The organism is Lacrimispora amygdalina (assembly GCF_900205965.1).
GTDB lineage: Bacteria > Bacillota > Clostridia > Lachnospirales > Lachnospiraceae > Lacrimispora > Lacrimispora amygdalina_A.
In genome coordinates, this window is record NZ_OAOF01000009.1 from 1 (window position 1) to 57,671 (window position 57,671).

The 57,671-nt window shown below is 40.9% G+C and carries 61 protein-coding genes; 18 read left to right on the forward strand and 43 right to left on the reverse strand.

Annotated elements, in window-relative coordinates; genetic code table 11:
- Positions 1 to 508: 508 nt before the first annotated feature.
- Positions 509 to 2,287, forward strand: coding sequence for a DUF342 domain-containing protein (locus CRO04_RS13180; RefSeq protein WP_097004722.1), 1,779 nt, complete (start codon positions 509 to 511; stop codon positions 2,285 to 2,287).
- A 20-nt stretch (positions 2,288 to 2,307) separates the two neighbouring features.
- Positions 2,308 to 2,691 (forward strand): response regulator transcription factor, encoded by a 384-nt coding sequence (locus CRO04_RS13185; protein ID WP_097004723.1) that lies wholly within the window; start codon positions 2,308 to 2,310, stop codon positions 2,689 to 2,691.
- A 102-nt stretch (positions 2,692 to 2,793) separates the two neighbouring features.
- Here the strand turns inward: CRO04_RS13185 and CRO04_RS13190 are convergent, their stop codons facing one another.
- The 6 genes from CRO04_RS13190 to CRO04_RS13215 form a co-directional block, all read right to left on the reverse strand.
- Positions 2,794 to 3,579: a lytic transglycosylase domain-containing protein gene (locus tag CRO04_RS13190; protein WP_242974484.1), complete on the reverse strand. Its 786-nt coding sequence runs from the start codon at positions 3,577 to 3,579 to the stop codon at positions 2,794 to 2,796.
- A gap of 27 nt (positions 3,580 to 3,606) precedes the next feature.
- Entirely contained in the window at positions 3,607 to 4,668 is a 1,062-nt protein-coding gene (locus CRO04_RS13195; protein ID WP_166432556.1) for an N-acetylmuramoyl-L-alanine amidase family protein, read from the reverse strand.
- Positions 4,665 to 6,032: an N-acetylmuramoyl-L-alanine amidase family protein gene (locus CRO04_RS13200; protein ID WP_097004725.1), complete on the reverse strand. Its 1,368-nt coding sequence runs from the start codon at positions 6,030 to 6,032 to the stop codon at positions 4,665 to 4,667. The genes CRO04_RS13195 and CRO04_RS13200 overlap by 4 nt, the downstream gene beginning before the upstream one ends.
- Positions 6,033 to 6,115: 83 nt before the next feature.
- Entirely contained in the window at positions 6,116 to 6,763 is a 648-nt protein-coding gene (locus CRO04_RS13205; RefSeq protein WP_097004726.1) for a PilZ domain-containing protein, read from the reverse strand.
- Positions 6,764 to 6,766: 3 nt separating this feature from the next.
- Entirely contained in the window at positions 6,767 to 7,114 is a 348-nt protein-coding gene (locus CRO04_RS13210; protein WP_097004727.1) for an EscU/YscU/HrcU family type III secretion system export apparatus switch protein, read from the reverse strand.
- Positions 7,101 to 8,522 carry a hypothetical protein gene (locus CRO04_RS13215; protein ID WP_097004728.1) on the reverse strand — a complete coding sequence of 474 codons (1,422 nt, stop codon included), beginning with the start codon at positions 8,520 to 8,522 and terminating at the stop codon, positions 7,101 to 7,103. Before CRO04_RS13215 ends, CRO04_RS13210 begins: the two co-directional genes overlap by 14 nt.
- A 127-nt stretch (positions 8,523 to 8,649) precedes the next feature.
- On the opposite strand from CRO04_RS13215, the gene CRO04_RS13220 reads away from it, so the two are divergent.
- From CRO04_RS13220 to CRO04_RS13270, 11 genes are all read left to right on the forward strand, one after another.
- Entirely contained in the window at positions 8,650 to 10,761 is a 2,112-nt protein-coding gene (locus CRO04_RS13220) for a chemotaxis protein CheA (protein ID WP_207654450.1), read from the forward strand.
- A gap of 26 nt (positions 10,762 to 10,787) precedes the next feature.
- A complete protein-coding gene (locus tag CRO04_RS13225; RefSeq protein ID WP_097004729.1) occupies positions 10,788 to 11,285 on the forward strand; it encodes a chemotaxis protein CheW in 498 nt (165 codons plus the stop codon).
- A gap of 13 nt (positions 11,286 to 11,298) precedes the next feature.
- Positions 11,299 to 12,111 (forward strand): CheR family methyltransferase, encoded by an 813-nt coding sequence (locus tag CRO04_RS13230; RefSeq protein WP_097004730.1) that lies wholly within the window; start codon positions 11,299 to 11,301, stop codon positions 12,109 to 12,111.
- Positions 12,112 to 12,251: 140 nt separating this feature from the next.
- Positions 12,252 to 13,301 (forward strand): protein-glutamate methylesterase/protein-glutamine glutaminase, encoded by a 1,050-nt coding sequence (locus CRO04_RS13235; RefSeq protein WP_097004731.1) that lies wholly within the window; start codon positions 12,252 to 12,254, stop codon positions 13,299 to 13,301.
- 104 nt (positions 13,302 to 13,405) lie between these two features.
- A complete protein-coding gene (locus tag CRO04_RS13240) occupies positions 13,406 to 13,729 on the forward strand; it encodes a flagellar biosynthesis anti-sigma factor FlgM (protein ID WP_097004732.1) in 324 nt (107 codons plus the stop codon).
- Positions 13,722 to 14,147, forward strand: coding sequence for a flagellar export chaperone FlgN (gene flgN, locus CRO04_RS13245; protein WP_166432557.1), 426 nt, complete (start codon positions 13,722 to 13,724; stop codon positions 14,145 to 14,147). The genes CRO04_RS13240 and flgN overlap by 8 nt, the downstream gene beginning before the upstream one ends.
- Positions 14,144 to 16,186, forward strand: a complete 2,043-nt coding sequence (flgK, locus tag CRO04_RS13250; RefSeq protein WP_097004734.1) for a flagellar hook-associated protein FlgK — start codon at positions 14,144 to 14,146, stop codon at positions 16,184 to 16,186. The genes flgN and flgK overlap by 4 nt, the downstream gene beginning before the upstream one ends.
- 14 nt (positions 16,187 to 16,200) lie before the next feature.
- Positions 16,201 to 17,211, forward strand: a complete 1,011-nt coding sequence (locus tag CRO04_RS13255) for a flagellin (RefSeq protein ID WP_097004735.1) — start codon at positions 16,201 to 16,203, stop codon at positions 17,209 to 17,211.
- A gap of 21 nt (positions 17,212 to 17,232) precedes the next feature.
- Positions 17,233 to 17,841 carry a DUF6470 family protein gene (locus CRO04_RS13260; RefSeq protein WP_097004736.1) on the forward strand — a complete coding sequence of 203 codons (609 nt, stop codon included), beginning with the start codon at positions 17,233 to 17,235 and terminating at the stop codon, positions 17,839 to 17,841.
- 20 nt (positions 17,842 to 17,861) lie between these two features.
- The gene (gene fliW / locus CRO04_RS13265; protein ID WP_097004737.1) at positions 17,862 to 18,308 is read left to right on the forward strand and encodes a flagellar assembly protein FliW; all 447 of its coding nucleotides are present in this window, start codon (positions 17,862 to 17,864) and stop codon (positions 18,306 to 18,308) included.
- A gap of 1 nt (position 18,309) precedes the next feature.
- Positions 18,310 to 18,564, forward strand: coding sequence for a carbon storage regulator (locus tag CRO04_RS13270; RefSeq protein WP_097004738.1), 255 nt, complete (start codon positions 18,310 to 18,312; stop codon positions 18,562 to 18,564).
- Between the two features lie 2 nt (positions 18,565 to 18,566).
- Here the strand turns inward: CRO04_RS13270 and CRO04_RS13275 are convergent, their stop codons facing one another.
- Positions 18,567 to 19,799: a nucleotidyltransferase family protein gene (locus tag CRO04_RS13275; RefSeq protein WP_097004739.1), complete on the reverse strand. Its 1,233-nt coding sequence runs from the start codon at positions 19,797 to 19,799 to the stop codon at positions 18,567 to 18,569.
- Positions 19,800 to 19,947: 148 nt separating this feature from the next.
- Between CRO04_RS13275 and CRO04_RS13280 the strand changes: the two genes are divergently transcribed.
- Positions 19,948 to 20,667: a C39 family peptidase gene (locus CRO04_RS13280; protein ID WP_097004740.1), complete on the forward strand. Its 720-nt coding sequence runs from the start codon at positions 19,948 to 19,950 to the stop codon at positions 20,665 to 20,667.
- 3 nt (positions 20,668 to 20,670) lie between these two features.
- Here the strand turns inward: CRO04_RS13280 and CRO04_RS13285 are convergent, their stop codons facing one another.
- The 3 genes from CRO04_RS13285 to fliD form a co-directional block, all read right to left on the reverse strand.
- The gene (locus CRO04_RS13285; RefSeq protein WP_097004741.1) at positions 20,671 to 21,066 is read right to left on the reverse strand and encodes a hypothetical protein; all 396 of its coding nucleotides are present in this window, start codon (positions 21,064 to 21,066) and stop codon (positions 20,671 to 20,673) included.
- Between the two features lie 71 nt (positions 21,067 to 21,137).
- Positions 21,138 to 21,506: a flagellar export chaperone FliS gene (gene fliS, locus CRO04_RS13290; protein ID WP_097004742.1), complete on the reverse strand. Its 369-nt coding sequence runs from the start codon at positions 21,504 to 21,506 to the stop codon at positions 21,138 to 21,140.
- Between the two features lie 16 nt (positions 21,507 to 21,522).
- Positions 21,523 to 24,087: a flagellar filament capping protein FliD gene (gene fliD, locus CRO04_RS13295; RefSeq protein ID WP_097004743.1), complete on the reverse strand. Its 2,565-nt coding sequence runs from the start codon at positions 24,085 to 24,087 to the stop codon at positions 21,523 to 21,525.
- A 145-nt stretch (positions 24,088 to 24,232) separates the two neighbouring features.
- Between fliD and CRO04_RS13300 the strand changes: the two genes are divergently transcribed.
- Together CRO04_RS13300 and CRO04_RS13305 are read left to right on the forward strand one after the other, a co-directional pair.
- On the forward strand, positions 24,233 to 25,003 hold the full coding sequence (locus CRO04_RS13300; RefSeq protein WP_097004744.1) for a ParA family protein: 771 nt from the start codon (positions 24,233 to 24,235) through the stop codon (positions 25,001 to 25,003).
- A gap of 27 nt (positions 25,004 to 25,030) precedes the next feature.
- Positions 25,031 to 25,870 carry a late competence development ComFB family protein gene (locus tag CRO04_RS13305; protein WP_097004745.1) on the forward strand — a complete coding sequence of 280 codons (840 nt, stop codon included), beginning with the start codon at positions 25,031 to 25,033 and terminating at the stop codon, positions 25,868 to 25,870.
- Here the strand turns inward: CRO04_RS13305 and CRO04_RS13310 are convergent.
- From CRO04_RS13310 to flgB, 31 genes are all read right to left on the reverse strand, one after another.
- Positions 25,867 to 27,150, reverse strand: coding sequence for an EAL and HDOD domain-containing protein (locus CRO04_RS13310; protein WP_097004746.1), 1,284 nt, complete (start codon positions 27,148 to 27,150; stop codon positions 25,867 to 25,869). The two genes, CRO04_RS13305 and CRO04_RS13310, sit on opposite strands and share 4 nt — an antisense overlap.
- Positions 27,143 to 28,063 carry a chemotaxis protein gene (locus CRO04_RS13315; RefSeq protein WP_097004747.1) on the reverse strand — a complete coding sequence of 307 codons (921 nt, stop codon included), beginning with the start codon at positions 28,061 to 28,063 and terminating at the stop codon, positions 27,143 to 27,145. Before CRO04_RS13315 ends, CRO04_RS13310 begins: the two co-directional genes overlap by 8 nt.
- Before the next feature lie 83 nt (positions 28,064 to 28,146).
- Complete coding sequence (locus CRO04_RS13320; protein ID WP_097004748.1) at positions 28,147 to 28,632, reverse strand: chemotaxis protein CheD; 486 nt, start codon at positions 28,630 to 28,632, stop codon at positions 28,147 to 28,149.
- On the reverse strand, positions 28,625 to 29,251 hold the full coding sequence (locus CRO04_RS13325; protein ID WP_097004749.1) for a chemotaxis protein CheC: 627 nt from the start codon (positions 29,249 to 29,251) through the stop codon (positions 28,625 to 28,627). The genes CRO04_RS13320 and CRO04_RS13325 overlap by 8 nt, the downstream gene beginning before the upstream one ends.
- A 31-nt stretch (positions 29,252 to 29,282) precedes the next feature.
- Positions 29,283 to 30,053, reverse strand: coding sequence for a flagellar hook-basal body protein (locus tag CRO04_RS13330; RefSeq protein ID WP_097004750.1), 771 nt, complete (start codon positions 30,051 to 30,053; stop codon positions 29,283 to 29,285).
- A gap of 14 nt (positions 30,054 to 30,067) precedes the next feature.
- Positions 30,068 to 30,871 (reverse strand): flagellar hook-basal body protein, encoded by an 804-nt coding sequence (locus CRO04_RS13335; RefSeq protein WP_097004751.1) that lies wholly within the window; start codon positions 30,869 to 30,871, stop codon positions 30,068 to 30,070.
- A gap of 17 nt (positions 30,872 to 30,888) precedes the next feature.
- A complete protein-coding gene (locus CRO04_RS13340) occupies positions 30,889 to 31,704 on the reverse strand; it encodes a sigma-70 family RNA polymerase sigma factor (RefSeq protein ID WP_242974485.1) in 816 nt (271 codons plus the stop codon).
- Entirely contained in the window at positions 31,701 to 33,773 is a 2,073-nt protein-coding gene (gene flhA / locus CRO04_RS13345; protein ID WP_097004752.1) for a flagellar biosynthesis protein FlhA, read from the reverse strand. The genes CRO04_RS13340 and flhA overlap by 4 nt, the downstream gene beginning before the upstream one ends.
- A 40-nt stretch (positions 33,774 to 33,813) precedes the next feature.
- A complete protein-coding gene (gene flhB, locus CRO04_RS13350; protein ID WP_097004753.1) occupies positions 33,814 to 34,875 on the reverse strand; it encodes a flagellar biosynthesis protein FlhB in 1,062 nt (353 codons plus the stop codon).
- 23 nt (positions 34,876 to 34,898) lie between these two features.
- Positions 34,899 to 35,660: a flagellar biosynthetic protein FliR gene (gene fliR, locus CRO04_RS13355; RefSeq protein ID WP_097004754.1), complete on the reverse strand. Its 762-nt coding sequence runs from the start codon at positions 35,658 to 35,660 to the stop codon at positions 34,899 to 34,901.
- Between the two features lie 26 nt (positions 35,661 to 35,686).
- Entirely contained in the window at positions 35,687 to 35,947 is a 261-nt protein-coding gene (locus CRO04_RS13360) for a flagellar biosynthetic protein FliQ (RefSeq protein ID WP_097004755.1), read from the reverse strand.
- Between the two features lie 17 nt (positions 35,948 to 35,964).
- The gene (gene fliP / locus CRO04_RS13365) at positions 35,965 to 36,624 is read right to left on the reverse strand and encodes a flagellar type III secretion system pore protein FliP (RefSeq protein WP_097004756.1); all 660 of its coding nucleotides are present in this window, start codon (positions 36,622 to 36,624) and stop codon (positions 35,965 to 35,967) included.
- A gap of 10 nt (positions 36,625 to 36,634) precedes the next feature.
- Positions 36,635 to 36,991, reverse strand: a complete 357-nt coding sequence (locus CRO04_RS13370; RefSeq protein ID WP_097004757.1) for a flagellar biosynthetic protein FliO — start codon at positions 36,989 to 36,991, stop codon at positions 36,635 to 36,637.
- A gap of 17 nt (positions 36,992 to 37,008) precedes the next feature.
- The gene (gene fliN, locus CRO04_RS13375) at positions 37,009 to 38,385 is read right to left on the reverse strand and encodes a flagellar motor switch protein FliN (protein ID WP_097004758.1); all 1,377 of its coding nucleotides are present in this window, start codon (positions 38,383 to 38,385) and stop codon (positions 37,009 to 37,011) included.
- A gap of 50 nt (positions 38,386 to 38,435) precedes the next feature.
- Positions 38,436 to 38,882, reverse strand: coding sequence for a flagellar basal body rod protein FlgC (gene flgC, locus CRO04_RS13380; RefSeq protein ID WP_097004759.1), 447 nt, complete (start codon positions 38,880 to 38,882; stop codon positions 38,436 to 38,438).
- A gap of 24 nt (positions 38,883 to 38,906) precedes the next feature.
- Positions 38,907 to 39,266, reverse strand: coding sequence for a response regulator (locus CRO04_RS13385; protein WP_097004760.1), 360 nt, complete (start codon positions 39,264 to 39,266; stop codon positions 38,907 to 38,909).
- Between the two features lie 48 nt (positions 39,267 to 39,314).
- The gene (locus CRO04_RS13390) at positions 39,315 to 40,334 is read right to left on the reverse strand and encodes a flagellar motor switch protein FliM (protein ID WP_097004761.1); all 1,020 of its coding nucleotides are present in this window, start codon (positions 40,332 to 40,334) and stop codon (positions 39,315 to 39,317) included.
- Between the two features lie 22 nt (positions 40,335 to 40,356).
- Positions 40,357 to 41,142 carry an OmpA/MotB family protein gene (locus tag CRO04_RS13395; protein WP_097004762.1) on the reverse strand — a complete coding sequence of 262 codons (786 nt, stop codon included), beginning with the start codon at positions 41,140 to 41,142 and terminating at the stop codon, positions 40,357 to 40,359.
- A gap of 53 nt (positions 41,143 to 41,195) precedes the next feature.
- Entirely contained in the window at positions 41,196 to 42,008 is an 813-nt protein-coding gene (locus CRO04_RS13400; RefSeq protein ID WP_097004763.1) for a motility protein A, read from the reverse strand.
- 33 nt (positions 42,009 to 42,041) lie between these two features.
- Positions 42,042 to 42,245 (reverse strand): flagellar FlbD family protein, encoded by a 204-nt coding sequence (locus CRO04_RS13405; RefSeq protein ID WP_097004764.1) that lies wholly within the window; start codon positions 42,243 to 42,245, stop codon positions 42,042 to 42,044.
- Positions 42,246 to 42,308: 63 nt separating this feature from the next.
- A complete protein-coding gene (locus tag CRO04_RS13410; RefSeq protein WP_097004765.1) occupies positions 42,309 to 43,904 on the reverse strand; it encodes a flagellar hook-basal body complex protein in 1,596 nt (531 codons plus the stop codon).
- Between the two features lie 81 nt (positions 43,905 to 43,985).
- Complete coding sequence (locus CRO04_RS13415; protein WP_097004766.1) at positions 43,986 to 44,357, reverse strand: TIGR02530 family flagellar biosynthesis protein; 372 nt, start codon at positions 44,355 to 44,357, stop codon at positions 43,986 to 43,988.
- 77 nt (positions 44,358 to 44,434) lie between these two features.
- Positions 44,435 to 45,049, reverse strand: a complete 615-nt coding sequence (locus CRO04_RS13420) for a flagellar hook assembly protein FlgD (RefSeq protein ID WP_097004767.1) — start codon at positions 45,047 to 45,049, stop codon at positions 44,435 to 44,437.
- Positions 45,050 to 45,069: 20 nt separating this feature from the next.
- Positions 45,070 to 46,320: a flagellar hook-length control protein FliK gene (locus CRO04_RS13425; RefSeq protein WP_097004768.1), complete on the reverse strand. Its 1,251-nt coding sequence runs from the start codon at positions 46,318 to 46,320 to the stop codon at positions 45,070 to 45,072.
- Between the two features lie 74 nt (positions 46,321 to 46,394).
- Positions 46,395 to 46,844: a flagellar export protein FliJ gene (gene fliJ, locus CRO04_RS13430; RefSeq protein ID WP_097004769.1), complete on the reverse strand. Its 450-nt coding sequence runs from the start codon at positions 46,842 to 46,844 to the stop codon at positions 46,395 to 46,397.
- A 22-nt stretch (positions 46,845 to 46,866) separates the two neighbouring features.
- A complete protein-coding gene (fliI, locus tag CRO04_RS13435) occupies positions 46,867 to 48,168 on the reverse strand; it encodes a flagellar protein export ATPase FliI (protein WP_097004770.1) in 1,302 nt (433 codons plus the stop codon).
- Positions 48,169 to 48,182: 14 nt separating this feature from the next.
- A complete protein-coding gene (locus CRO04_RS13440; RefSeq protein ID WP_166432558.1) occupies positions 48,183 to 48,944 on the reverse strand; it encodes a FliH/SctL family protein in 762 nt (253 codons plus the stop codon).
- Positions 48,937 to 49,941: a flagellar motor switch protein FliG gene (gene fliG / locus CRO04_RS13445; protein ID WP_097004772.1), complete on the reverse strand. Its 1,005-nt coding sequence runs from the start codon at positions 49,939 to 49,941 to the stop codon at positions 48,937 to 48,939. Before fliG ends, CRO04_RS13440 begins: the two co-directional genes overlap by 8 nt.
- Complete coding sequence (gene fliF, locus CRO04_RS13450) at positions 49,931 to 51,526, reverse strand: flagellar basal-body MS-ring/collar protein FliF (RefSeq protein WP_242974487.1); 1,596 nt, start codon at positions 51,524 to 51,526, stop codon at positions 49,931 to 49,933. The genes fliG and fliF overlap by 11 nt, the downstream gene beginning before the upstream one ends.
- A 26-nt stretch (positions 51,527 to 51,552) precedes the next feature.
- Entirely contained in the window at positions 51,553 to 51,864 is a 312-nt protein-coding gene (locus CRO04_RS13455) for a flagellar hook-basal body complex protein FliE (RefSeq protein WP_097004773.1), read from the reverse strand.
- A 17-nt stretch (positions 51,865 to 51,881) separates the two neighbouring features.
- Complete coding sequence (gene flgB / locus CRO04_RS13460; protein ID WP_097004774.1) at positions 51,882 to 52,262, reverse strand: flagellar basal body rod protein FlgB; 381 nt, start codon at positions 52,260 to 52,262, stop codon at positions 51,882 to 51,884.
- An 840-nt stretch (positions 52,263 to 53,102) separates the two neighbouring features.
- On the opposite strand from flgB, the gene CRO04_RS13465 reads away from it, so the two are divergent.
- Positions 53,103 to 53,360 (forward strand): transposase, encoded by a 258-nt coding sequence (locus CRO04_RS13465; protein ID WP_097004775.1) that lies wholly within the window; start codon positions 53,103 to 53,105, stop codon positions 53,358 to 53,360.
- Positions 53,361 to 53,669: 309 nt separating this feature from the next.
- Here CRO04_RS13465 and CRO04_RS13470 read toward each other — a convergent pair whose 3' ends face one another.
- Complete coding sequence (locus CRO04_RS13470; RefSeq protein ID WP_097004776.1) at positions 53,670 to 55,133, reverse strand: flagellin; 1,464 nt, start codon at positions 55,131 to 55,133, stop codon at positions 53,670 to 53,672.
- Between the two features lie 419 nt (positions 55,134 to 55,552).
- On the opposite strand from CRO04_RS13470, the gene CRO04_RS13475 reads away from it, so the two are divergent.
- Complete coding sequence (locus tag CRO04_RS13475; RefSeq protein ID WP_097004777.1) at positions 55,553 to 57,370, forward strand: glycosyltransferase family 2 protein; 1,818 nt, start codon at positions 55,553 to 55,555, stop codon at positions 57,368 to 57,370.
- Between the two features lie 81 nt (positions 57,371 to 57,451).
- On the opposite strand, the gene CRO04_RS13480 is transcribed toward CRO04_RS13475, so the two are convergent.
- A complete protein-coding gene (locus CRO04_RS13480; RefSeq protein WP_097004778.1) occupies positions 57,452 to 57,643 on the reverse strand; it encodes a YjfB family protein in 192 nt (63 codons plus the stop codon).
- Positions 57,644 to 57,671: the final 28 nt, after the last annotated feature.

Consider the following 57,671-nt stretch of genomic DNA (forward strand, 5'->3'; position numbering starts at 1 on the left):
CATTTTTTTCATTTTCTTCAAAACTTTTCTCATCGGTCATCGATGTGTTTTTGGAAGAAGTTTGCCGCCGTTTTCAGCGGCGAGGTATATCATACCAAAGCTTTCGACAAAAGTCAACACTATTTGAGAATATTTTGTCGATAACTTTTTCCGGTTTCAAGCTATGTTTTTTACCGTTAAAGTAACCCAAAAGTCATCTTATGTGTTATATTATTGGTAGAAACTGTCGATATATATTTATAATTGTACAAAGAAGGAGGTGTTCCCTGTTACCGGTTTGTCTGGATGAAACATATGTATTCGTTATCCAGAAACTAATCCAGGCATAATACGAAACTGTTACAATCATTAAATATTATTTGGCCGGCAAATGTTATATAATGTAATGAAGGGACTGCATGCTTATGTAAGATGCTTTCCTTAATAAAAGCGCATTTATGGGGACTATACTATATTTTGCCGACACCGGACAAATTGACCGGTAGTCCATACGTTAGGGGAGAATAAAATGAAAGATAACAACAAAAAAGGATTCTTTGGCCTTTTTCATCATGCAAAACGAAATGTAGAAAATCTGGAAGAAAACGAAGCACCTCATTCCGAACCGGATGATTCATCACAAAGTGAAGGAAGTGAGGTCATCGATCATAATACAACACCAACCTCCAATTTCCCCCTCGATTCTGAGCAGGCTGACGAACCAGATGAAAAAGAAATTTCTTCGCTTGCTTCAATCTGGGAACCTTCTGATGATCCTTTGATTCTTCGGGTTAATGAAGAACTTCTGGAAATTGAACGAAGACAATTTGCCATGAAGATGAAAACACTCTCTAATATCTATAAAAAGAATGCAGAAGCTGTCGTTAAGACTACGGAAAAAACTACAGATGATACCACAAAGGAAACTACGGATAAACCGGAACCCAAAGCCGCACAGCCCCAATTATTTATCTCAAAAGACTGTATGGCAGCCTGGATATACGTAATTCCTCCAATGAATGGCGGTTCGGATATCAGTGAAGAAAACCTGCGGTCTGCCCTTGCCCATGACCGTATAAAAACCGGGATATTGGAAGAGACAGTGAAATCGATTGCAAAAGATCATATTTACGATCAGGTATTGCTGATTGCCAAAGGTGTTCTTGCCAGAAATGGTATCGACGGTACCATAAAAGATCATTTTGAACGAGTCGTACAATTAGAATTTGAAGAAGATGAAAACGGTTCTGTAGATTATAAAACTTTGAATAATATACAGTCTGTCAAAGAGGGAGAGGTCATATGCGAAATAACTCCTGCCATTCCCGGGGAAGACGGAATGACTGTAGAGGGTCAGAAGTATCCCTGTACGGTAAAAGGAATTTCCGTCTCAGTACCTTCAGGACGTAACACACAACTGACAGATGACGGTACTCTCCTGATCTCCCAGAAAACAGGACATGTTACCTTTAGCAATGGGAAATTCCAAGTCGATCCCTTGCTGAAGATAAACGGAAATATTGATAATAGTACAGGAAATCTGGATTATGATGGTGATATTTTTATTTCAGGTGATGTAAGAAATGGTTTTACTGTAAAGGCCACCGGAGGTATTGATATCCGCGGTTCTGTAGAAGGTGCTCAGATTACAGCACAGGGACCGATTACAATCGCCAGCGGAATGTCCGGGAACGGGCGGGGAACCCTTACCTCTGATTCATATATCAAATGCCGTTATCTGGAGCATTGTACTGTAAAGGCCGGAGGAAATGTTTACGCAGAAAGTATTATCAATTCCAAAGTACAAAGCGGAGATGAAATTATGGTGACATCTGGTATCGGTGTTATTATTGGAGGATCTCTGCTTGCAGCCAGCAATATTAATGCAAATGTCATCGGTTCAAAAGTACGCCGTCTGATTACGGAATTAATCATTGCAAATGTCCCCAAAAACGTTGAGGAATCTACCCGGCTTACCAGGGAATTAGATCAGCTTCATCATAACCTTTCGGAAATTACGAAAAATATCACTTATCTGGAATCCGCACAAAGACCTGATAAGCAGCACCTGCTTGAGAGTTTAAAACAGGCTGCGGATTGTCTCAATATCAGAGAACAGGAAATAAATAATCGTTTAAATGAAATCGCACCCGACGATGCAGAACAGATCGGTCTGATAAAATGCAGGCAGCTTTTACCGGTAGTCCGTGTTCGAATAGGTTCCTCCAGCCTTTTGATTCAGGATGAATGCTCCAGCAGCGTAATATATAAAAACAGTGAAGGCGAGATTACCATAGGAACTAATTAGTTCTTTGAAAGGGAAAGATTATGAAAAAAACGATTATGATTGTAGATGATTCCATTCTGATAAGGAATGAAATCGAAAAATTTATTGAAGGAACAGATTATGAAGTAATCTGTCAGTGCCGAAGCGGAGAAGAAGCTTTGGATACATATGAAAGAACGAATCCTGATATCATTACTATGGATATTATTTTACCGGGAATCGATGGATTGGAAACTTCCAAACGTATTCTTGAGAAATATCCAAAAGCAGGAATCGTCATTATAAGCTCTCTTGTGTATGACAAAACAATCCAGGTCGTTAAAGAACTGGGGCCGGCAATACCTTTTGTTTTTAAACCTATTAACCAATCATTTTTTATCGAGTCTCTAAAAAAAGTCAGTAATTATTCGAATGCGGACTCATAACGATTCAGCCAATGCATAACAAAACACGCCATCGATTGCGGACATACAATCGGTGGCGTGTTTTGTTCATCAATTTTAAGGTAGAAATGTTCCTCATAACTCCTACAATAAACTACCTTCACTGGAATCATTTACATCAAATTGACCAGATATACCGCCTGAGGCCATCTGCATTCTCAGCTTCATAAGTTCAATCAGATATAAGGAACTTGTTTTTTGCGATGTAAGATCAACATTGGTCCCGTCCGCTTTACCTGCGATTGATTTTAATAAATCAAACCATTGGGACCCATAGTTATTAAGTAAATCCTGGTAATTGCCGGAAGGATCAGAGACCGAATCGTTGGAATAGCCTAAGGCGTATAATTCTGCATTCTCCTGATTATCTGATTCTCCCATATCTTTCATTATTTTCTTGACATATTCCTGAGTCTCTTTAAAGGGAGGAATCCCTCCATATTTTTTTACGTTATTACTTCCTGCATTATATGCTGCAAGAGCAAGCTTTACATTTCCATTATAGTGATCCAGATGTTCTCTTAAGTATTTGGCGCCACCTAATATATTACTACGCGCATCATAAGGATCTGAAACCCCTAATGCTCTTGCTGTAGCCGGCATTAACTGCATTACTCCGGCTGCACCTTTGGGTGAAGTCGCTGCCGGATTAAAATTGGATTCAGCCTTGGCAACTGCTTTCAGCAGCTGCTTCGAAACTCCATAGGTTCGGGATGCCTCTGAAAAAATGGATTCCATATTTTGAGGAACTTCCTTTACAGACTTGAGAATCTTTTTAAAATTACCAGTGGATCCCCCTGTTGTCTGTCGTTTTTCCAATGCCTGTGCTCTGCCTAATGCCATCATCTGCAACTGATCGATCGTCGCCACTTTTTCATCCTCCTGTAACTATCGCCTCTACTTAATCCATTTTCCGTCAGCACCAACCTGATAGCCGTCAATGGTTGTACTGCTTGCCATGCTTCCATCTGAATACATGTAATACCACACTCCTGGCTGTGACTGAATCCAGCCTGTCAGCATCTCTCCGCCTGCAGGATTTAAGAAGTACCATTTTCCATTAACAAACTGCCAGCCAGTCAGCAGCTTGCCATCTGCAGGGTTTAAATAATACCACCTGACCCCTGTCTGTACCCAGCCCGTCTGGCGCACACCATTTCCATCAAAATAATACCAGTCATTTAAAATCTGCTTCCAGCTGTTTCTTGGTGTACCTCCATCTTCTTCTACATAGCTGCTGCCCTTCCATGTACCAGTCGTACTTCCTTCATACTCCATAGTAATGTCCTCTGAGGTAACATAATCTCCCGCTTTCATATACTTGCGGTCATCTGCTGTGTAGCCGATGGCACGGACTTCATAATAATAAACAGCGTTCTTATCCATACTATCGGACAGATCTACCGTGTTGGTATTCACTGAAACTCTCTTTTTTAATTTATCGTCCGCATAGAGAGCTACCTGATAACCTGTTGCAAATTCTACTTTATCCCATACTGCTTTCGTTTTTCTGCTGTCAGTCCAGCCGGCGCGTGCCGTATTGCCAAGCTTTACAACTGGGGTATAATCCACTTTTATTTCCAGGGTATGATTATCTAATGCTTTTGCAGAGACAAATTTTGCACCGGTTATTTTACATTCTGACCGGTTATAAGCTTCTTTGAAAATCGTATCTGCTGAGGTTAAAAATACACTTGCCCGTTCAGATTTGGCAGCCTTCCAATTGCTGATATCACGTTTCCAGACAGTATCGTCAACACTTACGCCTGAAGTTGTTGTAGTTATTTCCGGCATCAGAATCTCCTGGTCACCATACTGACTGGCAAATTTTAAATTCACACTGCGTATTACTATCGATTCTTCTGCATGGATTCTGACAGCTGTAATCCCTGACAGCACTGCTGCGATCAGAAAAGCTGAGATCATACAGAATAATCTTTTTCTTTTTAAACTTATCATTGTTTCCATACTCCATCTTCATCTACCTGATAGCCATCTATTACTGTGCTGACAGCCATCACTCCATCCTTCGGGTTAAAATAACGCCATAGTCCGTCCACTTTCTGCCAGCCGGTCTGCATAACGCCATCTTCCCCGGTATAGTATGTCTTTCCTTCCCGGGTGAAGAGTCCCTTCAGCATGGCCCCCTCCAGGTTAGCCTGTATCGTATTTAGGTAATACCATCTATCAACCTGATTAATCCAGCCGGTCTGCATGGCTCCTTTATTATTAAAAAAATAATGATAACCATCAATTACCTGCCAGCCCGTTGCAGCTGCACCCATAGGTGCTTCGTGCCCATTATCCGGATAGAAATAATACCAGGTGTTATTGATCTTATTCCAGCCTGTTACCATGGCCCCGCTGGCACTCATATAATAAATATCAGAATCTGTGAGAAACCAGCCTGTTATCATCTTTCCGCTTCCATCAAAGCAGTAATATACATCATCCAGCATAAGCCAGGAATTTGCCTGAACACTTCCGTCCGCATACCGGTAATACCAGACGCCCGACTGCTCTTCCCAGCCGGTCTTCTTTTCTGCATTGGATGTCTTGCCGGCAACTGTATCTGACTCTTTTCCGGTTCCATCAGAAACATCCCTGTCTCTGATGACCAGCTCATCCGACTCTACCCAACCGCTTTTCTTACCATTCTTAAGCTCATCTGTTTTAAATGGAACCGAGCGGATCTTAAAGGAATAAGTGCCTTCCTCTGTCATATACGGATAAAAATTATAGGTGGTTGCTTTCACCTGTTCTTTTTTCAAAATCACTTTTTTTCCGCGGTAAAGCCATAATTCATAGGCACCTGATGTATTATCTCCTTTTGACCATATCGCCTGGCCAAGCCTCGTATCCTTCCAGCCAATATCCTCCGGTTCCGCATACAGCCCTTTGATCGGCTTGGCTCTCAGCGTAACAACCAGATCACTGCCGTCCCGCCTGGCGCTTACGTATGTCCCGCCGCTCACTTTAACCTTAGTGGCTTCGTATGAGGATTTAAAGTAAGCATCATACTCATCGGACGGTGTCAGTGTGACACTCATCTTAGGTTCTTCTCCAATGGTCATATCCTTTGAAGTGGAAGTAACCCACTCCGCGTCTCGTATCGTATATTTTTTGTCACTGGCGGTTACATAACACTCTCCGTCTGTCTGATTAATCTTTATGTCCGGCAAACGGTCTCCAGCTTCAATATTCAGTGAGACTTTTACACTGACTGAGTTTATGGCCTCCGTAGCCGTTACCTTCTGAGCAGTAAGACACAGACAAAGTGCGCTTAGAATGCCCACTGCCAAAGCTTTCCTCTGTTGTTTCATTCAATCGCTCCTTTACTTATAACTTCATGCTGAATAAAGCCTATAAAGTATGTATCGGCACATAAAGCTAAAGTCATAAGCAATTACTGGATTTTTCTCCTTTTCAGCTGCTCCTGAAATGTGTATTTTCGAACCATGGACTCCTGATATTTGGATAAGTCGAAATAACGGCTTCCATAACGGTAAAAAGGTTCTTCTCCATTCTCGGCCACTTCTTTCACCCATAGAACACTTGCTTTTAGTCTGGTATCTCCTGCATCTGTCTCAAATGAAAAGGAAAAGATCTGATTTTCCTTAAGCTTCTCCGAAGATTCAAATCCAATCCCACCTGCACTGATGTCTTTGATCTTCGCCGGCAGATGGATTACGTTTCCCTGTTCATCACTGGTTTCCAGCATGGAAGAGATCGATACCCTTACCTTTAAATCTCTTCTTCTCTGCTCCACACCAATCAATTCGTCAATTCTGCAGGGAACCTTATAAATCGCTCTTCCTATGTCTCCGCTCTCTGTTCCAACAACTTTGACTCTGGCAGATAAGCTGCATTTGCACGTTACAAGCCCCTGAATGCCGTCGTAGAATACAATAACCGATTCCGTATTAACCTTATCCATATCTTCTTCCTCAAAGATCAGTGCCAGATTCTCCTTATCGGAATCGATCACTTTTACCTCTGCCAGAAAAACACCATCTAAAGAATAAATACAAGCCTTATCACATTCCCTTAACATAAATCATTCCACCGTTTCTTCTATATTTGTTTCTTCTTCCTCTGCTTCATTCACATCTTCTGCTGCTTCGATCTTTTGTTTTCCAGGTACATAATCCAGAAAATACAGGTATATATCTACAATTGTCTGATACAGTTCTTCCGGGATCTGACTCCCTAATTCAAGCTGAGTCAGCATGGTTGCCAGAGAATTATCCTCGTAAACCGGAATCCCGTTCTCATTTGCCATTTCCACAATCTTTTCTGCTGTATACCCCATTCCGGAAGCTACAATTACAGGCGATGTGTTTTTTGAATCATCATATTTTAAGGCAACCGCCTTTTTATTAAGTGTACTTTTAAATTCTGACATCGACTGAATTCATCCTTTCCTGGATTTTAGGAAATACCGCTAAAAGAGAAGAAGGTCCTTCTCCTGACTGCAGGATTATACGGTCCGCCCTGATATGATTTTTATCAAGAATACCCTTAATTCCCTTCTGGATACCTGCTTCGGATTTTCTAAGCTTCTCCGGATAGTAAAGCTGAAGAACCGGGCTGTTGTCTCCATAGAGCATTAACAGCTTGAACTGTCCAAGCTCTGCTATCTCAAACTTTATAAATATTCTGGCAACGCGCTCTGCTCCTGCCTGAGTGCTGCTGCCCTCTTCGTCCGGATCAATCCACATTTCAGTAAACAACTTCCTTCCATTAATATCCATAGGGAACGCAAGGTGGAGAAGCGGCATATAAACACTTTCGTTCACTACCAGTGACTGGATTATATTCAGAAACGTCTGTCTGTTTTCCAGACCGGTTCCGCCGTTTACTCCTGTTCTTAAAAAATCAAGTAATTTATCTGACCACTGGTTCTTTCCTGCTGCCTGTTCCATATCTACCTGTCCAAGCAGTTCTCCAAATTCTTCAGCAGTCGCCGAACCAAAATGTCTTCTGAATCCCTGGTATCCGGTCAGTTTTGTAAATGCCTGTAAAACTTCCTGCCTGTTTCCATTCTCATATCTGGCCATAAGCACAGTCAGAAGAGAGATTTTGTCGCGAACCGTCCCCATGTCATGATTGGCCGAAATATACCGTCCCATAAAAGGAAGAATTTTTTCTTTCAGGAGTGAACTGTTACCGTCCGTATCTCCTTCTGCCGCAGACAAGTCCAGTTCTTTTAACATCTCCTCAAGCTGCGCTGCCGTCTGCTTAAACACATACCCTTCCATATCTTTTACAGTATTAAATATATCATGAAGAATATGCTTTCCGGAAGACATATCGTTAAATTTTTTAATAAAATTTAAAATGTCCGATTTTAAATCCACAGAACCGGTTTCAGCCATGACCTGTCTTAACTGGTCAAAGATTCCCCCGTTGAAGCGGACAGACGATTCCGCCTGCTCTTTTAAGAATCCCAGCACATCTTCTTCCTGCATCTGGGTTGCTTTAAAAAAAGAAGCAATTTGTTTTGCTGCTTCTTCTCCCATTACACCACCAGTCAGCATCTCTTCCCCCTGGAAAAAAATATCGGAAAATATCCGCGTGATGTCTGGCGAATTTTTAATCATATTGAGAAATGTGCCAAAATTAGAACGATACTGAAATGCCAGCTGCTGTTCCTGGTTTCCTCCGGAATCAGTCCGGTTATCCCCCCGCATTACTTTTGACGGATCTACAGGATTTTGTACCTGTGGTCCCTGGCCTGCCTGGGGGTTGTTTTTAATCGTGGAATTATCATATCCGGACATTGGAGTTGTTACTTTCAGAATATCTGCCATACTGTGCCTCCATACAAGTGATGTTTCATATATTTTTTTCAAAAGGTTGTTTGATTTACTATTATTTTTTTTCCAGCCATACCGATAAATAATTATATACTATACTAGACAAGGCGGTGTAAATATTATGGATAACGGCATGGATAATATGCTTGATATGTATCTCTTTGAAACCAATTCTCTACTGGAGCAATTGGATGAACTCCTGATAGAAGCCGAAAAAGCAGGAGATTTTACGGTGGATGATGTGAATGAAATCTTTCGGATCATGCATACCGTTAAAGGTTCTTCTGCAATGATGGAGTTTAATTCTCTGATGCAGATCGCTCATCACATTGAAGATTTATTCTTTTTTATCCGTGAGAACGGCCTGGATTCACTCGATAGCTCTCACAAAAGCACCCTTTTTGATTTGATGTTTCGTTCCACTGATTTACTTCGTGCTGAAGTTTCAAAGATTCAGAATAATGAGCCACTTAGTGATAATGTCGACAATCTGACCGAGGAAATTAATAGTTTCCTCAAAAAAATCAGTAAGGATAATAAAGATACACCTCAGGAAACAAAGAAGCAGGAAACCCCCGCTGCAAAAGAAAGTGCCAAACCGGCTCCTGCTGCAGTTGCTGATCTGAACGAAGTCCGCATGGACCTTGCAGAATGCCCGTATGATAACGCTGCCTATTTTCTTCGTATCTTTTTTGATGAGGGCTGCGGAATGGAAAATCTTCGCGCATTTATGCTGATCAGCTCACTGAAAGAATCCGGACTGGAATTTAATTTCTACCCGGGTGATGTGGAAACTAATAGCCAGAGCAGTGTGTCTATTATTGAAAAGGGATTCTATATCGCTATTGATTCCCACGAGTCCGCCGATACTGCAATCGCTCAGATTAACAACATGAATAACATACGTTCTTATGAGTTGATTCAGAATGCACGGGCGAAGAACGCAGCTGAGGAAAAGACACCGGAGACAGCCGCTGCACCTGCTAACCGCGAAAACACTGCACCTGCCAATACACCTGCCGCCAGCACCGGACATCAGATGCCCAGCAAGCAGAATCTGATCAGTGTAAATTTAGCAAAACTCGATAATCTTGTTGCAATTGTAGGTGAAATAGTAATTACCGAATCCATGGTAACCTCTTCCCCCGAAATTCAGAATCTGAAGAATCTGGATAGTTTCTTAAAAGCAACCAGACAGCTCAGGAAGCTGACAGATGATCTGCAGGATATCGTTATGTCTCTGCGCATGGTGCCCATTTCCGGTGTATTCCAGAAGATGAACCGTATTGTCCGGGATATGAAGCAGAAGCTGAAAAAAGATGTGCGGCTGACCATTGTGGGAGAGAATACGGAAGTTGATAAATCCATTGTGGACAGCATCGGCGATCCGATCATGCATATTGTACGTAATTCCATGGATCATGGAATTGAAGAGACTGCCGAAGAACGTATCAGGGCAGGTAAGAATCCTCAGGGTGAAATTATCCTTTCTGCCAGCCATACCACCAATGAAGTCATTATTTCCATACGTGATGACGGACGGGGCGTGAATCCTGCCGGTGTCCTTGCCAAAGCAAAAAAGAACGGAATTCTTACGAAACCGGAAAGCGAATACACCCAGAAAGAGATCCTTTCTCTCCTGTTAGCCCCAGGCTTTTCTACCAACGAAACTGTTACTGAATTTTCAGGCCGTGGTGTGGGAATGGATGTTGTAAAGAAAAACGTGGAATCCATAGGAGGAACGATTACCATTACAAGCGAGCTTGGAAAAGGAATGTGCACCACTTTAAAGATCCCGCTTACCATGGCAATTGTTGACGGTATGGAAATATCAGTAGGTAAATCTGTATTTACCATTCCGATCGCCAATATCCGCCAGTCCTTTAAAGTGAAAAACGATGAAGTTATTTACGATACAGAAGGAAATGAAATTATCAGATGTATGAACCAGTTCTATCCGATTATCCGCATTCACAGACTTTATAATATTGAAACAGAAATAACCAGTATTGAAGACGGTATCCTGGTATGGGTTGAATCCGGAGACAAATCCTATTGTCTGTTCGTTGATGACCTGCTTGGGGAACAGCAGGTGGTAGTGAAGCCACTTCCTGTTTACTTAAACAGCTTTAATATCAAGGATTCCGGTATCAGCGGATGTACCATTCTTGGTGACGGTAATATCAGCATCATATTAGACGTTTTAAATCTGTATGCTGCAGCTCATAATTAATTTTAATTAGAAATGGAGGAATACAAATGTCAGCAGAAAGTACTAAAACAGCTATGAGTGGTGCGGATAATTTATCAAATGATAATATTGTTTCTGAGGCAACGGAAGCCATGGAGCGTTATCTCACCTTTCGCACCGATAATTTAATTTTTGGAGTAAGTACAAACTATATAATAGAAATCATTACCAATCATGTTATCACTGCCATGCCTATGATGCCAAACTACGTAAAAGGCATTATCAATTTAAGAGGTCAGATTGTTCCGATTATTGATATCAGGCTCAGGCTTGGAAAACCGGCAATCGAATACACAAGCACTACCTGCGTCATTGTTTTAAATGTTGATTCTGTATATATCGGAATTATCGTAGATGCAGTGGAGCAGGTTCTGGATATAGATTATTCCAGAATTTCATCTGTTCCAGCAAGCAACCGGGAAGAACTGGTCAGCGGCATGATATCCATGCCAGACAATAAAGTGGTTCTGCTTCTGGATTGCGTAACATTAGTTAATAACTCATAAAGGACGGGGCTCTATGTTAACACTCTCACAGCAAGACTTCACACGGCTGGTTCAGTTTGTGAAAAAAAATTACGGGATTGATCTTTCTAAAAAGATGCAGCTGATTATGGGCCGGTTATCCAATACGATTATCTCTATGGGATACACTTCCTTTACGGATTATATCGACCAGATAACTTCATCAAGAAATCCCGCCGACCTGGAAGTAATGCTGAATAAGCTTACAACAAATTATACTTATTTCATGAGGGAAGAAGCACATTTCAATTTTTTCCGTGAAACTATTCTCCCATATTTATTAGCAACTAAGAAAAACAAGGTTTTAAGTATATGGAGTGCTGGCTGTTCTTCCGGTGAGGAACCCTATACCATTTCAATGATCATTAAGGAAACCCTGGGGGCGCAGGCCGCCCTCTGGGATACCAGGGTTCTGGCTACCGACATATCCCAGAACGCCCTGCGGGCTGCAAAGGAAGCAGTATACGACGAAGACTCACTCAAGAATTTATCACCTGCATGGATATCCAAATATTTTGTTAAGACAGCGGAAAAAGGAATTTATTCAGTGGCTCCCTCCATTAAGTCCAATGTTATTTTCCAGACATTCAACCTAATGGATCCCATACGATTCCGGTTAAAATTTGATGTTATTTTCTGCAGAAATGTTATGATTTATTTTGACCAAAGCACCAAAGATGCTTTAATCCAGCGTTTCTACGATGCGACGTCTCCAGGAGGCTATTTAATGATTGGCCACTCGGAAACAATTAACAAAGAAAAAACACCTTACAAATATCTCATGCCAGCTACATACCGAAAAGAATAATCTGCCTAATATAAAATCTATTTACCGGTGTAAAATCCGGTAAATGGATTTTATATTACACAGATTTATTCATATAATAGGAATGACCATAAATCATTTTCTGACTGTATAAATTACAGCAACAAAGAATGGAGTATATTATGAATGAAAAAATTAAGGTTTTTATAGTAGATGATTCCATGCTTTTCCGTAAGGTATTAATTGATAATCTCTCACAGAATCCAAATATAGAAGTTGTTGGGTATGCCATTGATGCATTTGATGCAGAACGCAAGATCCCTTCCGTGAAGCCTGATGTCGTGACAGTTGATGTAGAAATGCCGCGGGTAAGCGGGATCGAATTTGTAAAAAAACTACTTCCGATTTATCCGGTTCCTGTGATACTGGTGTCTTCTCTGAATTTAAATGTATTTGAAGCTCTTTCTGCAGGAGCAGTTGACTTTGTACGAAAACCGGATATGTCCATGAGCATTACTGCTAATACATTTTTAAATACATTGATGAGCAAAATATTTATTGCATCCAGAGCTAAAATCAAAGTTCCTGTAAAAGTCATCCCTCCGGCAGCACCTGTCACAGCGTTAGGGGGCAATAGACCTTTCGGTCTCAATGCCTATAATACAGTCATCGCAATCGGAGCGTCAACCGGAGGGACAGAAGCCACGCTACAGGTTTTAAAAGATCTTCCTGCAGACACACCAGGAATCGTGGTCACCCAGCACATGCCCGAGGGATTTACCAAGATGTATGCAGACCGTTTAAACCGTCTCTGCCACATGAAAGTAAAGGAGGCACAAAGCGGTGATGCAATTGAACGGGGTCAGGTGCTGATCGCACCGGGAGATTATCAGATGAAAGTGGTTCGTATGGGAAGCCACTACAGTGTAAACTGCTATTCCGGTGAAAAGGTAAGCGGTCACCGGCCTTCTGTAGATGTATTGTTTCAGTCTGTTGCGGATACAGCAGGAGCTTCCTCTGTTGGTATCATTATGACCGGAATGGGGCGTGACGGTGCAGATGGTCTTCTCAGCATGAAAAAGAAAGGTGCTTTTACCATAGGGCAGGATGCAGAAAGCTGTGTGGTCTACGGTATGCCCATGGTTGCATTTAATATTGGAGCTGTTACCACCCAGGTTTCCTGTCCGAACATTTCCAACGTGCTTTTAAAGTATTTATACTCATTAAAATAAAGAAAAACCTGGATTAAAAGTTAATATTTCTTATAAAATGACGATAATATAACTGTGATATAAAAATATAAAGTTTCTCAAAGCTCTCAGAAAGGAGTAATTTCATGCGTATCTCATCGAATTATCTTAATACGCTGTATAATACATCCATGATACGACAAAATCAGGACTCAACCAGCAGCCCGGCTAATGAATCAGCAAAAACAAATTACGATGAAATCACCATACGTTCTGCTTCCCAGGAAGATATGGATTCAAAATTTGCTGCCACGCTAAAGAATATGCTCATGAATGAAATCAAGAATCCGGCGTCGGACGAAAAGCTGAATCTTCTAAAGGAACGAATGGAAAACGGTACCTATCAGGTAGATGCCAACAAGATCGCAGAGAAGATTCTCTGGTACAAAGGAGCAGATATTAATGAATGAGTTTACAACTATCATGGAAGATCTGGTTGAGCTCTTCAAAGAGCTGACTCAGATCGAACAGATAAAAATAGAAGCTGTAAAGAAGAACATGGTAACTTATGTGGAGGACTGCATGAACAAGGAACAGGCAGCCGTCTTAAAACTGAGAGGTCTTGATAAAAAACGTGAGACCTGCCAGAAGAACATGGGTTTCGAAGGGTACACCTTTCAGCAGATTCTTGAAAGTACAACGGGGGAGGAACAAAGCCGGCTTCGTCAGCTGTTTGACACACTCTCCTATCATGTGGGTATCTTTCAGGATACAAACGAAAGTGCCAGGGCTATGCTGGAAATAAGCTTACATAATATTAACAAAGCCATTTCGCGCACCCATCAGGAAAACTCAAAGGATAAAAAGAATTGGGAGGGTCTCATATGACACGATCTACATTTTCCGGTTTTACCATCGCTCAGCTTGCTATGACTGCCAGCCAGCGTGCCCTTGATGTTACCGGTCAGAATATTGCCAATATTAACACGAAGGGATATACAAGGCAGCGGGTTGATCTTGTAAGCCTGAATTTACGAGGCGCTGATCCAACCAGCACCGGTCCTGGTTCTAAAATCGGGTATGGTGTTGAAATTACTGGAATCTCCCAGATCAGAGATCCATTTCTTGATGTCCAATACCGTAACCAGATTGCAAAAGTAGGCACTGCAGATGCCAGACAGGCGGTTTTAGATCAGCTCGCTGATGTATTTGACGAGACAGATAAAGATGCATTAAAAAAGGCTCTCAGCGATTTAAGCAGCAGCTTAGACCAGTTATCTTCTAATGCAAACAACAGTGAATTTGACAGTATTGTCCGTTCCAGATGCCAGGTTCTTTTAAACTATATCCATCAGAAATCTGCGGATTTAAAGACCACCCGGGAGGAAACCATATATGGTCTGGAAAACACAGATATTAAAACTGTGAACAGCCTCCTTTCTGATATCGGAGAATTAAATGATACTATCTGGAAAGGGCAGATATTAGGCAATCCTTCCCTGGAGCTGATGGATCAGAGAAATAATAAACTGGATGAGCTGGCTGGTTATCTTCCGATTAGTGTAACCTACAAACAGGTTACCATCGGCTCAAGCGAAACATATAATTATCCTGTCGTAACATTAAATGGTTCCAACGGTATGAGTTATGATCTGACTGCTGGAGAACATGGTGAGAATTTTGCCTCCTTTGGGATGGAACAGCATAAGGGCACAGACGGGAATCCCGATGGAACAGTTCGTATTTCCATTATTCCCGCAACTGATTATCCCAAGGATGTGGATGTGTCTTCTTTTAAGACAGATATTACGGATTATTTAAAAGAAGGCTCTATTAAAGGCACTGTGGATATGTTAAATAAATCAGGAGAACTTGATGATCCTGCTACGGATTTCAGAGGTCTCGGGTATTACGAGAAGGTATTTGATGCCTTTGTGCAGAACTTTGCAAAGAACTTTAATGATTTAAATGGTAATATGCAACCCTATACAGGTGCCAATGTTATGCCATCTTCCGGCGCTGCTACGCCTATGACCACCACTGGAACAGAGCATGCTGAATTTGCATTTGGCTTCGCTAATACCACGGGGAATTTCTTAGCTGGTGAAACTATTAAGTTTAATGGTATAGAATACAAATTTGGAGATGGTACCGGAGGTACCATTGAAATAGGTGATACCCTGGATAAAACTCTGAAGAATCTGGAAGGTAAGCTGAATACAGACTTTGCAAGTTTAAATGTTGAAGGATCTCCTGTTGCCGGACAATGGAATTACGATGCCGCCAGTAAAAAGATGACCTGGACCAGCACTGCTCCCATGAGCGCCGGGATAAATATTACGAAAGACAGTATAAAGTATTCAGATGATACTGCTATTAATTTCACATACAAAGCAAATCCTAACAATATAAAAAACTTTGATTTATTTAGTACATCTGACGGCAGCAAGAAATTCACTGCTTCCAATATTAAAATAAACGATGACTGGATGAATAACTCCATTCATATTATCGCTTCCCACGACCCTGATGCAGGATCTACAGCCAATGATAATATTCTAAAGATGTTAAAATCATTAACTGATACAAGGGAATTTAAATATGAATATACCGTAGTAGACGGGACAGGCAATAAAACTTCCAAATCCATATCATTTTATACCGGCAATTATTCTCAATGTTATTCCACGCTTGAGAACAATCAGGGTATTGACAGTTCAAAAAATAAGGCAATACTGGACAATCATATATCAGTAGTACAACAGACTGCCAACAATAAGGATGCCGTTTCTGGTGTATCTTTGGATGAAGAGGGTATCAATCTGATGCATTTCCAGAAATCCTTCAGTGCAGCTGCACGTTTTATGACAACTCTGGATCAGGCTCTCGATACTCTGATCAATAACACTGGCGTAGTAGGCAGATAAAAGGAGGGAAAGAAATGAGAATTACAACAAATGCCATCATCAGAGATTACAAAGCTAATCTCTCTGCTTCAATCAATAATTTAAATGTATCTCGAACTCATGTTATGACTCAACGCAGTTTTAATAGTGTAGCTGAAGATCCTGCTTCTGCTGCCAGAGCCTCTCAGTTGCATCGTAAATATTACAAGAACCAGGATAACATAAAAATGCTTGAGAATGCACAGTCCAGGCAGGATGGGCAGGAAGATTCACTGAGACAAGTTTCAGATATGATTAAAAACATCAGTAAAAACTATAACGTCCAGGCAATGAACGGTACTAACCAGACTATGGAAGTAAGGCAGAGTTTTGCCTCCGCAATCCGTCAGCTTCAGAAATCAATGGTTCTTAGTATGAATTCATCCTATGAGGACACTTTTCTTTTTGCCGGATCTGATGGAAAAAATGCACCTTTTAATTTATCTGCAAATGGCACTCTTACCTATCGGGGAATAGACGTCAATGCAAGTAAAGGTTCTCCGGAATATGATAAATTAAAAGGAATGTCTCAGGAAAATCTGTATGTGGATCTTGGAATGGGATTAGAAATGGATGATTTCGATAAGGTTGTCTCTTCAACCGCCTTTAATATGTCGCTTCCAGGCATCAACGCAGTTGGATATGGAAGTGATGAAAATGGAATGAGTAATAACGTAATCATACTTGCCGGAAAACTTGCTGATGCTCTTGAATCAGAAAATTTCAATGCTGATGAATACGGAAAACTTATGAAGAAGTTTGATTCTTTAGGAACTAACATGATGAATCAAATCACTGAATTGGGTGTGAAATCAGAATTTCTTAATACTACAAAAGATCGACTTGGTGATGCTGAAATATCAATACAAGAACAAATGTCAGGTGTTGAAGGGGTTGATATGGCTGAGGCCATTACTAATTATTCGTGGGACCAATATGCTTATAATGCTGCTTTAAAAGTAGGTACAAGTATATTATCATCTTCTTTCATTGATTTCATGCGTTAATATTTACAGGAGGGACTTTATATGGAACAATTAATTCAGATTAAAACGATACCATTAAAGTATGAGTTGAGAATTCAAAAGGCTGAACTCAGATATAAAGGCTCCAAATCCGAAGTTGTAATGAATAGGGACAAAGGGAGCCTTGAAATAAATAGCAAGCCAATTAAGGTGAATATTGATACGTATGAAGCACGAAATTCAATTTGCCCTACAACCATGGAAAGCGTACGTCAAGCTGCTGCTGCCGGACTAAAAGCAGCATCTGACGCAACCGCTACATACGCAGAGGAGGCCGCTCTATTGTTAGATCCTAAAGTTCCAAATCCCCTTGACCAAATTATTCGCCAGCGTGCCCAGATGCCTACTGGAGAGTTTGGTTTAGCTTTTCTTCCAACTACTGGCCCTGATCTCGAGTGGTCTGCACCCGATCTGAATATTAAATATCAGATGGATAAACTAAGTTTTGATATTAAAGTTGCTAAAGGAGATTTTGAATTTATTCCTGGCAGTGTAGAATTTCTAATAACCCAAATGCCTGATGTAGAAATAGAGTATATTGGTAAACCGCTTTATGTTCCCCCCAGCGCTGGTGAAATGTTCGAACATACCGCCATTGACGTGCTGGCATAGACCTATACTTGGAGGTATATATGGAAATAAAAACACAATATTTTGGCTCTATCCCCTGTTCTGAAACGGAGATTATTCATTTCTCTGATGGATTATTTGGGTTTCAGGAGTTGAAAAACTATGTACCTTTATCATTTCAGGATAATAGTGATGCCCTGATTTCTCTTCAATCAATCGACGATTACAGAGTATCATTCATACTTATGAATCCGTTTCAGCTGTATTCAGAATATACCCCCGTTTTATCACCAGAAGACAGCAAATTATTAAAAGCATCCTATGATGAGGAAAATATATCTTATTATGTTATATGCGTAATTCATGATCAAATGGAGGAAAGCACAGTTAATTTTAAAGCGCCTATTGCTGTTAATACAGATACCAGAGAAGCAAAACAGGTAATTTTAGATAACCCTCTTTATAAATTTCGTCACCCTATTAAAGATTTTATCAGGAGGGAGAAATAATATGCTGATTCTTCAGAGAAAAAAGGAACAAGCCCTGAACATTGGAGATAATATTTCTATTACTGTACTGGAAATTGGAAATGATTGGGTAAAATTAGCAATTGACGCTCCCAGAGATGTATCTATACTAAGATCAGAGTTAGTTGAAGCTGCTTCAGCAAATCAGGAAGCTGTTTCTTTCCCTCTGAATGCCGGATCAATTTCTAAAATAAAAGAATTTATTTCTGATCAACGTAAAAACAACGGAAATACCTGATTTTACTTAGGTATCTCCGTTGTTTCATTTGAAACTTCATCAGTCTTTTGTTTTTTCTTTATAAATGGTATTCTTATGACTATTGGTCGCAGCAGATGTTTAACCTTTAGCAATATCTTCATCCGTAAATATCTTATGCAAAGCCTGCTAAAATATCTCCATAATCGAATTCCCCAAAAAAGCGGCAATAATATTGCCATTTTCCCTAAAAGCGGATAAATGGTTTCCATATATTTTCGATCTGGAAAAAGCCAGGAAGTCATTCTTTTTAATCCTTCAATACGACGATTTCTTGCATAACAATCTGCAACTGTTTTTATTAAAGGCAAAAGCTTAGAGCTGATCTCTCTTCCGTCACTCCCCTTTGTAAGGATATAAGCTTCCATTGCCTCATAAATTTCCATACTTTCCAGTACTGCTCCGGTACCAAACCATCTTAGTATCAAATGCTCCAGACGTTCTGCAAACTCTGCAATTTTTAACTTTTTAAGCTTACCATATATATATGGCCAGTTGAATTTCTCACTATAACTTTTATAAAATACCCAAAAATCCATTATCTGACTTAAACTAATATTTGCTTTGGCATAATTGTCGATTAATCTACACATTAAAAATATATATCTTTCATCTGGTGACAACTCCAGAACATACTTCTTTCTATTTTTCTGTGAGGATATTTTTAACAAATACTTAAAATATCTTCGCATAGAAGAACTAAAAAAAAGAGTATGATTAAAATTAAGCACCCTGATTCCAGGAACACGATAATACAACTGTCCTATTATTTCAGTCTTACGATTCTCAAAATCAATCTTTCTTAAAATCTCCCATATGGTCTTACTGTTTTTTCTATTAGAACCAAGCTCTATTGCTTCACGACAGCACATCTCTTCAATAGGATAACTTTTTACTGAGTCAGAATAGCTGAGATAGAAACAATTGACTTTCTCGTTCTCCAACAATGCTACTATCTGAGTTTCACTTTTTTGCAGACGTTCTACCCGATAAACGGATTCCAGATATTTATCAAAAAACTGCTGCCTTACAGATTGCTGTATATCCTGGTTTAGTCCTAAAATTCCATAATGAACAGCATGGGCAACACCATGATAATCAGCCAATCGAAACATCTTTTCCCAATCAAGTGGTCGTATAGGCTCTGGTGAAGGTTTTTGATTCATCACTGCAGATAGTAATATTAATAAATACCGTTCTTCATAACCTTTAATCATTCATTTTTCCATCCTTAATTAAATACAATGCATAATGCAAATATTATAAGATATATCAAACTTTTGATAACTATCTTAACTTTATAATATGATTGACCGATAAACATCATATAGACTAATTAATATTATAGATAAAAAGGTGAGCCATATGAACAGAATATTTAATAAACTACTCAAAGCCCTGTTCGTGATCGCTATTCCATTTGTAATTCTTTCTTCTAATTGTCAAATTGAAGGTGCAGCTGCTAATTATACTCAGACTAAACCGGTTATAGTGTCCCGGTCCGTAGAAGCAGAAATCCCACAGGAAGGGAAATATGATGTTATGTTGGACAGCAATTGCGGTCCCCTTACTTATTATAATCAATCCGATTCCAGATGGGGAAATTATCTATGGGGGGGGCGAGATCCTCTAATTACTTATGGTTGCGGACCTACGGTTATGGCTATGGTTATAACCAGTCTTACTGGAAATCAAGTATTGCCCACTGATGTCGCTAACTGGGCTGTATCTAATAAAAGCTGGTGTCCTGGTCAGGGATCCTATCATCGTCTCATTCCAGATAGTGCGGCAGCCTATGGTCTATCCTCCGCACCAATTAAAAATTATACAGTAGATGGGATTAAAAATGCGCTGGACTCCGGTCAATTGGTTGTTGCTCTAATGAGAAAAGGTCATTTTACTCAACAGGGGCATTTTATTATCATAACAAATTATACTGCCGATGGATCATTTCGTATTGCAGATTCTAACAATTATGATAATACAAAAAGCAATTGGAATCCTTCAGTAATACTTCGTGAGCTTAATTATAAAGCATCAAACGGAGGGCCACTCTGGGCTATTGCTCCACCAGTTTCAAATTAGCATTCAATTATAAAAGGATTGAGTACCTGCTATACGTGTATTGATACGTTTGTCAATTTCTATCGTACGTCTCAATAACAACTGGATACTCTTTCCTTTTTCTATGATTTTTCCTGATATCGGCCCGTTTGATTTTTCATCTTCCAAGCCTTTCAGCCAACTTTCCACCTGCACTGCTTCATCTGTTGACAGTACAGAGATAAGACATCTTATATTCCGATTAATTATATCTATCTTATCCATTTCTTCCTGTCGCATTCCCAGAAGCATCTGCACTGCTGTGTTATCATTACGTGAAAGAGATTCTCCGACCTCCCGTGTTATTCTTTCTATCTCTGCTATACTTTGATATTTTTTTTGCATCTCCTTTAGAATTTCTAATAGTATTGACTCTTCCATTTGTCACTTCTCTCCTGTAAAGGTGATTGTTAAATGGCTGGAGAGATAGTCTCTCCCCAGCCTTACATAAATTAGCTACTCATCCTTTGCGCTTCCTTGAAGGAATTTCGCAGCTCTATGACCAAAGGCCTTATCTCTGCAATCACTGCTGAATTCCTACCAGCCTTAACGCGGCTTAACTCATATAGAAAAAAGTCATAAATTCTTTTTAATTCATTACTAATCTCGTACTGAAAATTAAGAGTATTCTTTAAATATGTAACAATATCCATTGACCGTTGTATAGATTGTTCAAAAAGATCATAATCTTTATTTTCTAATGCTAATTCTGACCTGGTTAACCGCTTCAATAATTCATCAAACAGAAGATTGAGCATTTCACCTGAAGTCATCGTATTCACGGTTTGTTCCTTATAATGTTGATATCCATTTACTGCCATCTCACACCGCCGTTCCTTATGAATTAAAGGCTGAACTCAACCAGCTGCTTTGGGAATTCATTTGAGAAATCATTGTTTCCAAATTGGTAAACTGCTTAATATACCGATCTGTCTCTGACTTAAGCTGTCTATTAAGCCCTTCAATTATAGTATCAATGCTATCCATTGATTTCTGTAAAGAGTTCTGCAGTATACTGGTCGGTGCATAAACAGACCCCGCTCTTTCAATCAGGATACCTTTTGTGGCACCTGTAGTACTGGCATACTTATCGGTAATAGCGGTTAGTCTTGCCATAACACCGCCTTTGTCACCGGTTAAAGTATCTTCTTTTTTCGTAAAAAGCTTTTGAACATCTGCTGCTTTTGTTTCCAAAGCTGCTTTAAACTTTGTTTCATCAAATACAAGTTTTCCAGCATCACCATAGTTAGAACTTGTAGTTATTCCAAAGGAGGCTAGTGAGGCTTTGTCCGCAGATCCACTGTCAAAAATAAATCTCATACTATCAGAAAGAGCCCTTAAATCAGAATCATTAAAAAGCATACCAGCCTTGGCTTTCTCTTCCCATTTTTTTATCTGATCCTCTGTCATATCAGCCTTCTGCTCATCAGTTAGAGGCTCGTATTTACGGTCTGGCTTTGTAGAAACTTCTTTATTCACCATCTCCAGCATCTCATTATAATCTTTGACCATATCAGTTACGGCTTTTACAATACTCTCTGAGTCAGTTTTGGCATTAAATGTAATTGGTTCAGTTGGTATTGATTTATATAGTCCACCAGATGTTGAAACATAATTGTTATCAGTAGTTTGTACGAATGTTCCACTACTATCCTCTATATACCCAGTCCCATCTACATATTTATATCTGGTTCCAGGATTTGATATCTGTTTATATTCATTATCTGATGTCTTCACATAATTACCAGATGTATCGCTGGTAAACTCATATCCAAATGTACCATTAACAGTAATATTCATTCCATCTAAATCAAAAGAATTATTACCCCGGATTAACTCAATCGGATCAGCAGACTCGCCATATTTAACCTTCACAATAGCATCCTGACCCACTGTAGTGGTATAATCTTGAAATAATACACTGGATGCATCTAAAGGATCAGATGTATCAAATTCAATTTTCCCAGCTGAGCCATCAACTTTAGAAACAATTGAAAATTTATCAGCATTTTTCAAATAACTAACTGTGACACCTGCATCTGAAGCATTGATTTTATTGATAATTTCATTCATTGAACTTCCATAAGTAAGTCCAGTAATAGACACATTATTTATTTTAAGTTTAAGCTCAGTATCTGCAGTCTGAGTTGTAAGTCCAGTCAGGCCTGAATTTATCAGAGATGAGGTTAAATTTAACCGATTTGATTCTCCTGTCTCCACTTTTAATGCGCCATTCTTTCCGATAACCCCCATATCTGCCGAAGAAATTGCTAATACAGAAGAATCATCAACACTAGTGGTATTGGGAATCATTGTTTTAAACTCTAATTTCCCGCTATCCCCACTCACCGCAATTCTTCCATTACCAAATTGCTTATCTAGTTGTTTTTGCATATATTGGGCTAAGTCAGTTATATTATTATATTGCCCAGTCTCAGCTTCATCAAATGTAATCGACTTTGTAGTTCCATTATATGTAAAACTAATACTTTTACCAGCTACTCGTTGCAGAAAGGTTTTATCCTCATAAAACTTCTGTTCTCTATTTTTTAATTCAGATGAAAAACCAGCTCCGTTAATCGTCTTGTTTGCATCACTGATACTATCAATATCACTGATACCCAAAGCACTTAAAGCTCCTTTGCTACCACCGACTATCTGAAGTGTATTCCCTGCAGTGTCATGGGATATAAAATCTAGTTTTGCTAACTGAGGGTCCCCAGCATCTTTTGGTGTTGTCTTTGCTTCCAGAACATCTGCTAATGTTTTTCCATCTCCAATAGAAACATTCTTTAAAGCCCTTGTTATTGATTTCTGGGCACTTTCTGCTGTACTATAATCGTATGTAAAACCATCTGAGGCTGTACCACTACTTAACGATACAGCGTACGTTTTGCTGCCATATTTGAAGTACAATGCCTGTCCTTCCAAAGTACTTACAGGCTCTGGAGTCGTAAAATTAATTTCACCTGTCGTAAGCTTACCGTCTGAAACCTTATCATTGGACATTATAGATGCTTTACTGGCAAGCTGTTTTACTCCGACTATGGATATGTTATCTGAACCCGAAGAACTTCCCGATACACTGACATACTTACTATTAGCCCCCACAGGTGTAATACTGCTTCTGGCCCAAAAACTGGGACTGGATAAGTTAGTAGACGGATTCGTATAAGAGGTATATTTTTTAGAAAATTCCACAAGCTTTGAACTTATCGATCGATAAGCCTCCTGTTGCCATGCATACGTCTGTTTCTTCTTCTGCTGTTTTGCAATTTTAGCCCTCGTGGAAGCTGTCATTCCCTCAATCAGAGTATCTCTGTCCAGACCACTTGCCAGACCGCCGTATCCCCGTATCGTAGAGGCTGAACCGTTTTTAATGCTATTCAATGCTGATGCCATACAAATAACTCCTTTCTCAACTATCTAAATAATCCAATTTTCGCCAAAAATCGGTTTTTTTCATGTTTTTGCTATACTTATTTATCGTCATATTGTATACTAAAGATAATAGTATTATCTTAATTTACGAATGGAGGAATACAATTTGTCAACTGTAATTACTATTACAAATCAAAAGGGCGGCGTAGGCAAAACCACCACTTCCTGTTCTCTTGCCTGCGGTCTTGCCATGAACAATAAAAGAGTACTGGCAGTCGATTTAGATCCTCAGGGTAACCTAGGATTCAGCCTGGGACTGGAGATTGAAAACTGTGCGACGATTTATGAGGTTTTCCAGGGTACTGCCACTTTGCAGGAGGCAATCCGTCCTGCCAAATATTGCGACGTGATTTCATCCAATATTCTCTTAAGTGGTTCAGAGCTGGAGTTTACCGGAAAGCAGAGGGAAAGTATGTTGAAAAACTTACTCTCCACAGTTGCAGGATACTATGACTTTATTATCATTGATACGCCTCCTGCACTGAATATTTTGACTGTGAATGCCTATGCAGCAGCTGATTATCTGATTATTCCCATGGTACCGGAGATTTTAAGCCTCCTTGGAGTCTCCCAGATCAAAGATACCATTAATACAGTCCGCTCCTCTGTAAATCCAAATCTGGTTGTGCTGGGAATCCTTCTGAATAAATTTAACCCCAGAACGCTGTTATCCAGAGAGGTGAAGGAGATGGCTCAGAGCATAGCCTCCCAGATCGGAACACGTGTATTTGAAACTCATATAAGAGCCAGCGTCAGTGTCGCCGAAGCTCCGGCCCAGGGAGAAAGTCTGCTGGATTATGCTCCACGATCCAATCCTGCTCAGGATTATAAAGCTTTGGTAACGGAAGTTCTTGAATTAATTAAAAAATCAAAATAATATTATCTTGAGAGGAGCACATAAACAATGGCTAGGAAAAGCAGCAAAACAGCGCATGTCATGAATCTTCTGGCCGGAGGTGAGGCTGAATCTTCCAAAACGGAAGCTGCTAAGGAAAATCAAGCTGCCAGCCAGGCAGCAGAGTCAAAAGGAACAATCAATGAATTGACAGTGCTGGCTCAGCAGGCCTCCATACAAATGCAGGACGGACCTCTGTCACCCAGTCCTATTTCTATCATCGATCTATCCTCTTCCGTGCCGGATCCGGTGGCTGAACTGATCCGGCAGCAGCTTGAGGAAGATGAAAAAGGAGAAGAACCAAAAGAGATACTTCAGGATGAGAACAGTGCAATAGAGGAAACTGAAGAGATTCCCGTTTCTGACACTGAGGATACAGATTTAGAAGAAGTATTAACAGCAGGTACTGAAGAACCACAATTAACAGAGGAATTGGTTGAGCCGTCTGAACTCCCAGCCAATCTCGAAGTTAACACCGATATACAAAATCCGGAGGAAGAGAATGATTCCGATAGTCCGAATACTGAAGAACCGGTTCAATCTGATATAACGCCTGCGATAGATCCTGTTGCTCAAGTCCTGCCTGACTTTAAGTATTTGAATGTTATGGAACATGTTGTGGAGAATATTGCCAGAGAATATATGGAACGTCTGGGAGGCTGTACCTGCGAACACTGCCTTGCTGATGTCATTGCTTTGACGCTTAATAGTCTTTCTCCCAAATATGTGGTGGTAGAACCTCCTGCCGCATCTCCTATGCTGAATTTTTTTTCCAGTCGTTTTGCTCCCCAGGTAATTGTAGAGTTGACAAAATCCTGCCTTATAGTAAAAGAAAACCCACACCATTAGGTGTGGGTTTTCTTACTTAGAGGAACTTCGGATTCCTGCTCTGCAGTGCTGGTTAAACCATTCCAGATCTCGTTCACTGCTTCCACGCAATCCATATATGTCTGCGCCAGCTGTCCGGAAGGTATATTCAGTTTATCGGAAAGCTGCTTGACTTTCTTCCATTCCGCACTTTCATAGCTGAGAATTAATTCATACAGATCACCGCAAACCCCTTCCTTGCGTATCAATGCATCTTTTATTTCCTGGGCAACCGGAATCTCTTCAAGAATTTCCTCCAGAGGTGCATTGATCATGTATTGAAGAGTAGAAAACATACCCATCATATAGACTTCCGAACGTATAATTGGCAGGTCCTGTATATGATCGGAGATTGTCATTGCAAATGTCGCCCTGAGGAAAGATAGTTTCATCATCGCTTCTAAGGATTCTTCATTATCTATGTCATTGTTAAAGCTTAACAAATATACCCATTGCTTCAACTGACTGATTCCCATGGTAACCAGTGCCTGACGTATGGAGGAAACCCTGCGGCGAAGAGCAAAGTATGCGGAATTAACAATCTTAAGAAGAGCATAACTTAATGCTGCATCTCTGTTGATAATTTCTTCAATCTTTTCTATATCCGGTTCATCTTTGGATACCTCGACTACCAGCTGAAAGAAGTTTCCTTCCAAAAACTCCATACGGTTTACTTTTCCGGCCATTGCTTCCGCAACATAGCTTCCTTCCGCATAATCAGCCCCTACTTCGACTGCCAGATCGTAATCCTCCTTAGAGCTGACTCCCGTTACAATACACTTCTTGTCAAATCCCTTCATTGTATTAATCAGGTTATTGAGAGATATCCGCTCTTTTCCATCCTGCTTATTCCTGATATCAATTTTTATGTAAGTGACATAGTCAAGCATGGAAAAATATTTGGGTGAAAACTGGAAGTCATTAATCGCAAACACATACCCTTCCGCCCTGTATTTTCTTATAATAGTTGGAGACAAAGGATGAATCATGACATGATCTTCAATCTGGATCACCATCTTTTCCTTATCAAAAATCTTCGGTGTATTACGAAACAACAATGAAGGAGTAAATGTAACAAAAGTTAGTTTATCATGAAAAATGCTTTCTGTATTCTGCATCAGGAATCCTGCAATAGTATCAGCTGCTGCTACATCGGAGCTGCTGTATAGAGAATCATAATCCTTCTGAAATAATACTTCATAGCCGATAATCCTGTCCTCCTTCAGCGCCTTAATCGGCTGCCGGGTGACATACTTATCCATTCGTATTCCTCCTCTGAAGTAAATGATCGATCACTTCCACAAGATGGGTGATCTCCGGCTTACTCAGCTGTTCATCTGCACCCAGCTGTTTTCCCTTTATCATCAGTTCCTGATTAATCATGGAAGAGAATATTACCAAAGGAATATGTTTCAGCTTTTTATCTTCTTTTACCAGTTTTGTCAGACGATGTCCATCCATCTCCGGCATCTCTATATCTGTGATAATCAGGCTCACCTTTTCATCTAAGTCGGAATCATCCCGAATCTGGCTTAAATAATTCCATGCTTCCTGTCCGTTATTCTTAAAAGTAAGATTTTCATATCCCGCTTTTATCAGTGCAGCTTCTATCATTTTTGTTAAAAGAATGGAGTCTTCTGCAATCAGAATTGGTTTTGTAACAGACTCTCTCTTTCCAAGCTTATTAATGTCATCTACCTGGATTCCGGTCTCGGGAGCGATGTCAGCAACAATTTTTTCGAAGTCAAGGATTGTAACAAGATCTGTTCCGCACTGAGCGATTCCGGTCGCTACGCCTTCATCTCCACGGCTTATGGTATCATCCGGTTTCTGGATATTCTTCCATGAGATACGGCTGATACCAACTACACTGTGAACACGGAAAGCGATGTGCAGTTTGTTGAAATTGGTTATAATAAAAAGATCCTTGCCTTGTTTTTCGCCTTTACTGCCCGTTAAGTAGTAAGGAAGATCGATTACTGTAAGAAGAAGATCCCTCGGTTTAAAAATACCCTCTACGGAAGGATGGGCATGGGGGATTGGCTTCACCTTATCTGACATCATAATCTCACGTACTTTCGCAACGTTAATTCCATACAACTCACCGTAAATGGTAAATTCCATTATTTCAATTTCATTCGTCCCTGATTCTAATAAAATCTCTGTTTCTGCCATACTTTCTCTCCTTTATCCCAATATAATCCAGCAAAAACAACTGCCTGTTAATTTATCGGCATATTTCTGCCAGTTCATAATGTCTACAAAACAATTTCTGCTCTGCCGTAAGTTCTGATTTTAACCTGCCCTGTGCTGACATCCACAGACATGGTGCGGGCATAATTTTCGCCAACGTCCAAAGCAGCAAGCCGGATCCCCTCTTTTTGAAGAATCTGTTTCACGCTTACAATATTGCGGGCACCGATATTACCGAGCGTGCTGTTCCCCTGTAATTCGAACATCTTAGCCCCCCCTGCAATCTTTGCTATCAGTCTGGGCTTTCTGGCTCCAAGAATTTCTATTTTTCTGAATGTCTCAGCCAGTCCGGTGTCTGCATATTTAAATACGTTAACGTCTGCTGCTGATCCATATACTTCAGGCAGCATAATATGTACCAGAGCCCCCAGCTTTATCATGGGATCGTATAAACTGATACCAATGCAGGACCCCAGAGCATAGGTGATCAGTGTCCCCTCCTGCCTGGCAAATTTCATGTCCGCAATTCCTACTGTTATCTGTTTATCCATTTATAATCCCCAGCTTTTCCATTAAAAAGTTCAATGACATGATATCTGGCATCATCAGTAAGTCACTGTGAAGGACTTTCCCTCCTATTACAAACTGTCCGCTTATCATCATCATCTTATCTGTCTGATATCCGAATTCCACCATTGGGACGCTTAAGATTCCTCCCAGCATATTGACTGCAATATCCGGGACAGATAAATTGATTGTAACCTCACTGAGTGTTGACATGGCGTTTACATAAGATGAGATAATAATATTGCCAATTTCCTCCAGAGCCGAAGTCTCCAGGACATTAAGCTGGTAATAATCTTCAATTTCCTGCTGCATAACACTGGATAAAACTTCATTGATGAAATCCATTTTTAAAATAAACAGCATTAAACCATTGATTTCTCCAGTCATCTTCACCAGAACCGCAGCCACAATCTCCTCCGGATCTCCCAGGAATTTGATGGCTTCATTATATCCAAGAATCTGAACATCCGGAAGTGTCATCCGAACGGTCTTGTTCAGCATGGAAGAAAGTGCGGTAGCCGCATTGCCCGTACCAATACTGCCGATTTCCTTTATCAGATCCAGTCCAAGTCCATTCATTTCGTCATAACGTGTAATTTTCATATGCTCGCCCTCTTTCATCGAACTCTGCTATTTATCGCAGAGAGTTAATTGTCGACTCAACTTCATCAGAAGTCTGTACCATCTTAAGAGCATAGGAATATGCTCTCTGGGCCTCCATCATTCTTGTCATCTCCAATGCGAAATCAGTGCCGGACTGCTCCAGCGATCCACTCACCACTTTAGCCTTCTCTAACAGTATGGGGTCCCCATTATTAGCTGTAGCTGTAAAAACATTGTCTCCAATAGGTTGCATACCATTGGTGTTTGCAAAGGTATAGATACCTATCGCATGAGGATCATGTTCACCTTCCTGCAGTTCTTCCGGCTCTTCCTCTTCCTCCGCCTCTTCTGAAGGATAGGAAGTCGGCTTTACATCGTAAGAAATTTCTTCCTGATCCATATTGAGAACTCGCTTGCCGTCTACATTCACAAGGTAAAATTTGTCGGTTGTCTTTGCCAGCTGAAAACGTCCGTCTCTGGTATATGTAATGTCTCCTGAAACAGGATCCTTCAGCATGAAGAAACCATCGCCCTCCACCGCATAGTCATGCTCCAGACCTGTAGTCTGATAAGGCATAGCTGCCATATTTGTTTTTACCTCATCCACCTTGGATCCGCTTCCGGTTTTTACGTTAACATCTTCACTGGAGTTCCGTGTCTGCGCATATACAAGATCGGAAAATACACTGTATTCCGGTTTAAAACCGACGGTATTGACATTTGCAATGTTATTAGATACCACATTCAGTTTTGTCTGCTGATTTCTGGCACCCAGTGCGCCAATATAAAAGGACTGATTCATTTGCTGTACCTCCCTTATACTCTTCCAATATCAGAAACTATTTTTCCCATAAGCTGATCGTACATCTTAAGAACCTGTGCGGCACTCTGGGAAGCTCTCTGACTGGTCATCATGGATGTCATCTGTTCAATGGGATCGATATTGGATCGTTCCACAGATTTCCACATCACTCCTCCATCCACTTCCTTTGCTTCTGCCTGTGAGGAGAAAGTTCCATTATCTTCTTTTACCAGCTGAGTATAGTCATCGAAATTCACCACTCCAATTTTACCCAGGAGCGTTGGCTCTTTATCTTCCGTATCACCGCCGTCTTCTTCGGAACCGAGTCCTTTTAACGGCATTTCGTATATATTACCGGACTGATCAACCGTAATATGGTTCGATGTCATTTCAATTGGGTTGCCGTCTTCTCCCAGCACTCTTCCCAGCGAGGACAAACAAAGATATCCATCCTGATCAATATCAAAAGAACCGTTCCTAGTATAGAGACGGTTTCCATCAGCATCTTCAATCGTAAAAAATCCAGGTTTTGTTAAAGCAAAATCTAAGTTTCCCCCTGTTTCTTCTACATTCCCCTGATCAAAACTGGTCTTCACACCTGCAACTGTACGCATCATGGAAGAAGTGCCGACCTGCACAGGATTGCGTTTATTGATATTCCCGCTCCTGTAAAGCATCTCATCTTTAAATGTGGTGCTGGTCATACGGTCTGATTTAAAACCAGGTGTACTTACATTTACCATATTATTACTGATGGTATTTAAATTCCGGTTCTGATAAAGCATACCGGAAGCCAGATTATAAAATCCTTGAAACATCCCAATTTACCCCTTTCCTATTTCCCATTTATAAAATTAGTCAGATTCAGTCTCAGCTTTTGTATCGCATTGGAATGGATCTGTGAAATTCTTGGTTCACTGACATTCATGATCCTGGCAATCTCTTTCATATTTAATTCGTCCATATAATACAGGGAAATAACCTTTTGCTCATTTTCCTTTAAATTATTTATGGCAGATACCAGTATCTGCTTAAATTCTTCCTGAAGATAATGGGACTCCGGCTGGTCATTATCACTGATGGAAGGCAGCTGGACTGTTTTCTTGTTGTCATTGCTTCCTTCTAACACCATATCAAGAGAAACCACACTGTAAACATTGGTCTTTCCCAAAGCCTCCTGATATTTCTCCAGTGATACATTCATGTACTCGGCAGTTTCCTTTGAGGTTGGAAAACGCCCCAGGCGGTTGCATAATTCCATCACTGTATTATCCAGTTCCTTCGCATTCTTTCTGACGCTTCTGGGAATCCAATCCTGCTTTCTTGCCATATCAATAATCATACCACGAATCCGCTTGGAAATATATGTTTCAAACTTCACATTCATATCAGGATCAAATTTTTCAATCCCGCTCATGATCGTCAATACACCTTCATTAACGATATCCTCTATTTGAGCAAAGCTTAAATAGACATCACGCATCTGAATAGAAATGCTCTTCACCATATACATGTAACGCATCACCAGCTCGTGCTTGATTTTAATATCCTTCGTACGCTTATATTTAATTAGTAAATCTTCATTGGTATATTGGCTTAACTCCTGTTCCATTCCGATTAACACTGCCTTTCTGACATTTAATCCTGTCAAACGGTAATATTTCCGACTGCCTGGATCTGAATATTATTTGCAATTTCATTAAATGAAAGAACATAGACATTGGGATAGAACTGCTCGATCAGACGGTAAAAATACAGCCTGACTACCTGACTTGTAAGAATCACAGGTTTTTGTTCCAGGTCGTTGAACTTCTTTAACTGTTCCCCCAGCTGTCCGATCACAGACTGCATCACATCAGGGCTAAGTGCCAGATAGACACCCTGTTCCCCTTTTGCCATGCTGCTGATAATATTTTTCTCCAGATCCGAATCCAGAGTCAGAACTTTCATCTGACCTCCATCACAGAACATTCTGGTAATGGTCCTCTTTAACGCAATTCTGATATTCTCAGTAATGAGATCAATATCTCTGGTGGTTGAAATAGAATCCACAATGGTCTCCAGAATGGTCTCCATATCTTTAATGGGAACTCCCTCTTTCAACAGACTGTTGAGTATCTTCTGAAAGTTTCCATAGGATAACTGACCAGGAAACAATTCCTCTACAAGTTCAGGGGAATGTTTTTTAACATTATCTAACAGCTGCATAACCTCCTGCCTTCCAAGAAGCTCATATGCATGACGCTTAATGGTTTCAGACAAATGGGTCAGCATGACTGACAGAGGATCAATGACTGTATAGCCATAAATCTCCGCCATTTCTTTATTTTCAGGGCGAATCCACTTACTTGGGATTCCGTATGCCGGCTCCACAGTTTCAATACCATCCACCTCTCCGGAAAGAACCGGGGGCTCCAGTGCAAGATAATAATCTACAAGGATTTCACCCTTTGAAACTTCTTCGCCTCTGATTTTAATTACATATTGGTTTGTATTTAAACTGGAGCTGTCTCTCAGTCTGACGGATGGAATGACAAATCCCATGTCCTGTGCATACTGTCTTCTGAAAATGACGATGCGGTTAATCATCTTTCCTCCGCTGCCTTCGTCAATCAGAGGGATTAAACTGTAGCCAAATTCCAGTTCAATGGGTTCTACACTAATCAGTGAGTAAACATTGTTAACGTCCCGGTAAAAGGATTCTTCATCGGAAGGAGCCTGCTGGCTGTTATCTTCCATAAATGCATTCTGCTGCTGAACTACCTCCCGGATAGCCGCCTGCCTGACTTTGCGTTCCAGCTGAAAACCAATTCCTACCAGCAGGACCGCCATAAGACCAAGCTGGAATTTCGGCATTCCCGGAACCACCATCAGCACTGCCATAACAGCGCCTGTAAGCATTATGGCTCTCGGCTGAGCCAGAAACTGAGCGGATACATCCTCATTTAAGCTTCCGTCTGATACCGCTCTGGTTACAATCATACCAGTTGCAACCGCTATCATAAGGGAGGGAAGCTGGGATACCAGTCCGTCACCTACCGTTGCAATACTATATACAGTCAAAACCTCAGTGAAAGGCATATTGGACTGCACCATACCAATGATCGCACCGCCGATAAAGTTGATAGCGGTTATAATCAGAGAAACAATCGCGTCACCTTTTACAAATTTGGTGGCACCATCCATTGCACCGTAAAAGTCCGCTTCTTTCTGGATTTTATAACGTCTCAGCTTTGCTTCCTGCTCATTGATCAAACCGGAACTTAAATCCGCATCAATGGCCATCTGTTTACCCGGCATGGCGTCTAACGTAAATCTTGCTGCTACCTCGGATACACGCTCGGTACCTTTTGTAATAACCAGAAAGTTTACTAAAACAATAATCAGGAAGATAATAAAACCAACTACAACATTTCCCTGCAAAACGAAATCACCAAAGGCTTTAATTACAAGACCGGAAGATCCCATTCTGGTTAAGATGTTACGGGTGGAAGAAACGTTAAGTCCAAGACGTAACAGTGTGGTAACCAGCAGCAACGATGGAAATATGGAAAATTCCAGTGGCTCTTTAATGTTCATGGTTATTAAAAGAATAATCATGGAAAGGGAAATATTTATTATAATCATTACATCCATAAAAAACGGAGGCAATGGGATGATCAAGAGAAGTACAATTGTAATGACAAATACTACAACGGAATTCTTAAGTAAAGTCTTCATTCTTTTACACCATTTCTTTCAAGTATCTATGCAGCATTTTCTACTCTATGATCTTGTTATTCATACGGTATACGTATACCAGAATCTCAGCGACCATACCATAATATTCCGGAGGGATAGATTCTCCCACCTTGGTACCGGCAAAAATCCCTCTTGCAAGAGGCTTGTTTTCCAGCACGTAAACTCCATGTTCCTCGCCTATGGATACAATCCTTAAAGCGAGTTCATCCTGACCTTTGGCAAGCAGAACAGGCGCGCTGTCCTTTTCTATGTCATATCGCAGTGCTACTGCGTAGTGGGTCGGATTACGAATAATGACATCTGCAGTTGGAACTGACTGCATCATTCTGCTGCGGGCTCGTTCTCTTTGAATATTCCGGATCCGCCCTTTGATCTCCGGATTTCCTTCCGTCTGTTTGTATTCCTCTTTCATCTCCTGCTTTGACATCTTAATCTGACGTTCATAGTCCCACCACTGGTAGAAATAATCAAAGCCGGCTATTGCCAGGAATACAATCGATACCTTTATCACCATATCCATAATGGCATCCAGAACGTAAACTGCCGAATCCATTAAATTCTTATCAATGGTTCTGGCCACTGCCCTTAAATCACTTTTTATGATCTGATATAAAATCACAGAAAGAATTGTAATTTTAACCAGATTTTTAATAAGCTCCACCAGACTTTTTAATGACAGCATATTTTTAATCCCTTTAATCGGATTCAGTCTTTCAAATTTTGGAGCCATATTACTTTTAGTAAATAAAAAACCTGTCTGAATACCGGTTCCCACTATTGCCAGTGTAGTGGATACAAGGATAATCGGGATAGCTGCTTTGGAAACTGCTATCACTGTATCCCAAAATACACCAGTCGTGTAATCAGAAAGAGTATCTGCTGCCGGAGCCAGGCTAATATATTTGATCATATAATCCCGCATGGTACGGTACATGAGCGGAAATAATGCCTTCAGCATTATGAAAGACCCAAGAAGGGTAGCAATCATTACCACATCCTTACTTACAGCAACATGACCTTTTTTTCGTTCATCCCGCCGTTTTTTCGGTGTGGCCTTCTCGGTTTTTGAATCATCTGCCATTTCCGTTCATCACATCCTTTGCACTATAAAATCCTGATCATATTTTCGACTGCCAGAAGCATCTGACTGATAATAACCCCTACATAATCCGACATCGGAGAAAACAGGAAAATCAGCATCAATAAACCAATAAAAACTTTAGCCTGAATGTTAACTACAAATACATTGATCTGTGGGATAACCTTCATCAGAATCCCTACTGCAATTTCTGTTATAAACTCAATTGCTATGATTGGGAAAGCAAATTTTAGTGCCATAACAATGCACTGGGTAAATACTCCAAGAATTGCCCATGCAACTTTTGCCCCAATCACAACCTGCCCGTATGGTACAAGTTCCGACGATTGTATCAGAAGCTTAAATAAAGCAAGATGGCCATCTACAGCAAAAAACAACAATATGAAGTAGGCATGAAAAATACTGCCTGTTAAAGCAACCTGTGCATTGCTTTGCGGATCAAATACAGTAGACATGGAAAGTCCCATCTGAAAATCCATAACAGCACCAGCATATGTAATAACCAAAACAAACAGTTCCACAACAAAACCGATTACGTACCCCATAGCAAATTCCTTAATAAGAAGTACAGCATATTCAATTGAGGTAACTGGCTCCGGTACCTGTGCGGAAGAAAACGAATACAGCAGGAGGGTGAGTACCATAACCATACCGCCCTTTACATAACCGGGTATATTCCGTCTTCCTAAAATGGGATTCAGAAGTATAAAACCTGACATCCTCATGAGAATCAGAGAAAAAAGCATCGTCTGTTCTATATCCGGCATTTAATTCTTCCTTTCATCTGTCGAACTTACCCCAGCATGGTGTTGAATATACGTATTGTAAAATCGCTGAGTGTTTTCAACATATTACTGCCCATCATCAAAAGTATAAGTCCAATAACAAGAAGCTTTGGTACAAAAGTAATGGTCTGTTCATGTATCTGGGTCGCCGCCTGCAAAATAGAAATAAGAATACCAACGATCATACTGACCACCAGTATTGGTCCAGCCAGTTTAACGGCTGCTCCGAACATTTCATACATCAGACTGCTGAGTGCAACGTCTGTCATAAAAATTCCTCCTGTTCTTAGTGAAAGCTCTTAACCAGGTTTGTAAATAGTAACTCCCAGCCATTCACAGTAACAAACAAAAGCAGCTTAAACGGGAGTGATATCATGGCAGGAGGCAGCATTACCATACCCATAGACATCAGTGTACTGGAAACAATAATATCCACCAGCATAAATGGCAGAAATATCATAAAGCCTGCTGTAAACGCCCGTTTTAATTCCGATGTCATAAATGATGGTATAATGACTGTCATTGGCAGATCTTCAATATTTTCCATTTTCTCTGTATTGGATAAATCAATAAATAAATTCAGCGTATTTGTTTCAGTCTGCTTCAGCATAAAACGCTTCATGGGTATCTGTGCCCGTTTGAGAGCTTCAGACTGGTTTATCTCTTCTTTTATGTAAGGCTGGTAAGCCTGTGTATTGATGTCCTTTATAACCGGATCCATGATGAACAGCGTTAAAAACAACGCAATCCCAACCAGGACAATATTAGGCGGCGTCTGCTGAACCCCAAGGGCATTCCTTGTGAAAGAAAGGATAATGATGATTCTGGTGAAGGAAGTCATCATAACCAGAATAGAAGGCATCAGTGATATGATGGTCAGAATGAGGAAAAGTTCCAGGGTAGGCACCCTGCCTCCATTTATGTTAACTAAGGCATCTGTATTCATTCTGCTCCTCCTAACTGTCTTTCCGGTTTTTATCTGTATATTTTTTCAGTATGCTGATGAAATCAGGGTATCCCTCTCTGTTTTGAGGATTTGGGATATTCAGGCTATTTTGAATATCCTCCTCCGTCAGTTCTGCCAGAACTGTAATCTGTGAAGAAGCAATACCAATCAGAAAATAATGACTGCCTGCACGAACAACCGCAATCGCCTTATCCTGCCCAAGGGGAAGCCTGTCCAGCATCTGCATATAATTCCCCCCGCGTTTTAAGCCCATCCCTTTTCCAATACTTTTCGTAAAAATATAACTCAGGTACAGAATAAGAATGGTAACAATCAGTACCGACACCAGACTGATCACACTGTTCATCTACAGGCACTTCCTCTCTATTCTATGTTCTTTTTGATTATCTCCGTAACACGAATACCAAAATTATCATCAACAACTACTACATCACCTTTTGCAATACATCTGCCGTTTACATACAGATCGACCTGCTCTCCAGCCAGTTTATCCAATATGACAAGAGAACCTTTGGTAAATTCCAGTATTTCCTTTACCAGCTTTCTGGTTCTGCCGATTTCAACAGATACCTCCAGCGGTACTCCCATAATCAGCTCCCGGTTTTCTTCCTGCTCCTCAAAGCTTAACTGGCCTTCTGTCAGAATATTCTGAGGCACTGGTTTCACATTGATGGTTTTAGGTTCCGGAGCATCCTTCTTCGGTATATTCATCTGAGAATTCTGCATCTGCAGAATCATCTGCTGCATCTGGTTAATCATTTGCTGCTGCATCTGCATCTGGTTCATCATCTGCTGAATCGCAGAATTGTCTGTATTTTCCATCTGTCCTGCTGTTTTAGGTGCAGTTACTGCCGGCTGTGGTGCAGGTGCTGGCGCCGGTTCAGGTGCTGGCGCAGTATCCGCAGCCATACTTCCGTTTAAAAGCATCTCTATTTCCTCCTGAGACAAGATTCCTCCTGCGGACTCCTGTTTCGGCGGTGTCTTAGGTTCCGGTTTAAGTTCCGGCTGAGGCTGGGGATCGGGTTCTGAACTTCCGGCCAGCAGCTTTTCAATTTCTTCCTGAGATAAAAGACCGCCTGACGGTGCCGGAGAAGAATCAGGTTCTGGTGCCGCCTCCGGTATCGTTTCTTCTACCGGTTCACCGCTTTCCTGAGGAAAGAAACCTGCCACAAGCTCTTTCGCAAGAGCAGGCGGCATCACATTAATAAATTCACTGGCCATCTGATCCGCTATCTTTAAATTAAAGCCAACTACAACCATTAAATCTTCATCATGGTAATATTTTTCTTTAAAATCGCCCACGTCTTCAATCTCAAATGAAGTCGGAGTTGAGATATTAACCGTTTTGCTTAAAAATTCACTTAGAGCTGTCGCAGAAGCGCCCATCATCTGATTCATTACTTCACAGATTGCACTGATATTTAATTCATTTAATTCAAAATCCTCTTCCGGGGTTTCCGTTCCCATCAGCATATCTACAATAACCTTAACATCATGCTTTTTTAAGAGCATAATATTGCTTCCGCTAAGACCCGCAATGTAAGTAATCTCCACCCCCACTGCCGGTTCCAGGTTTGATATCTCAAACTCACTTTTCGTCAATACCCTTACTACAGGTGTGGTAATATCGACTCTGGCATTGAGCATGGTAGATACTGCAGTGGCTGAGGCTCCCAGGCTTATGTTTAGTATTTCACCTATGGCATCAATCTCAAATGCGCTAAAATTCTTCGAATCCATACAACTTTTCTCCCTTTATACTCATTTAGCCCTCTATGCCATATTTTCCCTTATTTCCCAATCTCCAATGCCTTGGAAGCCATCATTTTTATGGCATTAAATGCGGTTATATTGGCTTCATAGGACCTGGTTGCAGACATGCTGTCCACCGTTTCCTTTATCAGATCCACATTTGGCATCTGGACATAGCCGTTCTCATCTGCATCCGGATGTTCCGGATCATAAACGGATTTTAAAGGACTGGTATCTTCCACGATCTGAGATACCCTGACTCCGCCCACACTCTGCTGGCGGCTTTTTCCTGCTGCATTCATTAGAGTTCTGCGGAAATTGTTTTCATTCTGCGCTTCGAGAACCACCATTCTTCTGCGGTACGGGTCACCGGAAGCCGTTTTGGTGGTATCGATATTGGCGATATTTTGTGATGCAATATCAAGTCTGAGACGCTGCGCAGTCATAGCAGACGCACTGATATTCATCGAGCTTAAAAACGACATATGTACCCTCCTCAATGAATCAGCTTAACCGATAATGCCAGTTACTGTCTTTAAGATTCTGTCTGGTTTAAATGGCTTAACAATAAAATCCTTTGCTCCTGATTTAATCGCTTCAATTACCATGCTTTCCTGTCCCATTGCTGAACACATAACCACAACTGCGTTGGGATCTTTTGCCTTTATAGCTTTTAATGCTTCCAGTCCATCCATATTGGGCATGGTAATATCCATGATGATCAGATCTGGGTTTATCTCTGTAAACATCTGAACAGCCTGAGCGCCGTCAGCTGCTTCATACAGATCGGTATATCCGTTCTTTGTCAGCGTGTCCTTGATCATCATTCTCATAAATGCCGCATCATCTACCAATAATATTTTTGCCATTTTCTACATCTCCTTTATTATCCTATAATTCTTTATGTAATCCCTGACTCAGCTTTCACTGGTCTGGTAATTTCCATTCTCAGCCATATCATCAATTTTAACAGCCACATTCCGCTTATGAACACCCAGCTGGCCTTTAAACCATGGCTGACCTTCTACATAAAGCTTGACATCAGAGTCTTTGGGCGTATTTAAATTGATTACATCTCCAACATGAAGATTGTATACATCATCAAGTGAAATTATGGTATCACCCAGCTGGGCCTGGACAAGTAAGTCAGAGGATTTAATACTCTGCATAATCTCTCTCTTGTTATCCTGGCTGTTTGCCTCTTCACCCAGGGCGCTGTGTTTGCGCTTATCCATAATGTCAAATATATTCATAAGAAGGGAGCCGGGAATGCATACATTCAGTCTTCCTGAACACTCCTTCATTTCTACATCCATCACTACTATAACGATGGTTTCATCCACACCAATTTCCTGAAACATACTTGGATTCTCTTCCAGTCTGGTCAGTTCAAAGTTTAAGTTAATGTAGCTGGACCAGGAATCCCTTAAAGCACCGATGATATATTGAATGACTCTGTGGTACAACGCTATCTCAATTTCCGTATATGTATAGGATCCGTCAATATTTATATCATCCCCTATGCCTCCAAGCATGCGGTCAATTAAATTGAGCATCAGCGTCATACTTGCATTAATAAGGAGCGGAGGGTTTTTACTGTTATTAGGCAGCGTTACGTTGACAACTGTAAGAACGTCATTATCGCTAAGTGCATTGCCAAACTCATAATACCGTTGCTCTTCCACTGTAACTACGGACAATTCGCTGGTGGTCCGAAATAAACTGCTGATCTGGGAGCCTGCTATTCTGGAATAATTGTCGAATATACTTTTTAAAATTTTCAGTCTGTCCTTGGTAAATTTCTTCGGACTGTAAAAATCATATTTCCGGTATTTTGCTTCATTTTCCTTTTTCTCTATCTCTTCAATAGGCTCGTCATTTCCGCTCAGGGAATTGAGAAGCGCATCGATTTGACTTTGGGATAATACTTCAGCCATTTGTTTCACTCCCGCTTTTTATTTAATTGCCCGCATCAGTCTGATCGTTGTGATACACCTGATTGTAATATTCCTCCAGGGACTTTTCAACCGTATCATTTTTAGTTATTAGGATCTCCACACGGCGGTTTTTTGCACGTCCTTCATTTGTATTAAATGGTGCAATAGGTCGGAACTGTCCAAAACTCATTCCTACCAGTTTTTCCGGTGAAACAGCGTTCTTACTCTGCAGATAGATAATAACCTCTGCGGACCGCTGCGCAGACAGCATTCGGTCATTCCGGATATTATTCGGTCTTTCCGGACTGCCCTGAGAGGTATGTCCAAGTACCTGAACTTCCTTAATACTGTTATTCGCCTGTGCCATCACCACTGCAAACTCACCCAGAATATCTTTGCCTTCCTGCCTTAAAACCGAACTGTCTCCGTCAAAAAATACTTTATCACGAAATGAGATAAATGTGAAGCCATCTCCCCTTGTAATTTCGACATTATCCTGCATATTTCGATCTTCCACTATTTTTTTAAGCATCAGATACAAATCATCAAAATCTGTCGTCTCTCCGCTGTCAGCCGGAGGATTTCCCTGCAAGTCACTGTTATTTTCCGAGGCATTGGCATCCAACACAATCTGATCTGATGACTGAACAGCACTGGGGTTAAAACTCTGGACCAGAATCTTCCATTTCGTCTGGTCAATGGAGGACATTGAATACAGAAGAACAAAAAAGCACAGTAACAATGTAACCATGTCTCCATATGTATCCATCCAGCTTCCAAGCTCTTCCGGCTTTTTATTTTTCTTCATCGTTCACCACCTGTTTCCCTATAAAAATTACTGCTGGAATATTTATTGCATCATCAGGTTGCATCACTGCTTGTGCTGCCTCCGCCTGACCGTTTCTTTAAGATCTTATTCTGCTGTGCCTGAGAAAGGTAAGATAAAAGCTTTTCCTCCAGGTATTTGGGATTATCTCCTGCCTGGATCGATAAAACTCCTTCAATGATAATCTGCTTGTACAAAAGTTCCTCATCATTTCTAAGGCGAAGTTTTTTTGCCATAGGGACAAAAACCAGGTTTGATAAAACACTGCCGTAGAACGTGGTAATCAGGGCGACTGACATATCCGCTCCTATACTGCTGGATCCGTTGCCATCCATATTCATACCTTTCAGCATGTTTACAAGTCCCACCAGGGTACCAATCATACCGAATGCAGGTGCCAGTGCGCTTCCTTTTTCATACAAGCTGACGTCCTGATCATGACGCTCTGACATGGCTGAAACTTCACTTTCTAACATCTCTCTTATTTTTTCCGCATCCATCGCATCTACGATCAGCATAATACTCTGTTTTAAGAAGGGATCTTTAATGCCGTTGGCCTGTTCCTCCAGAACCAGTAATCCCTTTTTTCTGGCTGTTTTTGCCATGTCAACCATAGTATCAATAACTTTTTCAGCATCGTATCTTTTTGGATTGAGCATGATTGCAATGTGCTTAGGAATCTGCGCTAACGTTTTAAACGGGAAGCTTGCTACCAGTGCAGCAATTGTGCCTCCTATTACAATAATCACACTGTTAATATCAATAAAATTACCCAGCTTAGCCAAGCCAATTCCATTTATTATCAGAGCAAAACCAACTACCCAGCCTACAATCAACGATATGTCCATGAATAACCTCCAACCGTCCAGGCATGTCCCGGATTAATCTTTCATATTCTTCCCGCGGGCATAGATTCGGGCATTGTACTCAATTACCCGGTCTATAATCTCCTCAACACTTTCCTTTACCACATAATGCTTCCCGCTTACCAGGATAACATTGGATTCCGGTATGGTCTCCACCCGCTCAATCTGTCCGCAGTTTATAACGAATTCCTCATCATTCAGTCTTGTAAGACGAATCATATAATACCTCTCCTTAATGCCGGGGAGGCGGAGTCATGCCTCCCCGGATTACAATAAAACTAATTATCGTTTCATATTAACCAGTTCTTCCAGCATCTGATCGGTAACAGTGATGATTTTGGAGTTCGCCTGGAAACCTCTCTGGGTGGTAATCATATCTGTCATTTCTGTGGCGAGGTCTACCTTTGCCATCTCCAGGTAATTTCCCATGATACGGCCTTCCGTACCTCCGGCCTCATATACACTTACATTTCCAGCACTGGCACCTGGTTTGTAATAATAACCGGAATCTTTTTCAAGACCCCCTAAGTTCGGAACACTTCCAAGAGCTATTTTTCCAATTACCATTGTTATGCCATCAGCAGATGTACCCACAATTGTTCCATCCTGCTGGATCTTGTAGCTGGAGAATTCGCCCAGTGAATCATCTGCTTTGGAATTATCCTTTTCTGAATTAGATGCTGTTTTCTGAGCTGCATCTAATGATGCCTGCGCCTTATCAACAGCAACAGATGCTGCGGAAAGCTTTGCCTTTTGTGTATCAACTGAAATTTTAGCTGCATCACGTATACTTAGGGGGGAATCATCTTCCAGCTCTGAGAGTTTGTTCTGAGCGTTCTCCCATGTTGCTTTCGCTGTGTCCAAATCACCTTTCTTAGTCTCATAATCCGCTGGATCTGCAACTTTATCTGCCTGCCTGAAGTTAGTTAATGCAGTTAGATAATCTGTGTAATAAGTGTCAAGTACAGAAGCTGGTGTAAATCCAGCTAAAGCTTTAGGCGCCTGTAACTGAGCTTGTAATCGAATTAAATCATAATTCGCCTTCTCGTAATCATTTGATGCCGTATAATAGTCATCCCTTTTAGTTGCATTTGTAAGATCACTTTGCCATGCAGCATAGGCATCATCCATTACTTTCTTTTTATCTGTAACTATAGTTTTCTGAGTATCAATTCCTGCTGTAGTAGATATATTATCATAATCTTTCTGAGCGGCTATATACGCATCTTTAGCCGCAACGTAAGCGGAATTCTGTGTGTTATATGCATTTTTAGCATCGTTTAAAGCCTTTAAAGCTTTCGCTACATTTTCACCATTCTGTTTACTTGCAGAACTCGCCAAATCCGCTTTCGATGGTAATTTTAACGGTGTTAATGTTGCAGTATCATATGTATTATCATCCTGATTATAGCTAAAGCCATATACATAGTTACCGCTGTCATCAGTCAGATAACCATTTGGATCTACCTTAAACTTACCAACTCTTGATAAATAAAGACCACTTGATTTTACTGCATCTTCACCGCTCAAAGAAAGAGGTGAATCTAACATAGGCCCCACTATAAAGAATCCAGTTCCATCTATCATACAATCCAGACCATTTGCGGAAGGTGCCATACTTCCTTTAGAAAAATCATATGTAATCGCACCTGTTGTAACACCGTATCCAACCTGGTTGGCATTCACCGCACCAACTCCACCAGCTTCCGTATTTCCACCGGATCCGGAACTGCTATTCTGATACATTGCATCTTTAAAAGACATGCTTCCTGCCTTGTAGCCCCATGTATTTACGTTTGCTATATTATTACCGATAACATCCATCTTTGCCTGATGTGCTCTTAGACCTGCAACACCAGCGAACATTGATCTAACCATAAATTTTATCCTTTCTCTTTCGAAACTGCCGTCACCTGATGTCAGTCAGACATACAGGCTGCGCCTCCATAAATGGTCCGGCTATAATAAAACGGCACTGTCAATATTGGTAAAAATATTTTCTTTCATTTCATTTCCTGACATCGTTGTTACCACTGTGTTATTGGGTACATTGACAATAAATGCCCCTCGCTCACTGATAATAACAACATCTTTCGCACCTTTTAAACGAGCTTTTTCCACTGCAGACTGTAAATCATCCAGAAATGAAGGAGTGACATTAATCCCTCTTTGATTCACACGTTCTGTGGCATGCTTGGAAAAATGAAGTTTTTCTTCTCCGATCCGGTTGTTAAGAACATCACTGAAGCTGCTGCCACATTCTGATACTGTAGCCGCACTCCGCAGTTTTAACTGCCGGACATCTTCATACTGATTTATTTTTCCTATCATTCTCAATCACCAACCATATCATCTGTTTAAACAGTAGTTTTACCCTCTGTACTGTCAGAAGGAACTGTGTCCGCAGGCTAATCCTCGGTTCCCTTAGTACCATCTCCACCACTAGGCTTATCCTCAGTTCCCTTAGTACCATCTCCGCCACTAGGCTTATCCTCGGTTCCCTTAGTACCATCTCCGTCACCAGGCTTATCCTCGGTTCCCTTAGTACCATCAGCCGGAGCATGTCCCTTCTCATAAACTGACATTACTCCAGACACAGGATAACCAGTCTTCGTATCATCATCCAGATAAAGAGTTGGAATACCATTATAAATATCAACACGGGTTACCGTACCATTATGTTTTTCCATATTACCATTCTTGTCTAATGATCCGATTAATACTGTCTTTCCCATCATGGATGTACCATAATTGATTGTATTAACCTGGGCAAAGTCATCCATTGATGTGGAGAAATTATCCATTGCCTGCATCATGGCAATCTGAGTCATCTGAGTCATCATCTCAGAGTTATCCATTGGGCTGGACATATCCTGGTTCTCAAGCTGTGCAGCCAGAAGTTTAAAAAAACCTTCTATAGATACTTCGCTGTTTTTTTTCGTTTTTACATTAGAATCCGTATCAGTTGCAGCTGAGTTATATAACAGATTTCCAGCGCCGCCTATTGCATCCGTACTAGCCATTTTTATCTCCTTATCGTAAATCACTCATTCATATCATCAGAATCCGGGTCTGAAATACCAAGTCTCAGTTTCTGGATAAAGTCATCACCAACATCATCGGAATGATTTTGCCGATGCTCTTGCTGCTCTCTTCCATTCCCCTGTTGTTCCTGTCCGTTATCTAAGTAATCCGCCTGATGTTTATCTACGATTACATGGACCGGACGCTCCAGGTTGTTCTCCAGAATGTTGCCTAACTCTCCGGCTGACTGAGACAGCAGTTTTAAGGTTTTGCTCTCCGTACAGACAACGGATACACTCATCTGATCCTTTTCATAAGCAACCTTAATGAGGATTTTTCCCAGGTTATGAGGCTCCAGCTGAACTTCCAGGCTCTTTTGGTCTGTCTTAATCTGTGACATAATTTGTTCCGAAAGTTTTGCATTCAGCTCTTCCAGATTCTGAACCGGTAAGGTAACATCAGCAGACTGGGTTTTATGAGTACTCATTTCAGACATATGTCCCGGCTCGATCAGCTTATCCTGAAGCATACCAGGGAATTTTTCCTGTGCGGCATCTTCGTCTGTCAGATTGTCTTTCTCATCTGTTCTTAACCGGTATCCAGGACCATCTGCATATATTCCCTTTTTTGCTGTCAATACTCCTGGTCCCTTCTCAGAAAGTAACTCCTTTGATCCAGGTCCTTTCTGTTCGCTCATTTTCATAAGAGCTTCTCCAGGTCCCTTCACTTCCTTCTTTTCTCCATCTTTTGGAAGAGCAAGAAGATTGCCTTGAACCTCCAACCCTAATTGGGAATCAGGTACAGACTTTTTGGGCATCTGACTATTTAATGTATTGAAGTCTAACTTTTCCTGAATCAGAGTACTATCATCTTTCGGGTTCCAGTTCTTAAGGCGAAACTCCTTAAGCAGCTGAAAAGAATCCATTGCTTTTGCATCAGCAGCATCTTCCTTTGACTTCAATACATCTGGCATCTGACCGTTTAACGATTTCAGGCTCTGGATCATTGCATCTTTTTCCTGCTGATCCTTAGATTCTGCTGCATCAGACTTTTGATCCTGTGGTGCCTGGGGTACCCCTGTACTTGATGCTGCTGTTTCCAGTTCCTTATTTAAATCTCTCTTGTCTTTGCTTCCAGTGTCTTTTCTTAAATCTTTTTCTCTCAACATCTTCTTGAATCCGGATCTGTCACTTCCTGATGTTTCTTCCGTCTTCCGGGGCTTTGGCATCTGCCTGATTAAAAGATCCACACTGTTTGTTTTCATCTCCATTGTTTTCCCCCCTTTCTCTGTTCTGCCTTAAGGCATTGATTATATGGTAACTGCCGTATATGAATCCGGCAGGACTACCTGCTGCTGCGAACTGACATGGTATTGGAAACAAATTCCTCGATAAACAGTTCTTCACTTTTTAGCATGTCCTTGTTGTATTGGTCCATCTTCTTCTCTTTTAATTTATCAATGGACGCCTTTTCTTTTTTCGCCTCAATCACTTCTGTACGCTTTTGTTCCTCTTTTTTCTTCATTTTCAGAAGGACACCCTGTTCCGAAACAATTCTCTGCTGAACGAAAGTGATATAGCGCTCATATTCTCTCATAATATTAACAGTTACTCCACACAAGGTATCTTCTCTGTACCTCACAGTCGCGAGACGGCTCTTCTCCATCAGCTCTTCGATCCGCTTTTCCTGCTGTGCTATCCCCGCAAGAATTTGTGCATGTTCCGTTTTGAGATTTTCCAGTACCTGATCCTTATAATTTAGAACGGTATCAAGAGGGAAATTGAATTTTTTCATCTTCAGCCTTCTTTCACAAAGTTTACTTTAAAATTAATCTCATTTTCTCAAGCGTTTCTTCATAGCTGTCATTCTCATCGATCCCCTGACACAAAAACTGGTTGATCTTTTCTATCTTGGCAATGGCAACATCCAATTTGGGATTAGTCCCCGATTTGTACGCACCAATGGAAATTAAATCTTCATTTTTTTCATAAAGGCTTAAAATGTCTCTGATTTCGGAAGCCATCTTTCTGTGCTCATCCGATACAATGTTAGTCATAAGACGAGATATACTGGCGCTTACATCAATTGCCGGAAAATGGTTGGCATTGGCCAGTTTTCTGCTCAGTACGATATGACCGTCTACAATACCCCGTACCGTATCGGCAATGGGTTCATTGGTGTCATCACCCTCTACCAGAACGGTGTAGATTCCGGTAATGGATCCTTCTTTAAAATTACCGCTTCTTTCCAGAAGTTTTGGAAATTCCGCATAAATGGAAGGGGTGTACCCTCTGGCTACAGGCGGCTCTCCAATGGCAAGACCGATCTCTCTTTGTGCCATGGCGAAACGGGTCAGGGAGTCCATCATAAGGAGCACATCTTTTCCCTGGTTTTTAAAGTACTCTGCAATCGTAGTAGCAACAAGCGGACATTTCATGCGAAGCATGGCAGGCTGGTCTGAAGTGGCAACAATTAAAACCGAGCGTTTCATTCCTTCCGGACCTAAATCCTTTTCAATAAACTCTCTTACCTCCCGTCCACGCTCTCCCACCAGTGCAACAACGTTAATATCGGCTTTCACATTCCTGGCTATCATTCCAAGCAATGTACTTTTTCCAACACCGCTGCCTGCAAAGATACCGATACGCTGCCCTTTACCGATGGTATTCATACCATCAATAGCCTTGACGCCGAATTCCAATGTATCTGAAATAGGCGGGCGGGTCATAGGATTAATATAGGGATTCTCCACATAATAATATCTGGGGTTTTCAAAAGGTCCCTTTCCATCCATGGGCTCTCCCTTGGCATCAATAATCCGGCCTCTTAAAAAATCTCCTACAGGTATCTTCAAACGCCTTCTTGTATTTCTTACAAAGCTGCCTGCAGCTATTCCACTCATGTTCTCATAGGCCATAAGCTGAATCTTATCATCTTTGAATCCAACCACTTCCACTGGAATCTGTTCTTTTCTGTCCTCATTGTAAATATAAGCAATATCTCCAATGCTGGCCTTTCCACCGGAAGCTTCCATAGACATGCCAACAATATTCTCAATCTTGCCGATATGGTCTATGGTCTCTGTTTTCATGATTAAGTCCGATAAATCTTTGAACATACGGATTCCTCCTGCTACAGTCTTGCGTTATTAAGAATTCCCTTAATATTTTCGATCTGGGTATTTACGCTGACATCAATAATCTCTTCTGGAAGCTCGATAATGCATGTACCCTCTTCGGAATGTTCCATGGCAACAATCTTGATATTGCCTGATATATGGGAAAGCTCATTTAACAGTCCCACATCTCCCTGGATCATCATTCCTGCATCCTTTTGAGATACATAAATCTTCACCCACTGCGTTTTTTTCAGTTTACCTGCTGCAGCCACTATCATACGTTTGATGATCTCACCGCTTGATTTTAAGCTGGTCTGTATCACCTTTTCCGCTATGGTTAAAGTTACCCGTTTTAAATCATCAATGTACGTTTCAATAATCCTGTTTTTCTCATCTGTAACACTTTCTATGGTTGACCGGATGGATTCACGGAATTCGTTCATATGTAAATCCAGTTCTTCCTTATGCTCTTCGTACGCAGCCGTGCGTCCTTCCTGCAATCCGGTCTCATAGCCCTGCTGATAACCGCTTTCTCTGGCATCTGCCAGAATCTTTTCGGCTTCTTCCCTTGCCTGTTTCACAATGTCTTCTGCCCGGTTATACGCTTCTTCGTAAATCTCTTCAATCCTAAGATTATTTTCTTCGTGTTCCGGCCGGAACTGTTCTTCCTCCGGTTCAGCGGTTTCCTTTTTCAACACTACATCTTCAAATTTCTGCTGAAATCCATATTCCAGAACCAGATCTGCAGCCTGGGGACCTTTGATAATATTAGGCAATGATATCATCCTTTCCGCCCTTGCTGATTATCAGCTCGCCTTCTTCTTCCAGACGCCTGATAATACTAACAATTCTCTGCTGTGCCTCTTCGACATCCTTCAGACGGACATTAACTGTAACTTCCATGTCGGACTGAATGCTTTCCTTCATACGGGTTGACATATTGGAGAAAATAACATCTGTAATCTGTTTATTTGCATTCTTAAGCGCATAAACCATATCTTTCATATCGCATTCGCGGATAAAACGCTGAATGGATCTGTCGTCCATCGTAATAATATCTTCGAAAACGAACATCTTCTTGCGGATGGTATCTGCCAGTTCCGCATCTTTTCTTCCCAACTCGTCGAAGATAAGTTTTTCGTTTCCTCTGTCCATATGGTTCATTACGTTTGCTATGTAATCGATACCGCCAACTGTTGTGTAATCAGTTGTAAGAATGCCGGAGAATTTCTTCTTAATCTCATTCTCTACTATCTTAATAGCTTCCGGAGAAGCACTTTCCATTCTGGCAATAGATTCCACCACTTTAAGACGCTTCTCAGGAGGAAGCTCCGATATCAGCTGCGCTGTCATCTCCTCATTCGTATAGGATAAAACCAGTGCGATGGTCTGTGCTCTCTCATGCTGGAGAATTGAGAAAAGATTCTTGGAATCACTCTTCCGGATAAAGCCAAAGGATCTGGATTTAAGGGACTGGGTAACTTTCTGGAGCAGGCTGTTGGCAGTACTTTCCCCAAATGCCTTTTCCAGAACTGTTCTTGCATATTCCAGTCCACCGTCTGTTACCACCTTCTGAGTTAAACAGGTTTTATAAAACTCATCTAATACCGCCTGTGTGGTATCTGACTCAACATGTCCCAGCTTTGCAACTTCGACGGTTAATTTCTCTATCTCTTCTTCACTCAGATACTTATATATTTTGGAAGCCTTATCCACGCCGAGTGAAACAATAACTGTTGCCGCTTTCTGTTCCGGCGTAAGATTAGTCGTCATTATTGTTTCCTCCATTTAACCAGGTCTTTAATAGCTGTGCTGAAATTTCAGGATTCTGCTCTGCAAATTCACGGACGCTGTCTCGCAGTTCTGCAACTTTGTCCTCTTCCGGAACAAGAATCTCAATTTCCTGGTCTTCATCCCCAGGCACAGGAAGTATACCCGGTACATCTTCCTGACTGTCTTCCATCTCTTCTTCAAGAGCCCTTTTTCTTCTTCTGCGCCGAACAACGAGAATAATGATAAGGATAAACAGAAGTACCCCAGCCAGTGCTCCAATCAGAATCCACTGATTAATCAGTATACCGTTCGTACTTGCTTCTGCAGGTTTTTCCGGTTCTTTCGGAACATCAATTGTATAGAATGGTGCCGCCACAGCCGTGATCTTCTCCGCCCGGTCAGCCTGAGCAATTCCTGCTGCATTCCCAGTAAGATTGCGTATATCATCTATACTCAGTGAACCAAAATCGCTGCCATTTACCACCACTGAAACAGTAAGGTTCTCGATACTTCCAGGGCTAACCTGTCCCTGTTCCTTTATCTGATTTAATAAGTACTTTCTGTTTAAGCTGCTGGAGGCATATGCATTATCCTGGTTTTGTCCTCCCGCATTGTACTGGGGAATGTCCGCATTGGCTTCTGAACCGGCTACTCCGGAAGCTGTCTGGCCATCACCGGAATATTCCTTGGTAATGGATTCCTCAGAAGTAAGACCAGTCTTATCCTTTTCGTCGATCTTTTCCGGTGTATTGTAGACAATACTTTCCCTGATCAGTTTATCCATGTTAACGGTACCTTTTACAGATACCCGTACATTGCCATTGCCATAGACCGGACCCAGCACGTTCATTACTTTTGCTGAAATCTGATCTTCAATCAGTTTTTCTATCTCATCTGCCGCTTTACCGGAATCGGAATCACTATCTCCGGCTTTGGTTGATACTTCACGTCCGTTTCCGTCAAAGACGGATACATTATCGATAACCATTCCCGGAATACTTCTTGATATTAGAAGTTGTATGGAATTGGCCTGTTCTTCTGTTGGAGACCCGCCGTCCTTCATAACGACAACAGCCTGGGCACTTGCTTCCTCCGCGCTGTCTTCTGACAATGCATATTTAGAAGTATCTCCCAGGGCTATCGTAACATATGCTTCTTTTACTCCATCAAAAATCTGAATCGTAGATCCAATTCTTGTCTCCAGATCGTACAGCTTAAATGTCTGTCGATCGGAATCTGTAGTCATAAGATTGACATTGTTTTTAAAAACATCATATGTAAAACCGCTCTTGGGATATCCTTCTGACACCAGTTTCGCTCTCGTGGTGTCCATATTCTCAGTCGGAACCTTTATGTCACCGTCGTCAAACTGGTAATCAATCCCATCCTCCTGCAGTTTTCCAATAATCTGTTTTGCTTCTTCACTACTCACCCCGGTAAACATAACTTCATACGGCTTCTGACGCATGGACAGTGCCGCAACCACTGCACCGCTTATTACCAATACGCCAATTACTGCCGCAATAATAATCTTCTTCGTCTTATCACTCAGTTTACCTAATAAATCCTTAATTTTTTCCATCATCGCGTACGTCCGCCCTGCTATCTGTTTTAAATACTAATACGAATAATTTCCGTATAAGCTTCCAATGCCTTATTCCTAAGCGCCGATAAAAGTTCTACGGATAACTGGGCCTTTGCCGCTGCAGCAGGCACTGTATGTGCATCATCTATCTGTCCGGTAGACAAAAGATACTGCTGTCTGCTTAAGTCTGATTCTGTCGTTTTTACGTTCTCAACTGCTTCTTTAAAAATATCCTGAAATGCAGGACCTGCATTCTGTCCGGATCCCACCTTTTTTGCTGTTCCTAAATCCGCTATGGAGTCCAATGTGCGAATGGGTGTTATGAACATCTGTTCCATCTTATATGCCTCCCGTTTTAACCTTTAATAATCGTACGAAGTCTGCTGATATCACTGTTTAATGAATTCAGCTCATATTGATACTGCAGGGTAGTTCTTGCCAGTTCCACGTTCTCTACATCCATGTTGACATTATTACCATCAATCCTTGCAGATTCCTCATTGGTATTTCGCACATGATATCTGGAGCCATCAATCGCCTTACCGACATCTGCAGAGGTTCCCCTCCTCGCTGCCCAAAGCCTGCTGCGAAATTCATCTTCGAAAGTCACATATCTGGCTTTATAGCCGGGAGTTTCACCATTGGCGATATTATTAAGTGTCGTCTGCTGCTTTGCCCACAAATAATCCAGAGATTTTTCCGCCATGGAAATGCTGTTCCCAAAAATTGCATTCATCGGATTTGTTCCTCACTTTCATTTCTTCCGGCAATCTGCCATTATGTCGTTTTCAGACTGTTACAAAATGGTAAAAAATAGTTAAATTTTAACAGTCAAATGCAAAATCATTCATTTTTTGTAATTTTCTTACTCCATTTTACATTTTATTACAAATATTGTCAAGAAAGTTATAAGGATTCGACACAGTTTTTCGTAAGGAAAATTTATGAAATCGTAAAAAACCCCGTATTTACGGGGTTTTCTGGGGTTTGGAAAGCTAAATTTTACCATAATTTTTATTGGAGCTGGGTAAATATGGGTTAATTTTTTGGCAGATTTTGTGTACATTATTCTATTTTAGGTTACCATCTATTCTTTTAAATCATACTTTTATTGATGTATGTAACTATTTTACATTAATATTGCAAATTTTTTACGCAGTTTTAAAATAAATACAATTGAAATGAGCTATGCTAAGATTTTAAAATATTACACCCTATGATGGAAATATGATAATAACCCTATTCTAGGAAAAACTGTCATCCTGATGCTTAGTAAAACGTTAACTCTGTATCCCCTGTGGAAAAAGGTTTTTGGAGCACTATATCTTGCTTACCTTTTCTCTTAAGCGGCTTTTTTGTGGGGTTGTACCTCCAATCTTCAGACTTTTGGAAACCATCCATTATACTCACTTAAACTTCCTGAGGTTGTTTCCATTAATGAATTTAGAGGCAATGCCTCTACCGGAAATTTTAGTGTATTCTTGTTGATCCTCCAAAGTAACTAATTCTGAATTTAATGCCAGACCGCACTCAGAGCCATCTGGCTGATTACTGGAGAAACCTTTCGAGAAAGTTAATGCTGAAAGTTTCAACCGATCACATGGCAATTAAAAACGTTCGTAAACGTCTCCAAAAGCCCATGCCTGTTTCTCCTAGAAAATACTATAAACGGAGCAGAAAACTGATTCTGACCCGCTATAAAAAACTGAAAGATGAGAATAAACAAGTCTGTGATCTAATGTTCCAGTATATTGATAATCTGTGCCTGGCACTTATGAAGATAGAATGGTTTTATGACATCAACCAGTTAGAATCTTATAGTAAGCTACAGTAGGAATTGGATGATTGGATATTTAATGCAAGAGGATGCAGTATTAAAGAATAAAAAAAATGTGCAAATCCCAGTCTTGGAGAAAAGAAATCTCAAATGCCTTTAAATATATAATCAAAAACGGGGTCACAGGTTATTTGGCATGCCCATAAATAGCATATAGTAGAACGAACCATTGAAACAGCTCTAAACGTAAGTAGGGAGCGGGATTCATAGGAATCCTACCCCAACTATTGACAAAAAGCCAAAACTATAAGGCCTCCCAAACATCTTAGGAGACCTTATAGTATATATTTATTGATTATATATTAATTACTTTAATAACTGAAGAACACCCTGTGGAGTCTGATTTGCCTGAGCAAGCATAGACTGAGATGCCTGTACTAAGATATTGTTCTTGGTATAGTTCATCATTTCCTTAGCCATATCTACATCACGAATACGGCTTTCAGCTGCTGTCATGTTCTCTGACGTTACACTCAGGTTATTGATGGTATGCTCCAGACGGTTCTGAAGAGCACCGAGATCACCACGAGTTGAGGAAACAGTATTGATTGCATCCTTAATCAACTGTACTGCTGATTTTGCACCTGATTGTGTGGATAAATCAACACTACTGATACCAAGTGAAGAAGAACTCATACTTCCAACTTTTACGCTCAACTGATTGAAATCATCAGCTGTATCGCCAATCTGAAGGCTTAAACCATCTTTCATTGCAACATCTGTTTTAGTAAATACTAATGTATCTGTACCACTTACAGTTGTTGAGATGCCATATTTTTTTAACTGCTCAGACACAGCTTCTGGTTGTCCAGCGGCAGCAACCTGACCATTATCTGTGTAAAGCCCAATATAACCATCTGCAATTGTATCTCCCTGTTTTGCAATCTGGAAATTTTTACCATCAACAGTGAACTTTGCATCTGCTGCAGTAAATTGAAGTTCGATTTTTGCATCAGTACCAGCACTTGCCGCATCCATAGATTGATCAGCTCCACCAATCTTAAGACCTGTAATCTTAAAACCATTATCTCCAGTATTACCATCTGTAAATGTCAGCTTCCCACTATTGACAGTTACCTCAAAAGCTCCATTTGATGCCTTATTTAATGCATCAGCAATTGCCGGTGCAGACGTTGTCTCATCCGTACCAGTAGGATCAGTAGCCATTACTTTAATTGTCTTATTATTGCCATTTTTATCTAAATAACTTACTTCTACTTCCGTGGGGGTACCTGCAGTAAGTGTAGGAACAACGTTAGTAGTAGCCTGTGATCCTGATGTAGCTACCACATCAGTTTTTGTTATGTTAGAAGTATTAGTAATATTACCAACACCTTTACCACCAGCTAAAGAACCATCTAATAAGTTGATTCCGTTGAAGTTTGTGCTATCAGAGATACGATCAATCTCACTCTTTAATGAAGAAACTTCTTTCTGAAGATTTTCTCTATCAACAGCATCCTGATATGTTCCGTTAGCGGACTGATCAGCTAACTCAACCATACGATTTAACATAGAATGAACTTCTGTTAATGCACCCTCAGCTGTCTGAATCAGAGAAATACCGTCGTTCGCATTCTTGGTAGCTGTCTCAAGCCCTGTGATCTGTGCTCTCATCTTCTCAGATATAGCAAGACCAGCTGCGTCATCACCTGCGCGGTTGATTCTGTAACCAGAAGATAATTTCTCAAGGTTCTTAGATACGGATGAATTGTTGCTTCCTAACTGTCTGTAAGAGTTTAAAGCTGCGATATTGTGCTGAATTCTCATGTGTTTTTCCTCCTTGAATATGTATCAGGGAAATCCTTTTCCCTGCATGATAGTACGCTTTCTGGTTTACCAGATAAACGTTAAGATGTTTGAAACCTCTGCGGGGTACCGGCCGCGTGGCGGGTTTCATAAAAAATACTGACACTTGTGTCTGCAAGAAGCCTGTCCAATGAACTGCCGCCGCAAAATCAGGAAAAATCCGCTTTGCAGAAGATACTCACCAACATCTTCCTTTCACATACTTTATCGAAAGAATGATTAAAAAAGTTAAGTCGTTTTTTGTAAATTTTTAAATATTTTTTCATTCATTCAATGAATCAGGACAACAGCCATATAATAAAGTGATACCCCATACCAGGCAGCACCATCAGACCGTTTTTCGTGCATGATGCCGCCTTTCATTAAAGAAGGAACACATTATGACGCACAAATTTTTAAACTTAGATACTGCATCAGCCAATGACCCCTTAAATTCATGGAAGAAGATAATTCAAAACCAGAAATTCCTGCTGCATATAGCCACAACACTGCTCCCCACACTGCCCCATCAGGACTCCCGACTCCTGACCGGCCGGCTTCAGATAATCAAGTCCCTGCTGACTAATTTAGAGCCCGCATTAGAGGACCCTGCATTACAAAAAATTCCAATCTCTTTCCATGCCATGTATCACAACATAAGCTGGACAATTGACAAACTCACATCACTGATTCGAAACAACAACTGGGAGAAGGCCGCCGCACTAACTGAATATCAGCTGATCCCATTTCTTCAGGAATGGCTGGAAGACACCTACTTCTGGATGATCATCTATCCGGATAAAGCAAAAATGAATGAATATTATAAAACTGAATTTATTGAAAACCACCAAAACACCTACAGCAGCAGAGGGGAAAAATACCTTATTTCAATCATGATACCTGTTTATAACAAACTGGAATATACAAAGAAATGTCTGGACAGTCTTTTCCGGAATACAGACTTAACCAAATACCCCTGTGAACTAATCCTGTTAAACGACGGTTCTACCGACGGGACAGAGGAATACTTTGAAAGCCTTGGAATCACAAAAGTAATAACTCTTAAAGAGAATGTAAAAGCAATGATCTTTAATCTGTTATACCGCGTATGCGAAGGCAGATACGCAGCCTTTGTCAATAACGACACCATTCTTACAGACCGGTGGCTGAATAATCTCCTCACCTGCCTGCAGCATTATCCTAATGCCATCATGGCGGTCCCCAGCACTCCAAACACCAGCAACCGTCAGGGAATGATCGCAAATTTTACACCTGAAAATGCAGAAGAGACAGCCAGAAGCCATAATAATCCCTGCCCATATCTTTGGGAGGAAAAATGCAGACTGATGCCTGTGATCGCATTGTACGATGTAGAGAAAGTGAATAAAATTGGATTTGCAGACCGTTATTTCCATACCATGGAATTCTGGGATGATGATTTCAGTCTGCGTGCAAGAAGAGCGGGCTTCCAGCAGATTCTCTGCAAGGACACCTGGTGCTACCATTATGGCAGTGTTACCGGCAAAGAGGACCAGATTAACCATCAGTCTATTTTTAACGGGCGGGCTCTGTTTCAGTTAAAATACAATCTCGATCCATGGGGAAATAACTTCTGTTATGATCCTTACCAGCTGACTCATATAGAACCAACCATTGCGCAGCAGCCAGAGAATATATCCATGCTCGCCATTGATCCCGGTTATGGAGCAGATGTGCTGCAGCTTAAAACCCAGCTCAGGAGAATGAAAAAAGAAAGCTCCTTTGCCTTCCTTATCAATGATGCTGCTCTTGCAGATGATCTGCGTCCATTTCACAGCCCTGTTTACGTGTCTCCTTCCGTCTTTGAAACACATAAACAGATACCAAAAGGCAGATACAACTATATCAGCCTTGGCAGGGATTTAACTCTTTATCCGGATTATAAAGAGCTGCTTCGCGCATGCTCGGAGCAGTTAGAAACTGGCGGGGTCATATATTTCTATGTGGCAAATCCCTACGCCTACCATTTAAAACAGGAGCTGACAGAAGAACGGCTGATGAACGGGAAAGCTTCCCTGTTACTCATTAATCTTCAGGAGCTATTGTCTCTGCTTAACAGCCTCAGATTAAAGCCTCAGCTGAGTGCCATTCCGGACGACGCTACACCGCCAAAAGAGCAAAAAGGCGGTAATACGGAACATCCGGACCGCTATTTCCTAATCTGCGAAAAACAGGGGTAACCGCCCCCTCTATTCAACTAAAAAGCCGTTAAGGAGCCGGACCGGTTCATTGGTCCAACTCCTTAACGGTTGATACTTCTCTTACACTCTTACATCAACATACTGTCCTAAACCAGTTGCCTTGATCTGGTTTGGAGCTGCCGCATCCATCATCTTTAAAAGATCGGCTGCCTGCGCTTCCTGGTTATTCATTGCCTTTTTGGTAACGCTTAAGCTGGCACTCTGTTGAAGCTTAGCAGAACTTAGCTGCATACTCATTGCTGCAATATCCATATCATTCTCCTTTCAAATCACATGTCTT

Excerpts from the sequence above, each read along its gene's own strand:
- CRO04_RS13180 (WP_097004722.1), top strand. The coding sequence starts at position 509 with ATGAAAGATAACAACAAAAAAGGATTCTTTGGCCTTTTTCATCATGCA.
- CRO04_RS13185 (WP_097004723.1), top strand. The coding sequence starts at position 2,308 with ATGAAAAAAACGATTATGATTGTAGATGATTCCATTCTGATAAGGAAT.
- CRO04_RS13195 (WP_166432556.1), bottom strand. The coding sequence starts at position 4,668 with ATGATAAGTTTAAAAAGAAAAAGATTATTCTGTATGATCTCAGCTTTT.
- CRO04_RS13200 (WP_097004725.1), bottom strand. The coding sequence starts at position 6,032 with ATGAAACAACAGAGGAAAGCTTTGGCAGTGGGCATTCTAAGCGCACTT.
- CRO04_RS13205 (WP_097004726.1), bottom strand. The coding sequence starts at position 6,763 with ATGTTAAGGGAATGTGATAAGGCTTGTATTTATTCTTTAGATGGTGTT.
- CRO04_RS13210 (WP_097004727.1), bottom strand. The coding sequence starts at position 7,114 with ATGTCAGAATTTAAAAGTACACTTAATAAAAAGGCGGTTGCCTTAAAA.
- CRO04_RS13215 (WP_097004728.1), bottom strand. The coding sequence starts at position 8,522 with ATGGCAGATATTCTGAAAGTAACAACTCCAATGTCCGGATATGATAAT.
- CRO04_RS13220 (WP_207654450.1), top strand. The coding sequence starts at position 8,650 with ATGGATAACGGCATGGATAATATGCTTGATATGTATCTCTTTGAAACC.
- CRO04_RS13225 (WP_097004729.1), top strand. The coding sequence starts at position 10,788 with ATGTCAGCAGAAAGTACTAAAACAGCTATGAGTGGTGCGGATAATTTA.
- CRO04_RS13230 (WP_097004730.1), top strand. The coding sequence starts at position 11,299 with ATGTTAACACTCTCACAGCAAGACTTCACACGGCTGGTTCAGTTTGTG.
- CRO04_RS13235 (WP_097004731.1), top strand. The coding sequence starts at position 12,252 with ATGAATGAAAAAATTAAGGTTTTTATAGTAGATGATTCCATGCTTTTC.
- CRO04_RS13240 (WP_097004732.1), top strand. The coding sequence starts at position 13,406 with ATGCGTATCTCATCGAATTATCTTAATACGCTGTATAATACATCCATG.
- flgN (WP_166432557.1), top strand. The coding sequence starts at position 13,722 with ATGAATGAGTTTACAACTATCATGGAAGATCTGGTTGAGCTCTTCAAA.
- flgK (WP_097004734.1), top strand. The coding sequence starts at position 14,144 with ATGACACGATCTACATTTTCCGGTTTTACCATCGCTCAGCTTGCTATG.
- CRO04_RS13255 (WP_097004735.1), top strand. The coding sequence starts at position 16,201 with ATGAGAATTACAACAAATGCCATCATCAGAGATTACAAAGCTAATCTC.
- CRO04_RS13260 (WP_097004736.1), top strand. The coding sequence starts at position 17,233 with ATGGAACAATTAATTCAGATTAAAACGATACCATTAAAGTATGAGTTG.
- fliW (WP_097004737.1), top strand. The coding sequence starts at position 17,862 with ATGGAAATAAAAACACAATATTTTGGCTCTATCCCCTGTTCTGAAACG.
- CRO04_RS13270 (WP_097004738.1), top strand. The coding sequence starts at position 18,310 with ATGCTGATTCTTCAGAGAAAAAAGGAACAAGCCCTGAACATTGGAGAT.
- CRO04_RS13275 (WP_097004739.1), bottom strand. The coding sequence starts at position 19,799 with ATGATTAAAGGTTATGAAGAACGGTATTTATTAATATTACTATCTGCA.
- CRO04_RS13280 (WP_097004740.1), top strand. The coding sequence starts at position 19,948 with ATGAACAGAATATTTAATAAACTACTCAAAGCCCTGTTCGTGATCGCT.
- CRO04_RS13285 (WP_097004741.1), bottom strand. The coding sequence starts at position 21,066 with ATGGAAGAGTCAATACTATTAGAAATTCTAAAGGAGATGCAAAAAAAA.
- fliS (WP_097004742.1), bottom strand. The coding sequence starts at position 21,506 with ATGGCAGTAAATGGATATCAACATTATAAGGAACAAACCGTGAATACG.
- fliD (WP_097004743.1), bottom strand. The coding sequence starts at position 24,087 with ATGGCATCAGCATTGAATAGCATTAAAAACGGTTCAGCCTCTACGATA.
- CRO04_RS13305 (WP_097004745.1), top strand. The coding sequence starts at position 25,031 with ATGGCTAGGAAAAGCAGCAAAACAGCGCATGTCATGAATCTTCTGGCC.
- CRO04_RS13310 (WP_097004746.1), bottom strand. The coding sequence starts at position 27,150 with ATGGATAAGTATGTCACCCGGCAGCCGATTAAGGCGCTGAAGGAGGAC.
- CRO04_RS13315 (WP_097004747.1), bottom strand. The coding sequence starts at position 28,063 with ATGGCAGAAACAGAGATTTTATTAGAATCAGGGACGAATGAAATTGAA.
- CRO04_RS13320 (WP_097004748.1), bottom strand. The coding sequence starts at position 28,632 with ATGGATAAACAGATAACAGTAGGAATTGCGGACATGAAATTTGCCAGG.
- CRO04_RS13325 (WP_097004749.1), bottom strand. The coding sequence starts at position 29,251 with ATGAAAATTACACGTTATGACGAAATGAATGGACTTGGACTGGATCTG.
- CRO04_RS13330 (WP_097004750.1), bottom strand. The coding sequence starts at position 30,053 with ATGAATCAGTCCTTTTATATTGGCGCACTGGGTGCCAGAAATCAGCAG.
- CRO04_RS13335 (WP_097004751.1), bottom strand. The coding sequence starts at position 30,871 with ATGTTTCAAGGATTTTATAATCTGGCTTCCGGTATGCTTTATCAGAAC.
- flhA (WP_097004752.1), bottom strand. The coding sequence starts at position 33,773 with ATGAAGACTTTACTTAAGAATTCCGTTGTAGTATTTGTCATTACAATT.
- flhB (WP_097004753.1), bottom strand. The coding sequence starts at position 34,875 with ATGGCAGATGATTCAAAAACCGAGAAGGCCACACCGAAAAAACGGCGG.
- fliR (WP_097004754.1), bottom strand. The coding sequence starts at position 35,660 with ATGCCGGATATAGAACAGACGATGCTTTTTTCTCTGATTCTCATGAGG.
- CRO04_RS13360 (WP_097004755.1), bottom strand. The coding sequence starts at position 35,947 with ATGACAGACGTTGCACTCAGCAGTCTGATGTATGAAATGTTCGGAGCA.
- fliP (WP_097004756.1), bottom strand. The coding sequence starts at position 36,624 with ATGAATACAGATGCCTTAGTTAACATAAATGGAGGCAGGGTGCCTACC.
- CRO04_RS13370 (WP_097004757.1), bottom strand. The coding sequence starts at position 36,991 with ATGAACAGTGTGATCAGTCTGGTGTCGGTACTGATTGTTACCATTCTT.
- fliN (WP_097004758.1), bottom strand. The coding sequence starts at position 38,385 with ATGGATTCGAAGAATTTTAGCGCATTTGAGATTGATGCCATAGGTGAA.
- flgC (WP_097004759.1), bottom strand. The coding sequence starts at position 38,882 with ATGTCGTTTTTAAGCTCGATGAATATCAGTGCGTCTGCTATGACTGCG.
- CRO04_RS13385 (WP_097004760.1), bottom strand. The coding sequence starts at position 39,266 with ATGGCAAAAATATTATTGGTAGATGATGCGGCATTTATGAGAATGATG.
- CRO04_RS13390 (WP_097004761.1), bottom strand. The coding sequence starts at position 40,334 with ATGGCTGAAGTATTATCCCAAAGTCAAATCGATGCGCTTCTCAATTCC.
- CRO04_RS13395 (WP_097004762.1), bottom strand. The coding sequence starts at position 41,142 with ATGAAGAAAAATAAAAAGCCGGAAGAGCTTGGAAGCTGGATGGATACA.
- CRO04_RS13400 (WP_097004763.1), bottom strand. The coding sequence starts at position 42,008 with ATGGACATATCGTTGATTGTAGGCTGGGTAGTTGGTTTTGCTCTGATA.
- CRO04_RS13405 (WP_097004764.1), bottom strand. The coding sequence starts at position 42,245 with ATGATTCGTCTTACAAGACTGAATGATGAGGAATTCGTTATAAACTGC.
- CRO04_RS13410 (WP_097004765.1), bottom strand. The coding sequence starts at position 43,904 with ATGGTTAGATCAATGTTCGCTGGTGTTGCAGGTCTAAGAGCACATCAG.
- CRO04_RS13415 (WP_097004766.1), bottom strand. The coding sequence starts at position 44,357 with ATGATAGGAAAAATAAATCAGTATGAAGATGTCCGGCAGTTAAAACTG.
- CRO04_RS13420 (WP_097004767.1), bottom strand. The coding sequence starts at position 45,049 with ATGGCTAGTACGGATGCAATAGGCGGCGCTGGAAATCTGTTATATAAC.
- CRO04_RS13425 (WP_097004768.1), bottom strand. The coding sequence starts at position 46,320 with ATGGAGATGAAAACAAACAGTGTGGATCTTTTAATCAGGCAGATGCCA.
- fliJ (WP_097004769.1), bottom strand. The coding sequence starts at position 46,844 with ATGAAAAAATTCAATTTCCCTCTTGATACCGTTCTAAATTATAAGGAT.
- fliI (WP_097004770.1), bottom strand. The coding sequence starts at position 48,168 with ATGTTCAAAGATTTATCGGACTTAATCATGAAAACAGAGACCATAGAC.
- fliG (WP_097004772.1), bottom strand. The coding sequence starts at position 49,941 with ATGACGACTAATCTTACGCCGGAACAGAAAGCGGCAACAGTTATTGTT.
- fliF (WP_242974487.1), bottom strand. The coding sequence starts at position 51,526 with ATGATGGAAAAAATTAAGGATTTATTAGGTAAACTGAGTGATAAGACG.
- CRO04_RS13455 (WP_097004773.1), bottom strand. The coding sequence starts at position 51,864 with ATGGAACAGATGTTCATAACACCCATTCGCACATTGGACTCCATAGCG.
- flgB (WP_097004774.1), bottom strand. The coding sequence starts at position 52,262 with ATGAATGCAATTTTTGGGAACAGCATTTCCATGGCGGAAAAATCTCTG.
- CRO04_RS13465 (WP_097004775.1), top strand. The coding sequence starts at position 53,103 with ATGCTGAAAGTTTCAACCGATCACATGGCAATTAAAAACGTTCGTAAA.
- CRO04_RS13470 (WP_097004776.1), bottom strand. The coding sequence starts at position 55,133 with ATGAGAATTCAGCACAATATCGCAGCTTTAAACTCTTACAGACAGTTA.
- CRO04_RS13475 (WP_097004777.1), top strand. The coding sequence starts at position 55,553 with ATGACGCACAAATTTTTAAACTTAGATACTGCATCAGCCAATGACCCC.
- CRO04_RS13480 (WP_097004778.1), bottom strand. The coding sequence starts at position 57,643 with ATGGATATTGCAGCAATGAGTATGCAGCTAAGTTCTGCTAAGCTTCAA.